Source organism: Dokdonella sp., assembly GCF_019634815.1.
Classification (GTDB): Bacteria; Pseudomonadota; Gammaproteobacteria; order Xanthomonadales; family Rhodanobacteraceae; genus Dokdonella_A.
This window is the reverse complement of record NZ_JAHCAP010000017.1, coordinates 1-57,671: the sequence shown is the minus strand read 5'-3', so window position 1 is coordinate 57,671 and position 57,671 is coordinate 1. Positions and strand designations below refer to the sequence as shown.

Below are 57,671 nucleotides of genomic sequence, written 5' to 3'. Positions count from 1 at the left end.
CTGCAGGGCGAGCGGGAAAACCGCACGGACCTGATGCAGCTGCAGGCGCCGCAGGGGTGCCAGCTGGCGAGGATCGAAGAGCGCGGCGGCATCGAATTCGAGCACGTCCGGATCGTGCCAATTCAGGCGTGCAAAGTCCCAGACCTCGTCGATGCCGCGGCTTGCATCGACCGTCAGCTCGACCGGCGCCTGTGGCAGTTGCGCATGCAGCCCGCCCATGTCCGCACGTCCGCGCGCCAACTTCAACTGCGCGCTGATTCGGGCGACGCCGTTCGTCACCATCCAATCGCCCGTGCCTTCAATGTCCATGCCCTCGACGGCAAGCGTGCCATCGTGCGTTCCCAGCGTGAGCCCCTTGAGCGAACCGCGCGCATGGACCCGCTGCGCCGCATCGATCGCAAGCACCGCATCGAACAATCCCGCACGCAGGCTGCCGCCTTCCCAGTGCCTGGCCAAGGCAGGGGCGAGCCACACCGCGGGCAAGCTGCGCAGATCGAGTGTGGTCGTGCCGGTACCCAGCGGCCATTGCAGGACGCCTTCGAACGCATCTTGCTGAAGCTTCACATCGAGTTCCTCGCGCGCCAGACGCACGCGCAGGTTCGCACTGCGCCCATCGGCCATCCGCATCGGGCCGTCGCAGACTTGCGCATCGGCCTCGCGCTCGAGCACGCACTGCCAATCGAGAACCTGATCCACGCCGAGCTCTGCAATCCGCAGCCGCTGCGCGAACATCCGCAGACTGCCGCCATTCGCGCCGACCTGGGCCTCGATACGCACGCCCTCAAGATCCAGGCTCGGCGCCTCCACGCGCGTGGCCTGCAGCCGCAAGCTGCGCGCATCCGCCGGCGGCGCGCTGCTGCACAGCACGCTCAGGACGATCAGCAAGGGAATTGACGATCGGGGCATCGCGGCTCATTCTGCCGCAACGCTGCGTTGCAAGGAGTCGCAATGTCGCATTTCAGTCTGCTCGTTGCCGATGACAACGCCTTGAGCCTGCAATTCCTCGCTGCCGCTTTCGCGCAGCTGGGCGCCGATGTGACCTGCGCTGCCGATGGCGGGCAGGCCGTGGCGCTCGCCGGGAAACGCGCCTTCGATCTGCTCGTGCTCGATCTCAACATGCCGGTTCAGGATGGCTGCGCCGTGCTCGAGGCGATCCGTGCGGGAGCCGGCCCTTCACGCCAGGCTCCGGCACTGGCCACCAGTGCCGAAGTCGACGCCGAACACGCTGCGGCGCTCGCTGCGCACGGCTTCGCCCAGGTGCTGGCCAAGCCGCTCACGATCGAAATCCTGCGCGAGGCGCTCGAACGTCACCTTCCGCAGGCGCGCCTTTGCACGACCATCCCATGCGAGCTCGACGATGCCCGGGCCTTGCACGCGGTTGCCGGTGATGCTTCGATCCTGGCTGCCCTGCGCGCGCTGTTCGTTACGGAGTTGTCCGAGTTGCCGGTGGAGCTCGCGAGTCTGGCGACACAACGGGATCGCGAGGGGTTGCGCGCACGCCTGCATCGACTGGCCGCATCAGCAGGCTTCTGCGGCACGCCAAGCCTGACCGCGGCGATTGCGCGATTGCGCATCGAGCTGGAGCACGATGTCTGGCCCGGCGCGGCGGTCGAGGCATTCCTCGACCACTGCCACCGCGTCCATGACGTGCTCCGCGCCGCGGCAGCGCGATGAGAATCACCTTGCATCACGCAGGGCGGGCCGCGTGAGCTTCCACGACTCGAGCTCGCCGCCGATCAGGTGGCGCACCACGCCGCGCACCAGGCCGCGCAACTGCCGCAGCTCGTCGGTTGCGGGACAGTCATCCGCGGCGAGTGCAAGCAAGGCGGCGCCGCAGACGCGCACGCCACTGCGCTGGCCCTGCCACACCCGCGCGCCGGCCTCCGGGTCGTAGGCATAGTCGTGTGCCGCCTGCAATGGTGAGCCATCAGCGGCCTGGTCGAGCACCAGTCCATAGCCGATCGCGGCGAGGAAGTCACGCTCGAAACGGCGCAAGGTCCATGCCACCGATTCCTCGCCATTCAGTCGTGCCAGACACTGCGCATAGAGCGAGAATGCACGTGGATGGGGATCACCACGACCGCTCAGGCGCAACACGAATTCGTTGACGTACATCCCCGCAAGCAGGGTCTGTCCCTGGGGCTGCAGTGGCGCACTCGCGCCTTCGACCGCAACCAGCGTACCCAACTCACCTCGCCCGGCCCAAGCCAGCAACAGCGGCTGAAATGGCTGCAACAGGCCACGCGGCCAGCGGCTGCGTTCCCGGCGCACGCCGCGCGCCACCAGACCCACGCGACCGTGATCCCGACTGAAAACTTCCAGCAACAGCGAGGTTTCGCGCCAGGCGCGCGCGTGCAGGACGAACGCGGGTTGCCCATCGACGCGCACCGGCGCCTCCCTTGCTCAATCGGTATAGCCGAACTGCTTGAGCGCAGCGGCATCGTCGCTCCAGGACTCGCGCACGCGCACCCACAACTCGAGATGCACGCGGCGCTCGAACAGGCGTTCCATCGCGCGTCGCGCCGCGCTGCCGATCTTCTTGAGCTGCCCGCCCCCGGCTCCGATCACGATACCCTTCTGGCCCTCGCGCTCGACCCAGATCACTGCGCCAATGCGCGTGATCCTGGCGGCGTCTTCAAATCCTTCGATCTCGACCGCTGTCGCATACGGCAGTTCGTCGCCAAGCAGGAGCATGAGCTGTTCGCGCACGAGCTCGGCCGCAAGAAAGCGTTCGCTGCGATCGGTGAATTCGTCCTCGGCGTAGGCGGCCTCGCCTTCCGGCAGCAGTTGCGCAATCTCGTCGAGCAGCATGGCTACGCCGTCGCCGCGCCGCGCACACAGGAAATGCACACCCGCATAGGCGTGCTCACGGGTCACCTGCGCGGCGAAGGCAAGCAGGCGGGTCTTGTCGGTGAGCTTGTCGACCTTGTTCACCGCCAACAGCACCGGCTTGCCCAGCGCGGACAGCAGCTTCCAGATGCCCTCATCCTCATCGCCCCACTTCGGGCCGTCGATCACGTGCACCAGCAGATCGGCATCCTCGGGCGCTTGGCGGGCAACCCGGTTCAGCTGGTGGTTGAGCGCACGCCGCGTCTGGCGATGCAGGCCGGGCGTGTCGAGCAGGGCGATCTGCGCATCGGGGCGGGTGACGATGCCGAGAATCCGGTGACGGGTGGTTTGCGGTTTGGGCGTGACGATCGACAGTCGCAAACCAAGCAGTGCATTGAGCAGGGTTGATTTGCCGACATTGGGCTGACCGACCAGGGCCACGGTGCCGAAACGGTGCGACGGGGACTCAGTGGCCATTGTTCTTGCCTGCCTCGAGAAATTCGAGAACGCGTTCGGCCGCAATCTGCTCGGCCGCCCGGCGGCTCGATCCACTGCCTTCGCGCTGCGCATCGATTGCTTCGACGCGGCAACTGACGGTGAACACGCGCGCATGTTCCTCTCCCGCGGTCGCGAGCAGGTCATAGACCGGCAGCGGTAGTCCGCGCGCCTGCAGCAGTTCCTGCAGTCGCGTCTTGGCATCCTTTGGCGTGCGTGCGCCCGCTTCCACCAGCGGCGCAAACAAATCACGCACCCGCTGCCTGCAAGCTTGCCAACCGCCATCCAGATAGACCGCGGCCACCAAAGCCTCGAAAGCATCGGCAAGGATCGAGTCGCGGCGATGGCCGCCACTCTTGAGCTCACCCGGCCCCAAGTGCAGCTGATCGCCAAGTTGCTGCCCACGGGCCATGTCGGCCAGCGCATTGCCGTTGACCAGCGCTGCGCGCAAACGCGTCATCTCGCCCTCGCTGGCCCGTGGATGCAATTCGAAAATGAGCTCGGCCACGAGCAGGTTGAGCAGCGCGTCGCCGAGAAATTCCAGCCGCTCATTGTTGACGTGCGCTGCACTGCGATGCGTCAGCGCACGTTCCAGCAAGGCCACATCGGCGAACCGATGACCAAGGGTTCCGGACTCAGTCACCCGTGTTGTTGGTGAGGTTGATCGAGTGGTCGAAGCTGACCAGAAGCTCGACGTTGTACATGAACGGGATGCGCCGTTCATAGGCCACGCGCAGGATGGACTTGCCCGCATCGCGCACCAGGAAGATCGCGCTGGGCGGCACGTTGTTCTCGTCGACATACTGGGTATCGAACTTGAAGCTGAGGTCACGGCGCACCTGATCGAGCGACTTGGTCGAGGCCCCCGGTTCCTTGCTCAGCTGGTCCATCGATTTGACCACGCCGAAATACTCGGTGTAGGCGGGAATCAGGCGCATCGCCACATAGGCGAAAAAGCCGGCGACGACGAGAATGATGACGAAACCGATCAGCGTGATGCCTTTGACCTTGCGATGCATGTGCGTACTCCCTCGATGGCCGGTTGCGGGTCGATGCCGCGCATCTTATTTGATCACGGTACCGATGCGGTTCAAACTGCCGAAATTCATCCAGATCAGAAAGGCCCGGCCGACCAGGTTCTCCTCGGGCACGAAACCCCAGAAGCGGCTGTCAGCGCTGTTGTCTCGGTTGTCGCCCATTGCAAAATAATGGCCTGGCGGCACCGTCCAGGTGCCTTCATGGCCGACCCAGGCGCGCGGCACCTCGAGGATCTGGTGTTCGACGCCGTCAAGGTTTTCGAGCTTGAGCTCGGCGCCATCGGCCGGGCGTCCGGGCTCGCCCGGCCCCGAATAGGTGCCCAGATCGGTCTCGCCGACCTGCCGACCGTTCACGAACAAGGTCTTGTTGCGGTACTCGATCGTGTCACCGGGCAAGCCGATCACGCGCTTGATGTAATCCTCTTTCGGGTTCTTCGGGTAGCGGAACACGAACACATCGCCACGCTTGGGTTCACCGATGGCGAAAATGCGCTTGTTGAGGACCGGCAGTCGCAGACCATAGGCGAATTTGTTGACGAGGATGAAATCACCGACCAACAGGGTCGGCATCATCGAACCCGAGGGGATCTTGAACGGTTCGGCGACGAAGGAGCGAAACAGCAGGATCAGCAGCAGCACCGGGAAGAACGAACGGGCGTACTCGACCGCCACCGATTCACGCAAGGTGTCGCGAGTGCGCGCCTCACGCTCCTCGTCGCTCAGTGCGGTCATCGCCGCGACCAACTGCGCGCGCCGACGCCGGCGCGGTGCCAGCAGCAGCAAGTCGAGCAGCCACAACACTCCCGCGACTGCGGTCAAGACAACCAGCAGCAATGCAAAATCAAAATTCATGATCGACTCCGGAAGATCCTGCCGTGACGCGCTGAATCGGGTAACCCGTCAGAACGGGACCAAGCCAGGCGCTGACGCTGCCGTTGCACGCGTTCGTCAGCATGCTCATTTGTCCATCTGCAAGACCGCGAGGAAGGCTTCCTGCGGGATCTCGACACTGCCGACTTGCTTCATGCGCTTCTTGCCTTCCTTCTGCTTCTCCAGCAACTTGCGCTTGCGCGTGATGTCGCCGCCATAACACTTGGCGAGCACGTTCTTGCGCAACGCCTTGACCGTCGAGCGGGCAATGATCTGCGCGCCGATCGCGGCCTGGATCGCCACATCGAACATCTGCCGTGGAATCAGGTCCTTCATCTTCTCGACAAGCTCGCGCCCACGGCGGTCGGCGCTGGAGCGGTGCAGGATCAGGCTCAAGGCGTCGACGCGATCACCATTGATGAGGATGTCCACGCGCACGAACGGCCCGCTCTGGAAGCGTTCGAAGTGATAGTCCATCGAGGCATAACCGCGTGACACCGACTTGAGCTTGTCGAAGAAATCGAGCACGACCTCGGCCAGCGGCAGCTCATAACTGATCTGCACTTGGGTGGCGAGATAGTTGATCGAGCGCTGCACGCCGCGCTTTTCCTCGCACAACTTGATCACGTTGCCGATGTAATCGGGTGGCGTGAGGATGTTGGCGACGATGATCGGCTCGCGGACTTCCTCGACCGTCTGCACCGGCGGCAACTTGGCGGGATTGTCCAGTCGCACCACCCGACCGTCGGTGAGCAGGATTTCGTAGACGACCGTCGGCGCGGTGGTGACGAGGTCGAGGTCGTACTCACGCTCGAGCCGCTCCTGGATGATTTCCATGTGCAGCAGGCCGAGGAAGCCGCAGCGGAAACCAAAACCCATCGCTTCCGAGGTTTCCGGCTCGAAATACAGCGCCGCGTCGTTGAGCTTGAGCTTCTCCAGCGCCTCGCGCAGATCGGGGTAGTCTTCGGCCACGACCGGAAACAGGCCCGCGAACACGCGCGGCTGCATCTGCTGGAAGCCCGGCAGCGGTTTGGCCGCCGGATCTCGCGCAAGGGTCAGGGTGTCGCCCACCGGTGCGCCATGCACGTCCTTGATCGAAGCCGTGACCCAGCCGACCTCACCCATGCCGAGCTTGTCACGCAGCGCGCGCTTGGGCGTGAACACGCCAACCTGGTCGACCTCGTGGGTGCGGCCGGTCGACATCACCAGCAGCTTGTCGCGCGGCTTGAGTTCGCCTTGCATCACGCGCACCAGCGAGACCACGCCAAGGTAATTGTCGAACCACGAATCGATGATCAATGCCTGCAGCTTGTCGGAATCGCGCGGTTTGGGCGGCGGAATCCGCGCCACGATCGCCTCGAGCACCGCCTCGACGTTCTGGCCGGTCTTGGCACTGATCGCAATCGCATCGGCGGCGTCGATGCCGATCACCGCTTCGATTTCGGCCTTGGCGCGCTCGATGTCGGCGGTGGGCAGGTCGATCTTGTTGAGTACTGGCACGACTTCGAGCCCCTGCTCGACCGCGGTGTAGCAGTTGGCGACCGACTGCGCCTCGACGCCTTGGGCGGCATCGACCACCAGCAGGGCGCCTTCGCAGGCAGCGAGCGACCGGCTGACTTCATAGCTGAAGTCGACATGGCCGGGCGTGTCGATGAAATTGAGCTGGTAGACCGTCCCGTCCTTTGCCTTGTACGGCAGCGACACCGATTGCGCCTTGATGGTGATGCCGCGCTCGCGCTCGATCGGATTGTTGTCGAGCACCTGGGCTTCCATCTCGCGCGCAGTCAGGCCGCCGCATAACTGGATGATGCGGTCTGCCAAGGTGGACTTGCCGTGATCGACGTGGGCAATGATCGAAAAATTGCGGATATTGGTCATGCGTACCGGGCTGCTCCGGCGGCACCCGGCCCCGGCAAACGCGGGATTATCGCATGAAGCGGGCGACTTGCATTGCCCCCGTGCCGGTCGGGCGCGGGCAGCTCGCCCACGATTGAGCCGAAAAGACGACGGGGCCCGCAGGCCCCGTCGTGGATGCAAACGCAGATTCCCGCGCTCATTCGCGCTCGGGGCCCGCCTTGGGCACGGTAACGGCGACGAATTGGGTCTGATCATCGCGCCGCACCAGCAGCATGATCGAGTCACCTGGCTTGGCACCCTTTACGCTGGCGTTGAAGTCCGCTGCCGACCTCACCGGCTTGCGTCCGACCATGAGGATCACATCGCCAGGCATCAGCGCGCTGCGCCGCGAGAGGTTGCCGGCGATGCGCTGCACGACCACGCCCTGATTGTCGGTGATGCCCAACTGCTTGCGCTGTTCGGCGGTGAGCTCGTCAACGACGATGCCCAAGGCGTTTCCAGCAACCGCGCTGGGCGTTGCGCCAGACGCGCTCGCCAGGGCGTCCTTGTCCGCCGGCAATTCACCCACCGTGACCGGTATCGTCAGGGTCTTGCCCTCGCGCCAGATGCTCAGGTCGACCTTGCTGCCCGGCTTGGTCGAGCCCACCAGCGGTGGCAGGTCAGCCGACATCACCACATCGCGACCGGCAAAGGCGAGGATCACGTCACCCAGCTGGATACCGGCCTTGTCGGCGGCGCCGCCGGGCGTGACCTTGTTGACCAGCGCGCCACCGGTGCGCGGCAAACCAAGCGCCTTGGCCTGTTCGCGGTCGACGTTCTGGATCTGCACGCCAATCATGCCGCGACTGACGCGGCCGGAGGTCTTGATCTGTTCGACCGCATTCATCGCGATGTCGATCGGAATCGCGAACGACACGCCCATGAAGCCGCCGGTGTTGGAGAAGATCTGTGAATTGATCCCGACCACCTGACCATCGAGGTTGAACAGCGGGCCGCCCGAGTTGCCGCGATTGATCGGTACATCGGTCTGGATGAAGGGTACGTACTGCTGGTCGGCCCCACCGAAATTGCGCCCGATCGCGCTGACGATGCCAGCCGTGACCGAGTGATCGAAACCAAACGGCGAGCCGATCGCGACGACCCAGTTGCCCGCCTTGACCTTGCGCGAGTCGCCGATGCTCACCACCGGCAGGTTGCTCGCGTTGAGCTTGAGCAGGGCGATGTCGTACTGGGCGTCGGTACCGATCACCTTGGCATCGAGCTCACGACGGTCCGACAGTCGCACCGTCACCTGGTCGCTGCCGTCGACCACGTGGTTGTTGGTGAGCACGTAGCCGTCACTGGAAATGATGAAGCCCGAACCCATCGACACGCGCATGCCGCGCTGGCGTGGCATCGGCATTTGCGGGCCGAAGAAGCGGCGGAAGATCTCGGGCATTTCCTGCGCATCCTGACCATGCTGCGCCTGGTTGTCCGGGTTGCCGCTCGCCTGCACGTTGACGACAGCGGGGCCGTATCTTTCCACCAGGGAACTGAAATCGGGAAGATCGGTCGCCGCGGCTTGACCGACCATGCAGAACAAGGCCAGCAGCGGAACAAGCAGCGTACGCGACAACATCGCGCCACGGTGAATCATCGTCATGGTTTCCTCGCTGTGATTGAGGGATGAGAATGCTGGTCGCCACAAAAGCGGAACCCGCGCAAACCACTGGACTGGTTGCTGGCCGCTTCGGATGAGCCGTGCGGGCTAGGACGGTAGTCAACGCGCAAAGTTCAACGCTGCTGCGGTCAGCTGTTCAGCCACGATGCCGGAATCGATCGCCTCGGAACAGCCTGCTTGCGCCCGCGCGATTCCGCCGCAAGGCCACGCCGAATCCGCCGAGCGCAGCGCCTGGCCCGTCAGTGACTGCGCCGCGATGCGGTTTCGCTCTTGCGCTCGCTGGGCGTGAGCAACAGCACGTAGCCGCCGCCGGCAGGCACGTTTGCGCCACCGCGCGCATAGACCGAGAAACGCGGATCAAGCGCCGGCACCAAGGTCGTCTCGACGCCATAGCTGGCCGGCGCCGAATCAATCGGCGCATTGGGCGCGAGCAAGGGCGGCCGTACCTCTCCGATGCCGAAGCTCGACGTCGTCGCCGAGGCCGGCAAGGCCGCAATCGATGTCGCCGAATTCACCGCGAGCGGCGTGGTGCGCGCGAGCGACGGCGTCGGCGTTGCCAATGGCGTCGACACCGGGCCATCAGCCGGCCGCGTGGCCAACAGGGCCACCAAGGCCACCGAGGCCGCGATCGCGCCACCGGCGCCCCATCGCAGCACCCGCTGGCCAAGACGCGGTTGGCTCGCAAGCGGTTCATTGGCGATTGCCGCCATGACCGCCTGGGCGAGCTTGTCGTCGAGCAGCAAGGGGCGTTCGCGGCGCAGCACCTGTCCGGCCAGGTGGTAGCGGCTCCAGCATGGGGCGCCATCACCGTCGGAGGCCAGGCCCGCGAGCACGAAACGCAGCTGCTCCTTGTCCAGGGCACCATCCATCAGGGCGGAAAGGGATTCGCGGCGGCTCTCGTTCATGGGGCTTTCCTTCCTTCCGACAACAGCGGGCGCAACTTCTCGTCGATTGCTTCACGGGCGCGGAAGATGCGCGACCTGACCGTACCGATCGGGCATTTCATCGCTTCCGCGATCTCCTCGTAACTCAGGCCGTCGACCTCTCGCAAGGTGATCGCGGTCCGCAGTTCCTCGGGCAGCTCTTGGACAGTGGAAAACACGGTTTGTTCAACCTCCTGACGCATCAGTTCGCGCTCCGGCGTTGCCGACTCGTGAAGGCGGCCAGCCCCTTCGAACTGGACCGCATCCTCGACCGCAATGTCCTCGGTCGGGGGCCGGCGCCCCTGCGCCACCAGATGGTTCTTGGCGGTATTGATCGCGATACGGTAGATCCAGGTGTAGAACTGGGCATCACCACGGAACGAACCGATCGCGCGATAGGCGCGCAGGAAGGCATCCTGGGCAACGTCCTGACATTCGCTCCAATCATTGATGTAGCGGGAAATGACACCGACCAGCTTGTGCTGGTACTTCCTGACCAAGAGGTCGAAAGCACGGTTGTCCCCCTTTTGCACGCGCTCGACGAGCGCCTTGTCCAGGTCGCCTTCACCCATGTGGGCCCTGCTCCGTTGTCGTGGTCCACCACAGGTTCCCTGCTTGGACTGCCGGCATCGCAAAAAGTTCGCCCATGCCCGACCGTGGCTTGCTCACGCCCGCACTCCCAGGGTGCCCAGCTGGCGCGCGCGCTCCTTGAGCAGGTTGTCGAAACTGGCAACCGACAGCGGTCGGCAGAACAGAAAGCCCTGCAGTTCGTCGCAGCCTTCCTCCCGCAGGAACTCGAAATGCTGTTCGGTTTCCACGCCTTCGGCGACCACCTTGCAATTGAGGTCATGCGCCATCGACAAGGTCGCGCGCACGATCGCTTCGTCGTCCGGATCGAGCCCGATGTTGCGCACGAAGGCCTGATCGATCTTGATGCGATCGGCGGGAAAGCGCCGGATGTAGTCGAGCGAAGACTGGCCAGTGCCGAAATCATCGAGCGAGATGCCACACCCGAGATCGCGCAATCCGTTGAGCGTCTCGATCAGGTTCGGGATCGTCTTTGCGCTGATGCTCTCGGTCACTTCCAGATCGAGCTGATGCGGGTCGAGCCCGGTTTCGCGCAGCACCGTCGCCACCGTGCGCACCAGATGCGGCTGGCGCAGTTGCAGCGGCGAAAGGTTCACGCCCAGACGCAAGGCCAGGCCATGCTCCTGACACCAGCGCCGCGCCTCCTTGCACGCGGCCCGCAGCACCCACTCGCCGATCGAGATGATCAGCCCCGTTTCCTCGGCCAGTGGCACGAAGAAGCCCGGGCTGATCATGCCCAGTTCGGGATGCTCCCAGCGCAGCAGCGCTTCCATGCCGATGATGTCCTCGCTGCGCGCATCGACCTGCGGCTGGTAGAACACGCGCAGCTCGCCATTGCGCTCGGCCTGACGCAGCTTGGCCTCGAGCGCGAGGCGCTGGCGATGCGACTCCTCCGACACCGCCACATAGGCCTGGAAATTGTTGCGCCCCATGCCCTTGGCCGAATACATCGCAACGTCCGCCTGCTTGAGCAAGCGCTCGGCGTCGGCGGCATCATCGGGGTAGAAGCTCAGCCCCAGCGACGTGGTGATGCTCAGCTCCAGCCCATCGGGCAGCTGCAACGGCACTTCCATCGCCCGCACGATCTTCTCGGCGATGCGCAGCACGTCCTCTCGCTGCACGATATGGCGCAGTATCAGCGTGAATTCGTCGCCGGCATAGCGGGCCACGGTGTCGGTGCTGCGCACGCTGCTGCGCAGCCGTCGCGCCACCGCAATCAGCACCTGATCACCGACCGCGTGGCCGAGCGAATCATTGATCGTCTTGAAACGATCGACATCGACGAACACCACCGCAAGCATTTCACCGCCGCGATGGGCCTCGGCAATGGCCGAGTTGAGGCGGTCGTTGAACAGCAGCCGGTTGGGCAGGCCGGTGAGCGGATCGCGCAAACCCTCGGCGCGGCCCTGTGCGCGCGCACGGCGCAACTCAAACTCGGCGCCCAGCGCGCGCGCGAACAGGTGCAGGCCCGCCTGCACCGAAGGATCCACGGCCAGCGCGTCGCGGCGCGCAAGGATCAGCGCGCCGATGCTTTCCTCGCGCTCGCCGCCGACGGGAAGGCCGGCGATGAACTCGTAACGTCGCTCGCGCAGCACCGGATCGACGATCGGCGAGGACCACGCCTGCGCGGGCAGGATCACTTCCTCGCCGCCGAGCACCTGACGCAGCATGGCCTCGTGCGTGGCACCGGCATCGGCATCAACATCGAAGCGACGGAATGCCGCAACCTGGCTGGGCTCGGGCGCGGCATCGACCGGCACTTCGAGCGCCAACACCAGATCGAAGCCCAGCCATTGCGCCATGCCCTGCACGATCGCCTCAGCGGTGTCGCGGCTTTCGCCGCGCCCGACTTCGAGCAGGGCCGCGATTGCAGCCTGCAGGCGACTGAGCTCGCCGATTTCGCGGAAGGTGTAGAACTGCACCACCCGCCCTTCATGCACGGCATTGCGGATGCTGACATCGACCGCATACCAGCCGCCGTCGGCACGCGGCTTGCGCGCACGCATCTGCACACTGCTCTCGCTTTCGAGCTGGGCGGCGATTTCCTGACGGCGTTCTGCCGGCACGAGGAAATCAAAACCATTGATGTCACTGCCCACCAGACGCGCGCGCGGATAGCCAGAGCGATGCACGAACGTGTCATTGACATCCAGGATGCGGCCGCTCGCCGGTTCGACCAGAGCCAATTCGTCGAGACTGCCGTCAAACGCAAAACGATAGCGGTCAGCGACAGCAGCGACCGCAGCCGCAGCGGCAGCGGAAACGGCGGTCGGCGGGCGTGGCGGCGCTTCTTCGCGCTCGGCCAATGCGGTTTTCAGACGCGCCTGGGCGTCTCCGGGACGCACCGGACACACCAACCAGTCGGTCACGCAGGTCGGCAGGCCCGCGCTGCCCCAATTGCCACCGGGCGTGGCTACGATGCCGACAATCGGAATGCGGTGCTGCACTGCCGCCAGCAGATCATTGCAGAACGCAACCGCCGCATCTGCCTCTTCGACGAACTCGACGAACGCAAAATCGATGCGGATGCCCTGATCAAGGAACTCGCGCGCCTGGCTGACGTCCTTGGCCGAATAGATCTCGTCGAAGGCCTGTTGGTCGAGCACGTCGAACAGCACGCGACGATCGTTGCGATCGCTGGCCACGATCAATGCCGCACCCTGGCCCTCACCGAACACCGTGCTCATGAAACCCAGCGTCCATCGCGCAGACGCAGGCGCTGCGCCGCATGCGGAGCCAACGACAGCGCCTGATAGACCCCATCGAGCTCCTCGGGCAAGGCGACCTGTTGCCCGACGAACACCACCTTGCGCTCGCTGCGCATCGCGGTACGCGAGATGCGGCGCAGGAACAGCGTCTCGGCGGGTCGCAAGTACTCTTCATACGCCATGAACAGGTAGATGCCGAAATGCATGCTCTGCAGCACATACCGCAATGCATCGGCGAGCCGCTTGGTGCCCGGAACATACAGGCCCGCTTCGCGCAGCGGCGTGATCCCGCCTTCGGGATCCCACGCGTAGATCGAGGTGCCACCACGGATTGCCAGCGTGCGCATCTGAGCCAGCAACTCGTCCGGATTGTCGGTATCGAGCGCGATGACGTGTTCGGGCGATTGCACGATGCGCTCGAACAATTTCTGGACGATCGGCAATTCGGTTTTCGGATCGCTCACACGTTTCTCCGAGCCGCATTGACCCGACGCATACCTTGCCCGGATTATAGCCACCCATTGCCGCAATTTCGGAGCCGACCATGTTCGAAGGGCTGCGTTTCCAGCACTGGCAGGCCACGCTGGGCACCGACGGCATCGTCGAGCTGGCGCTCGACCGCGCCGGCAGTTCCGTCAACGCGCTGTCGCGCGCCGTGGTCGACGAACTCGCCGAGATCGTTGAACGCCTGTCTTTCGAGCCGCCACGAGGGGTCATCCTCCGCTCGGCCAAGGCTGGCTTCGTCGTCGGTGCCGACATCAAGGAATTCGAGAGTTTCGAGAAGGCCGGCACCATCCGCGACGTGCTCGAAAACGGCCAGCGCGTGTTCCAGCGCCTGGCCGGCCTGCCCTGCCCGACGGTTGCCGCAATCCACGGCGTGTGCATGGGCGGCGGCACCGAGCTCGCGCTGGCCTGCCGCCAGCGCGTGGCCACGCGCGATCCAGCCACGCGCATCGCCCTGCCCGAGGTCAAGCTCGGCATCTTTCCGGGCTGGGGTGGCTCGTCACGCCTGCCCTACCTGATCGGCGCGCCCGCCGCGCTCGAATTCATGCTCACGGGCCGTGCCGCCTCGGCCGAGAATGCGCGCGCGATCGGCCTGGTCGATGCACTGGCCGCACCCGACCTGCTGATGGCCACCGCGCGCGAGCTCATCGCCCATCCACGGCCGCGGCCGCTGAAGCAGCGACTGCTCGCCTGGGCCACCAACCTGTGGCCAGCACGCCAGATCCTCGCCGCGATGATCAGCAAGCAGACCGCTGCCAAGGTGCGCAAGGACCAGTACCCGGCACCGTTTGCCCTGATCGACACCTGGCGCCGCGGCGGCGGCATCGGCCAGCGCCTGCGCAACGAGGCGCGCGCGGTCGCCAGGCTCGCTACCACGCCCACGGCGCGCAACCTCATTCGCGTGTTCTTCCTGCAGGAGCGACTCAAGTCGGCGGGCAGCGGCGTCGATCATGGCATCCAGCACGTGCATGTGGTCGGCGCCGGCGTGATGGGTGGCGACATCGCCGCCTGGTGCGCGCTGCGCGGCTTCGATGTGACGCTGCAGGATCGCGAGATGAAATACGTGCAGCCCGCGCTCGATCGCGCGCGCACGCTGTTCGAGAAAAAGCTCAAGACGCCCGAGCGCATCCAGCCGGCATTGGCCCGTCTCAAGGCCGACGTCGAGGGCAATGGGATCACCACGGCCGACCTGCTGATCGAGGCGATCTACGAAAACGCACAAGCGAAGGAAGACCTGTACAAGGCCGCCGAGCCGAAGATGAAGGCCACGGCACTGCTCGCCACCAACACCTCGAGCATTCCGCTTGACGAATTGCGCAAGGCGGTGGCCCAGCCTGCGCGTTTCCTCGGCCTGCACTATTTCAATCCGGTTGCGCTGATGCCGCTAGTCGAGATCGTGCGCCAGGATCACCTCGATGGCGCCAACGAGAAACGCGCGCTCGCCTTCTGCAAGGCAATCGGCAAACTGCCGATTGCGGTCGCCGGCAGCCCCGGTTTTCTCGTCAACCGCACGCTCATGCCCTACATGCTCGAGGCCGCGCGTGCGTGTGCTGAAGGCATCCCCGCGCCAGTGATCGACAAGGCCGCAAAGAAGTTCGGCATGCCGATGGGCCCGATCGAGCTGATCGACACCGTCGGCCTCGATGTCGCCGCCTCGGTCGGCGCCGAACTCGGCCCCTTCCTCAAGCTGGACATTCCACCCGCAATCGCCGAACTGGTCGGCCACGGCAAGCGCGGCAAGAAGGATGGCGAGGGATTTTACAAATGGCAGGACGGCAAGGCGCAAAAGCCCCAGGTCGATCCGCATTATGTCGCGCCCGATGATCTCGAAGACCGCATCATCCTGCCGCTCATCAACGAAGCCGTGGCTTGCCTGCACGACGGCGTAATCGACGATCCCGACCTGCTCGATGCCGGCCTGATCTTCGGCACCGGCTTTGCGCCGTTCCGCGGTGGCCCGATCCAGTACATCCGCGACAGCGGCGCCGATGCGCTGGTCGCGCGGCTGGAAAAACTCGCCGCGCGCCACGGCGAACGCTTCCAGCCACGGCCGGGCTGGGATTCACCTGCCCTGCGCTCGAGCGCCAAGGCCGGCTGACGACAAAGCTGCAATGAATCGTCATCCTGCACGAGACTGGAAAGCACGAAAAGATTGAACCACGAAGAACACGAAGGAAGATCAAAGGCTCTTCATCTTCTGCAAATGCGCTGGACCCCAGCGATGCGGGAATGACGGCTTGTTCAGGTCACGAATGCCGATCAAGGCCCATTCATCTTCCTCTTCATTACCTTCGTGTCCTTCGTGTCCTTCGTGTCCTTCGTGTTTCAGCTTTGGCTTCGGCTTTGCACATGCGCTGGATCCCAGCGATGCGGGAATGACGGCTCGTTCAGGTCACGAATGCCGATCAAGGTCCTTTCATCTTCCTCTTCATTACCTTCGTGTTCTTCGTGTTTCAGGCTTTGGCTTCGGCTTTGCACATGCGCCGCGCAGCACGGCAAAAGCTGAAGGAGACTCAAGCCCGGTTCCTACAATCGCTCGACGCGTGCGCGCTGCACCTGCGGCCGCAACTGCGCCGGCCAGTCGCTGGCGATGCTGACCTGGGCATGGCCCGCGTTGGCAGCGAACGCGCCCAGATCGACTTCAGCGATCGCCCAGCCCGCTTGCGCCTGCGCGATCACGCCATCATCGGGAAAGCCGCGATCGATCGGCGCGTAGATCCCGGCCGCGCCGGTATTGCTGTCCAGCGCCGGACTCCACGGCGCCTGCCCTGCGGTGACCGCGCAGGCGACGTAGAGCGGGTTTTCGAGTGCACGCGCGCGACAGCCCAGACGCACGCGCTGCGCGCCCGCTTCGGTATCGGTGCAACTGGGCACCAGCAGTAGCTGCGCGCCCGCTTCGGCCTGTGCGCGGGCGTAAAGCGGAAACTCCGCGTCGTAGCAGATGTTGACGGCAAGGCGACCCAAGTCGCACTCGAACACCTTGAGTTCATCGCCGACTTCAAGCACGCCCGCGGCCCGCTCGTACCCGGTCAGCGTGAGCTTGTCCTGATACACGATGCGACCATCGGGCGCCGCCAGATACGCGCGGTTGCGATAGCGCCCGCAGTCCATGCGCAACAGGAAGGTGCCCGCAAGCAGCAGCAGCGCATGCCGCCGCGCCAGTTCGCGCGCGAGCGCGAGGTAATCCTCGTGCAGTGCCTGCAAGGCATCGAGCGAGCGCAGCAAATCACCGCGGATTTCAGCGGGGAAGATCGCCGCGATTTCCAACGCGAGATACTCCGGCAGCACCACCACCTGCGCGCCCTGCGCCGCGGCGGTCGCCACTTGTTCCGCGATGCCTTCGGCAAAGGCGGCAAAGTCCTCGGGCTCGCCGATGCCATGGCACGCCGCAGCCAGCTTGATCTTCATGCAGCCTCCAGCGAACGCGACCAGAATTGCAGCGCATGCGCGATCGAGCCTTCCATGCCTACTTCGGGCCAGTCGAGCACGCAGCGCAAACCATCGACCGGCGCATAACCGCGCTTGCGCCAGAACGCATCGTTGCCACGATATTCCACCGGCCGCCGCGGATCATCCTGCGACCGCACGACGCTGCAGAACGCAGTCGTCGCATAGCCGCCCAGCCGCCGCGCATGCGCCTCGCGCTCATCGAAGAAACGATGCCCCAGTCCGCGCCCGCGATACTCCGGCAACAACACCGACTCGCCGAAATAGAACACCTCGGCCACGTTCCAGCCCATGCGCTCGAAGGGCGCGCGAATCGCCTCGGTTTCCTCGACCAACGCCACCGCGGTCGACGCCCCGACCACGCGCGCACCATCGAACGCCAGCACGAACAGGCTGCTCGCCGCCTGTGCATAGGTCGCCAGGTAACTGTGCTCGTACGCCGCATCGCCGTCGTACAGATAAGGCCAATCGCGAAACACCGCGATGCGCAGCGCCGCGACCTCATCCAGATACGGCTGTACGGCAGCGGCGGTGAAGGCATGGACTTCGAGCATGGGCACAATCAGAAACAACATCAACGGCGACCATAGCGCAGTCCCGGGCGCTGTCGCACGATTCGAGACCACCTCGGTGTATCTTCGCCGACGCAGCGATGGCGAAACGGCGCGGTCACGTCCGCGGCGCCCTCGCCCGACCGCACGGATTACACAGGGGCCGTGATGGACTCCGATACTTTTTCGAGCATGCCTTCACACCGGCGGCGCACAAGCGCGCGAACCAGGCCGAGCGCGCTCGAACGTCACGAGCCGAGCGAGCTCGGCTCTACAAGACGTGCCCCGTAGAGCGGAGCTTGCTCCGCTGCCCTTGTTCTTTCGCGACCCGAGCCGAGCGAGCTCGGCTCTACGAGAGCGCAACGCACCAAGCACACACGTATCGACAAACGCCACCTTCGTAGAGCGGAGCTTGCTCCGCTCCCGGGCGTCTGGTCGGGCCTGCCGGCCCTCCTGCACAAGCGCGCGAACCAGGCCGAGCGCGCTCGAGCGTCACGAGCCGAGCGAGCTCGGCTCTACAAGACGTGCCCCGTAGAGCGGAGCTTGCTCCGCTGCCCTTGTTCTTTCGCGGCCCGAGCCGAGCAAGCTCGGCTCTACAAGAGCGCCGCGCGCCAAGCACACACGCATCGACAAAACCGAGCACACACGCATCGACAAACGCCACCTTCGTAGAGCGGAGCTTGCTCCGCTCCCGGGCGTCTGGTCGGGCCTGCCGGTCCTCCTACCCGATCAATCGTTTCGTCGCCGTGTGCCAATGCCGTGCGGCAACGATGTTCGCGCCATGTAGGAGCGACGGCAGTCGCGACCGATCTTCCGCCAAGCGATGATGGCGCCCATGTCACCACCACCAAACGCCACGATGGCGTGCGATGCTCCGGTCGGGCCTTCCGGCCCTCCTACACAAGAGCGCGTCACGAGCCGAGCGAGCTCGGCTCTACAAGAGCACGGCGGCTTTTGCGGACGCTGGCACGCGGCGCATCAACGGGCCGGCGCGGCGCCTTGTGCCTGGCCGACATCGATGAACGGCGTGGCGCCGCCGGTGACGTTGGGCAGGTGGCCGTCCCACTTTTCGATCGCGCGCAGGGTGGCTTCCACGCGGCGCAGCTCGATCAGTTCCCTGGATACCTGCTCGCGCTGCACGCGCAGGGCTTCGGCCTGCGCCTTGGCGTTGATTTCCATCGCGTCGGCATCGGCCTTGGCGCGCGTGACCTTCTGCTGGGCCTCGACCTCGATGCGCTGCAGGTTGCGCTGCTCGGTGAGTACCTGCTGCTCGGCGACGGTCTTGGCCTCGATCGCGGCGTCGTAGCTGGGCGAAAAGTGGAACTGGGTGATCGAGAACTCGTCGATCACCAGGCCATGCCGGGCGAAGCGTTCGTTGAGTGCGGCATGCATCTCGCTGGCGACCACGGCGCGCTTGGTGATGAGCTGCTCGGCAGTGTAGCGCGCGGTGGTGGCCTTCATCGCTTCCTGCACGGCCGGGTCGACGATGGTGTGTTCGACTTCGCTCACGTTGCCGACCGTGCTGAACACTTCGACCACGCGCGCCGGGTCGATGTGGTAGTTGAGCACGACCTTGGTGTTGACGCGCTGCAGGTCGCTTGAAGCCGATTCGCTGCCGCTGGTTTCGCTGCGCTGGATCGTCACCGGCACCAGCACGATCTGCTGGGCGATGGGCCAGCGCCATTGCAGGCCCGGCGACAACGGCGTCGGCGAAGCACGGCCGAAAGTGAGCAGCACGCCTTGCGTGCCCACCGGCACCTGGGTGAAGGGTCGTACCGAATAGATGATCAGCACTGCTGCCGCGACGAGCGCGAGCTTGATGCCGGTACCGAAAAAGCGTTCGGGGCGTTCACCACTGCTGCCCCACTTGCTGCCAATAGCCATGCTGCCGATCCTCGTCCAGATTCAACCGATTCGATCCGACCGCGAGCGTAGCAGAGCCGCGCTCACGCGCCGCCCCGCCAGCGCGCTGCCGCATCCCCGGCCAGGCGCCCACTGGCAAGGCAGGCGTTGAGCAGGTAGCCGCCGGTCGGGGCTTCCCAGTCGAGCATTTCACCGGCGCAGAATACGCCGGGCAGCTGGCGCAGCATCAATCCCTCATCGAGCATGTCCAGGCGCACACCGCCGGCGCTGCTGATCGCTTCTTCGATCGGACGCGGACGCAGCAGGCTCAGGGGCAAGGCCTTGAGCGTGCGCGCGACCGTGGCCGCATCGTGGAGCGACTCGGTGGCGAGCACTTCGCGCATCAGGCCCGCCTTGACGCCCGCAACGCCAAGGCTGCGCCGCCAGCGTTCACTGAGCGAGCGTTTGCCCGGCGCACGCGCCAGCGCACCTTCGATGTCGGCCAGCCTGCGCTCGGGCAGCAGGTCGAGCGTGATATGCGCCTGCCCGCGTGTTTCGATCGCATCACGCAACACGGCACTGAAGGCATAGATCAGGCTGCCTTCGATCCCGTACTGCGTGATCACGCATTCGCCCTGCCGTTGCTGCGCCCTGCCCGCGTGGTCGCTCCAGTGCAGGATCACGGGCTTGAGCGGATCGCCCGCGTGGCGCTGCGCAAAATGCGCGCTCCAGCGAATGTCGAAGCCGCAGTTGCTCGGGCGCAGCGGTGCGATGTCGATGCCGCGCGCAGCGAGCACGGGCAGCCAGCGCCCGTCCGAACCGAGCACCGGCCAACTCGCGCCGCCGAGTGCAAGCACGGTGGCGTCGGCGCGCACGTCGATGTCACCCGCGGGCGTGGCGAAGGCGAGCGTGCCGTCCTCGTTCCAGCCGCGCCATTGCTGGTTGACGTGGAAGCGCACGCCTTGCGCGCGCAGCCGGCGCACCCAGGCGCGCAACAGCGGCGCGGCCTTGAGATCGCGCGGGAACACCCGCCCAGAACTGCCGACGAAGGTGTCCACGCCAAGGCCTGCGGCCCAGGCGCGCAGCATGTCGGCGTCGAACTTGCGCAGCCACGGCTCAATCTGCGCGCGGCGTTCGCCATAGCGCGTGACGAAGCACTCGAAGGGTTCGGAATGGGTGAGATTGAGCCCGCCCTTGCCGGCGATCAGGAGCTTGCGCCCGACTGAGCCAAGTCGGTCGTGGAGATCGACCTCGGCACCGGCTTCGCGCGCGGCTTCGGCGGCCATGAGTCCGGCCGGGCCGCCGCCGATGATGTGAACCCTTGCGTTCATTTTCGGTCGCGGTTCGGGCAAGCGACTCGATGACCGGTGGTGGCTGAACCCGATCGTGCAGTCCAGGGCGCAGCGGCGCTCATCCAGCGCCAACCTGGCGCAGCCAGTCCTGCAGGTTGTAGTAGTTGCTCACGCGCGCGATGCGACCCGCGCGGATCTCGAAGAACGCACCACCCGGCAGCACGTAGGTCTGGCCACGCGCGGGCGGCAGCCCCTCGTCGCTGGACTTGTAGCGGCCATGCACGACGTACTCGGCAGCCGCGCGCGAGTCATCGGCAGACGCAAACACGACGATGTCCTGCAACTGCTCGGCATAGCAGCGATCCATGCGCGCAAGAAAGGCTGCGAAAGCCTCATGTCCGGTTTCGCGCGGGCCTTGATTGAGATCGTGCGCGACGTCGTCGGCAAGGCAGTCGAGCATCGCCGGCCAGTCGCCGCGGTTGAAGGCGGCGTAGTAGCGCTCGATCAGGCCGGTGGTGGGTGAAGCTGCTGGCATCGTCGTCCTCTGCAGGCTTGCCTGCGCGGCGCCGTCCACCCGGTCGGGTGCGTGCAGGCCGCGCCTGCCGCCATCGTAGCTTGCGCGCGTGTGCTCGTGTCAGCCTCACCAGGGCATGAAGCGCCACGCCCAGTACAGGCCGATTGCGCTCCAGATCGACTTCTTCAGGCCGCGCGCCAGCAGCCACGCGATGGCGATTGCCGCCACGTACGGAAGATATCTTTCAAGGGTTTCACGCAGCGCAGGTGAAACATTCGTCGATTCGATTTGCATGGCTCCTCCTCGTCCACCGTTCGGTGTGGGGCCATGTTCGAATCTGGCGGTGCCTGGCGGCAGTCGCGGCCGTCAAGCATCCTTGCTGACGTCTGTCACCCGCGCTTCAATCCTCGAGCGGATGGACTTCGGCTTCGGGCTTGTAATCGCCGATCACGTCCACGCCCTCGGGCGGCACGAATTTGAACGTGCCGGCCGCAAGTTTCGGATTGCGCGTCCAGCCCGAAAACACGATGTCGGTGCGATTGCCGAGTTGATCCTGAAAACGCATGCGCTGCAGCGTGTCGCCGTCGAAACCGAGCTTGGCATAGGCGAACTCGGCGTCCTGCGCGCGCGGTTCGAGCTTGAGCCAGTGCAGTCCATCGCGCTCGCCGGCGTCGCTGGCCTTGAACTGACTGTCGAGTTGCGTGAGGTCGGTGAGCACGGTCAGTGGGCTGTGCGCCTCGGCCATGCTCTGGTTGCGCACCGAAACCTGTTCGAGGTCGGGCTCGTACACCCACACATGCGCGCCGTCGGCAACGATGGTCTGCTGGAACGGCGCGGTGGTTTCCCAGCGGAACTGGCGTGGCGCCTGCAAGGCGAGTGTGCCGCGCGATTCGTCGCCGCGGTGGCCGCTGGCGTCGGTCACGCTCTGCTCGAACTGGCCGCTGATGGATTGCAGTGATTTCGAGAAAGTTTCCAGGCGCGCACGCGCGGAGTCGGCGGCGTGTACGCCGGCAGCGATGAAGAGAGCCAGCAGCGAAACGAGAACGCGCATGACGAGGATGGCCTGTCGGTGTGGAGCGGCGATTATCCGCATCGCGGATGAATGGCGACAGCGCGGCAGCGCATTGCAAGCGCTGGCTCGGAGCTTGCGGCAATTCCGCCTTGAAAGGTCCAGTCGGCCCGATCGGCCCGGTCGGCCCGGTCGGCCCGGTCGGCCCGGTCGGCCCGGTCGGCCCGGTCGGCCCGGTCGCGACTGCCGTCGCTCCTACAAAATCAACAGCCCAAAGGTGCCGAAATGCGCGACCAAGACGTTGTAGGAGCGCCGGAAGGCGCGACCAACACGCCACACGCGCGCCCGAATGCGCGACCAAGACGTTGTAGGAGCGCCGGAAGGCGCGACCAACACGCCCCACACGCGCCGGAAGGCACGGCCAAAGCATTCCAGTCGGCCCGGTCGCGACTGCCGTCGCTCCTACAAAATCAACAGCCCAAAGGTGCCGAAATGCGCGACCAAGACGTTGCAGGAGCGCCGGAAGGCGCGACCAACACGCCACACGCGCGCCGGAAGGCACGGCCAAAGCATTCCAGTCGGCCCGGTCGCGACTGCCGTCGCTCCTACAAAATCAACAGCCCAAAGGTGCCGAGATGCGCGACCAAGACGTTGCAGGAGCGCCGGAAGGCGCGACCAACGCGCCACACGCGCGGCCGCATGCGCGGCAAACGCATTCCGATCGGCCGGGTCGCGACTGCCGTCGCTCCTACAAGAGCAACAATGCAGGGGTGCCAGAAGGCGCGACCAAACCGTTGTAGGAGCGACGGCAGTCGCGACCAGTGTGGTGTTGCGGGAGCGCCGAAAGGCGCGACCGATCCTGCGATCAGTCCTTCGGTGGCGGCGGCGCGAGCACGGTGCGGTTGCCGTTGTGCTCGGGCCCGCTGACCACGCCGTCGCGCTCCATCTGCTCGATCAGGCGCGCGGCGCGGTTGTAGCCGATGCGCAGATGGCGCTGCACGCCCGAAATCGAGGCACGCCGCGACTGGGTGACGATCGCCACGGCCTTGTCATAGAGCTGGCTGTCTTCGTCGCCCTCGGCTTCGCTGGCGTCCTGTGGCAGGCCGGAGGCATCGATGATCTTGCCGTTGTCGAGCGGCTGGACCTCTTCGAGAACGCCGTCTATGTAATCAGGCTCACCCTGTTCCTTGAGCCAGGACACCACCTTGTGCACTTCGTGATCGTCGACGAAGGCGCCATGCACGCGCTCGGGCATCGCCGTGCCGGGCGGCAGATACAGCATGTCACCATGACCGAGCAGGGTCTCGGCGCCGCTCTGGTCGAGGATCGTGCGCGAGTCGATCTTGGATGAAACCTGAAAGGCGATGCGGGTGGGGATATTGGCCTTGATCAGGCCGGTGATGACATCGACCGAAGGCCGCTGGGTGGCGAGGATCAGGTGCACGCCGGCGGCGCGCGCCTTCTGCGCGAGACGCGCGATGAGTTCCTCGACCTTCTTGCCGACGATCATCATCATGTCGGCGAATTCGTCGATGATGACGACGATGCAGGGCAGCGGCTGCAGCGGCTGGGCCACGCGCTCGGGTTGCGAGGCATCCGGGCGGAACAGCGGATCGAGCAAGGGCTGGCCGGCCTCGTCGGCGTCCTTGACCTTCTTGTTGAAGCCGGCGAGGTTGCGCACGCCAACCATCGACATCAGCTTGTAGCGCCGCTCCATCTCGGCCACGCACCAGCGCAGCGCATTGGCGGCTTCCTTCATGTCGGTGACGACCGGCGCGAGCAGGTGCGGAATGCCCTGATAGACCGACAGCTCAAGCATCTTCGGGTCGATCATGATCATGCGCACGTCCTTGGCGCTGGATTTGTAGAGCAGCGACAGCACCATCGCATTGACCGCGACCGACTTGCCCGAGCCGGTGGTGCCGGCAACCAGCAAGTGCGGCATCTTGGCCAGATCGACCACCACCGGCTTGCCGCCAATGTCCTTGCCCAGCGCGAGCGCGAGCGGCGACTTGAGGGTGTCGTATTTGTCCGAGCGCAGGATTTCGGAGAGATAGACGATCTCGCGGTTGGCGTTGGGGATTTCCAGCCCGATCACCGACTTGCCCGGAATCACGTCGACCACGCGCACCGCAGTCACCGACAGGCCGCGCGCGATGTCCTTGTCGAGCGAGGAAATCTGGCTGCCCTTGATGCCCGGTGCCGGCTGCAGCTCGAAGCGCGTGATCACCGGGCCCGGGAACGCGCTGACCACCTGCGCCTCGATGCGGAAATCCTTGAGTTTGAGTTCGACCTGACGCGAGAGCGCTTCGAGCGTTTCCTCGGAATAGCCCTTGACCTGCTGGCGCGGCTCATCGAGCAGGGACAGCGGCGGCAACTCGCCATCGGTGGAAGCGCCCGCAAACAAGGGGATCTGCGTCTCGCGGTGCGCACGTTCGCTCTTTTCGATCGGCGCGATCACGGGCTCGATGCGAATCGGATCTCGCCGTGACTGCTTGACCGTTTCGGCCTTGCGCACCACCTCACGCTCGGCCCGCGCCTCGCGCGCGCTCGACCAGTCTTCGGTCTTGCGCCAGCGCGTTGCCGCGAGATTGCCACCGGTGAGCAGCAGCCGACCGATCGCGTCCATCAGCCCGAACCACGACAAGCCGGTGGCCAGCGTGATCGCGATCAGCGCCAGCGCGAACAGGAACAGGCCGGCGCCGAGCGGCCCGAAGCTGCCCATCAGGCTGCTGCCGACCAGTTGGCCGAGGATCCCGCCCGGTCCGGCCGGCAGCGGATTGGGATGACCCGATTGCAGCCAGGCCAGACCCGGCGCAGCGACGAAGAAGGCGACGAAGCCGACCAGACGCAGCAGCGGTTCGAGCGGCGAGCGCTCCTGCTCGGTGACGCCACGCAAGACCACGTAGCCGACCACCAGCAAGAGGATCGGCAAGGTGTAGGACACCACGCCGAGCAGATAGAACGAGAGGTCGGCGAGCCAGGCACCGAAGGCGCCGCCGAAGTTGTGGATCGGCCGGGTCGGATCGCCCGCATGCGACCAGCCCGGGTCGCCGGCCGCGTAGCTGGCAAGACAGGCAAACAGGTAGATCGCCAACGGCAGCAGGACGAGGAAGCCGGCCTCGCGCAGCCGCCGGTACCAGCGCTCGTCCAACGGTGGGGCTTTTGTCTCTTTGGGGGTGCGAGCCATTCCTACAATCTACCCGAAGTGCCCGCACCAAGTCATTGATTGAACGGCAAGTGATGACCGCTGCGCAAGGCTCTGCACCGCGCAGCGGTCACTGCGTTCAAGCCTTGAGCGCCGGGTGGATGATCTTGCCACCCTCGACGTTGATGCCTTTGCGCAGCGGCTCGAACTTCTTCCAGTTCTTGTCCGCGGCAAGCCGGTTGACGTAGGGCAGGATCGCCGCGCAGATCGCCTGCGAGGAGGTCTGCGGAACCGCGCCGGGCATGTTGGTGACGCAAAAGTGCGTGACGCCGTCGACGACATAGGTGGGGTTGGCGTAGGTGGTCGCCTTCGAGGTTTCGAAGCAGCCGCCCTGATCGATCGAGATGTCGACCAGCACCGAACCCGGCTCCATCGTCTTGATCATCGCGCGCGTCACCACGCGTGGCGCCTTGGCGCTGGGAATGAGCACCGCACCGATCACGAGGTCGGCATCGCGGATCTCGCGCGAGACCGTTTCTTCATACGGATAAAGCGCGGTCACGTTCGGCGACACCGCCATCATCTCGCGCAGGCGGTCGGGGCGCTTCTCGAACACGATCACGTTGGCACCGCCGGCCGCGGCCAGCTCGGCTGCATTCTTGCCCGCGGCGCCCGCGCCGAACACCAGAACCTTGCCGCGCACCGTCGACGGCAGGCCGCCGAGCAGTTTGCCCTTGCCACCCGCAGGCTGGTGCAGCAGATGAGTGCCAATCTGGGTGGCAATGCGACCTGCAATGATCGACATCGGCGCCAGCAGCGGCAGCGTGCCATCGGCATCTTCAACCGATTCGAAGGCCACGCCGGTGAGGCCGATTTCGAGCAGGCGCTGGGTCAGTTTGGGCTCGGCGGCAAGATGCAGGTAGCAAAACAGCAGGTGGTCCTTGCGCAGGTGCTTGAGGTCACCCGCGATCGGTTCCTTGACCTTGACGATGAGCTCGCCGGCTTCGTAAAGCTTCTTCGCGGTGGCTACGATCTTCACGCCGACGCGCTCATAATCCTCATCCTTGAAGCCGCTCTTGAGTCCCGCGCCGGCCTGCACGTAAACCTCGTGGCCGTGTCGCACCAGATCACCACAGGCAGCCGGCACGAGCGCGACGCGCCCTTCCAGGGTCTTGGTTTCCGCAGGTACACCGATACGCATTGCAGTTTCCTTGGGTTTGGGAAAAAGACGAACAGCGCCTTGAATCGGGTCGGTGTTCCCTCCATTCTCCTTGTCTGCCAGCGCCGGGCGCAGCAGTGGAAAAGAGCGGATCCGGGCTGGTACCGCAGCCCGCGTTCCACCATCGGAATACACCACGAACATTCGCCGCGAAGCGGCGCCGGATTATACATGAGCACAACCAGACACTCGCGATTGATCATCCTCGGCTCCGGCCCGGCCGGCTACACCGCCGCCGTGTATGCGGCACGCGCCAACCTCAAGCCGACCCTCATCACCGGCCTCGCCCAGGGTGGCCAGTTGATGACCACCACCGACGTCGACAACTGGCCCGGAGACGTCGAGGGCCTGCAAGGCCCGCAGCTGATGCAGCGCATGGCCGAGCATGCCGAGCGCTTCAAGACCGAGATGGTGTTCGACCACATCCACAGCACCGATCTTTCGCAGCGCCCATTCCGCCTCAAGGGCGATTCCGGCGAATACACCTGTGATGCGCTCATCATCGCCACCGGCGCCACCGCCAAATACCTCGGCATCGCTTCGGAAGAACACTACAAGGGCAAGGGCGTGTCGGCCTGCGCCACCTGTGACGGCTTCTTCTACCGCGATCAGGACGTGGCCGTGATCGGCGGCGGCAATACCGCAGTCGAAGAGGCGCTGTACCTCTCCAACATCGCGCGCAAGGTCACCCTCGTGCATCGCCGCGACAAGCTGCGCGCCGAGAAGATCATGCAGGACAAGCTGTTCGAGAAGCAGCGCGCGGGCAAGATCGACATCATCTGGAACCACACCGTCGACGAAGTGCTCGGCGATGACGCCAGTGGCGTCACCGGCATGCGTCTGCGCAGCCTCGTCGATGACAGCACGCGCGAGATCGCCCTTACCGGTTTCTTCGTCGCCATCGGACACACGCCCAACACGGCGATCTTCGAAGGCCAGCTGGACATGAAAAACGGCTACATCACGATACGCACGGGCCTGGATGGCAACGCCACCGCAACCAGCGTGCCCGGCGTGTTCGCCGCGGGTGATGTCGCCGATCAGGTCTATCGTCAGGCGGTGACCTCGGCCGGTTTCGGCTGCATGGCCGCGCTCGATGCCGAACGCTTTCTCGACAAGGGTTGAGTCGCGCGGCCAGCCAGGCGTCATGCAAGCTCGATTCCACGCGCAGCTGTGCGACATCCCTGCTGCGCAGTGGGACGCATTGCGCACGGACGACAATCCGTTTCTTGCACACGCCTTCCTCGCCGGTCTCGAGGAGCACGGTTGCATCGACCCTGACAGCGGTTGGCAGGCGCATCATCTGGGGATATACGACGGTGCGCTGCTGATCGCCGCCGCGCCGCTCTATCTCAAGGCGCACTCGCATGGCGAATTCGTCTACGACTGGGCCTGGGCCGATGCCTATGCCAGGCACGGGCTCGACTACTACCCCAAGCTCCTGTGCGGCGTGCCCTGGTCACCGGTGAGCGGTGTTCGTCTGCTGGTTGGCGCCGGTGATGACGCGGTGCATCTGCGTGCCTTGCTGATCGAGGCGATCGTTGCCCAATCGCGGCGCCTGCACCTGTCCTCGGCACACCTGAATTTCGCCAGCGCGGATGATGCCTCTGCATTCGCGAACACCGATTGGCTTCCGCGCGGCGACCTGCAATTCCACTGGCGCAACGCCCACGGCTGGCGCGATTTCGACGATTTCCTCGCCGCACTCTCGCACAAGAAGCGCAAGAACATCCGCAGCGAGCGCGCGGCACTCGCGCATGCGGGCATGCACTGCGAAGTGCGTCATGGCGATGAACTGAACCTGCGGGAGTGGCAGGCGCTGCACGCGTTCTATCTCGCTACCTTCGACGAAAAAGGCAACCACGCCGCACTCACACTGGAATTCTTCCGGCATCTCGGTCGCGCGCTGCCACGCCAGGTCGTTGCCGTGCTGTGCCGGCGCGAGGGCGAACTGATTGCAGGCGCACTGATGCTGCGCAGCTCGGATACCTTGTTTGGCCGCTACTGGGGTGCGCGCGAACACGTGGAAGGCCTGCATTTCGAAGCCTGCTATTACCAAGGCATCGAATACTGCCTGCGCCACGGCTTGCAGACCTTCGAACCCGGAGCGGGCGGTCAGCACAAGCTCGCGCGCGGCTTCCTGCCGGAACGCACGCGCTCGTTCCACTGGATCGCCGATACGCGCTTTCGCGCCGCGATTGCCGATTCCCTCAAGCGCGAAGCGCTTGCACTCGAAGACTCACGCGCACAACTGCTTGCACACTCGCCGTACGCGCGCGAGGCTTGAATCGCCGCGCCTCACATGTTGCGCCGGTACTCGCCGCCGACGTCGTAGAGCGCATGGCTGATCTGGCCGAGACTGTGGGTCTTGACCGCTTCCATCAGCGACTCGAACACGTTGCGGCGCGCACGCGCGGTCTCCTGCAAATAGCGCAAGCCATGCCCGTCGTGGGCATCGGTATCGGCCTCGTCGACATCGGCGCCATGCCCGCGTGAAGTCTCGCCCGCTGGCGCCAGCGGATTGCGATTACCCTGCCACGCGCGCACGTTGGTGATCTGCTGCGTCTTCTCTTCTTCGGTCGAACGGATCAGCTCGATCTCGGTGGCAACATCGGAATGACCGTCCTTACCGAGAAAGGTGTTGACGCCGACCAGGGGCAGACTGCCATCGTGCTTCTTGTGTTCGTAGTAGAGGCTTTCTTCCTGGATCTTGCCGCGCTGGTACATGGTGTCCATCGCGCCAAGCACGCCGCCGCGCTCGCTGATCGCCTCGAATTCCCTGTAGACGGCTTCCTCGACGATGTCGGTGAGCTTGTCGACGATGAAACTGCCCTGCCAGGGGTTTTCGCAGAAGTTGAGCCCGAGCTCCTTGTTGATGATCATCTGGATCGCGACCGCGCGGCGTACGCTTTCCTCGGTCGGCGTGGTGATCGCCTCGTCGTAGGCATTGGTGTGCAGGCTGTTGCAGTTGTCGAACAGCGCATACAGCGCCTGCAACGTGGTGCGGATGTCGTTGAACTGGATTTCCTGCGCGTGCAGCGAGCGCCCCGAAGTCTGGATGTGGTACTTCATCATCTGGCTGCGTTCGTTGGCGCCATAGCGTTCGCGCATTGCGCGCGCCCAGATGCGCCGCGCGACGCGCCCGATCACGGTGTACTCCGGATCCATGCCGTTGCTGAAGAAGAACGACAGATTGGGCGCAAAATCGTCGATGTGCATGCCGCGCGCGAGGTAATACTCGACGATGGTGAGACCGTTGGAGAGCGTGAAGGCGAGCTGGCTGATCGGGTTCGCACCGGCCTCGGCAATGTGATAACCCGAGATCGACACCGAGTAGAAATTGCGCACCTTGTGGTCGATGAAATACTGCTGGATGTCGCCCATCATGCGCAGCGCGAACTCGGTGGAGAAGATGCAGGTGTTTTGCGCCTGGTCTTCCTTGAGAATGTCGGCCTGCACCGTGCCGCGCACGGTCGACAGCGTCTGCGCCTTGATCTGCGCATAGGTCGCTGCATCGACGATTTGATCGCCGGTGACGCCGAGCAGGGCGAGGCCAAGGCCATCGTTGCCGTTCGGCAGCTCGCCGTGATAGCGCGGCTGCTCGCGGCCGGCGAACAGGCTCGCGATCTTCTGCTGTGCCGCGGCCCAGCGCGCCGGATCGGCCTTGAGATATTTCTCCACCTGCTGGTCGATCGCGGTGTTCATGAACATCGCGAGGATCATCGGTGCGGGACCGTTGATCGTCATCGACACCGAGGTGGTCGGGGCGCACAGATCGAAGCCCGAATAGAGCTTCTTCATGTCATCGAGCGTGGGCACGTTGACGCCCGAATTGCCGATCTTGCCGTAGATGTCGGGGCGCGGCGCGGGATCCTCGCCATACAGCGTCACGCTGTCGAACGCGGTCGAAAGTCGCGCCGCAGGCAGGCCCTGGCTGAGGTAGTGGAAGCGGCGATTGGTGCGCTCGGGCGTGCCTTCGCCGGCGAACATGCGGATCGGATCCTCGCCGCTGCGCCGATACGGATAGACGCCCCCGGTGTAGGGATAGGCGCCGGGCAGGTTTTCCTTGCCGAGGAAGGTCAGCAATTCGCCCCAGGACTTGTAGCTCGGCGCGGCGATCTTGGGGATCTGCTGATGCGAAAGCGACTCGCGGTAGTTCTCGACCTTGATCGCCTTGCCACGCACCTCGTACTCGTTGACCTGGTCGGTGATCGACTTCAGCCGCGAAGGCCATTCGCGCAGAAGCTTGAGGTTTTCGCTGGTCAGCGCCTGCACCGCGTCGTTGTAGCGCTGGCGCAGAATCAGCAGGCTGCGGTCCACAGGACCCGGTAGAGCGGAGCTTGCTCCGCTGCTTCCCGCAGCATCGGAGCAGAGCACGCTCCGCTCCGCGAGAGCGCCCGCATCGTAGAGGTCGAGCGCCTTGGGCAATTGCGCATCACCCAGCTCGTGCAGCGCCTGCCAGAACGCTTGCGCGCGGTCGGCGGCCTCGGCCTGTTTCTCGATGCCGGCGTTGATCGCGCGGCCCTGCTCGGCGATCTCGGCGAGATAGCGCACGCGACTGCCGGGGATCAGCACGGTCGCGCGCGGTTCCTTCAGCGCGGTGTCGAGCTGCGGATCGAGGTCGCAACGTGAAGACATGGCATCGGAGTCGATTTTCGACCCACTCCCCGCCCCGCCCGTCGCCGCGTCCGAAAGATGAACCCGGCCCAATTTTTCGCGCAACAGGCGGCAGAGATTGACAAACATCCAGGTCACGCCGGGATCGTTGAACTGACTGGCGATGGTCGGATAGACCGGCACGTCCTCGTCGGCGGTCTTGAAGGCAACGTGATTGCGCTTCCACTGCTTGCGCACATCGCGCAGCGCATCCTCGGCGCCGCGGCGATCGTACTTGTTGAGCACGATCAACTCGGCGAAGTCGAGCATGTCGATCTTTTCCAGCTGCGAGGCCGCGCCGTAATCGCTGGTCATCACGTAGACCGGAAAATCGACGAGGTCGACGATCTCCGAATCCGACTGGCCAATGCCCGCCGTTTCGACCAGCACCAGATCGAAGGCCTGCGCCTTGAGGAAGGCGATGCAGTCCTTGAGCATCACGTTGGTCGCCGCATGTTGGCGGCGCGTGGCCATCGAACGCATGAACACGCGATGGCTGCGCAAGGCGTTCATGCGGATGCGATCGCCGAGCAGGGCGCCGCCCGAACGGCGACGGGTCGGATCGACCGCGAGTACCGCGATGCGCATCTGCGGAAACGCATGCAGGAAGCGCAACAGGAGCTCATCGACCACGCTCGACTTGCCGGCGCCGCCGGTGCCGGTGACACCCACGACCGGCGTCGTCGAACGCGAATCCGGGCGTCGCGCAGCCCAACCCTTGCGCAGCAAGGAAAGTTCGGCTTCGGAGAAGGCGCCGTTCTCGATTGCACTGAGCATGCGCCCGACCGCGATCTCGTCATCGACGTCGACCTGCACCATCGACGTTGCCGCCTTGCCGCCTGCGCCATCGCGATTGCGCCCGGCACGCGCGACCACGTCCTCGATCATGTGCACCAGACCCATGTGCATGCCGTCATTGGGGTGGTAGATGCGCTCTACGCCGTAGTCTTGCAGTTCGCGGATTTCCTCGGGCGTGATCGTGCCGCCACCGCCGCCGAACACGCGCACATGCCCGGCGCCACGCTGCTTGAGCATGTCGACCATGTACTTGAAGTATTCAACGTGGCCGCCCTGATACGAGGACAGCGCGATCGCATCGGCGTCTTCCTGCAATGCCGCACGCACCACGTCTTCCACCGCGCGGTTGTGGCCAAGGTGCACGACTTCGGCGCCCTGCGCCTGGATCAGGCGGCGCATGATGTTGATCGCGGCATCATGCCCATCGAACAGGCTGGCGGCAGTGACGAAGCGCAGCGGACGCTGCTCGGTCGCGGGAGCGGCTACGGAAGTGGCGGGGATGCTCATGAAATGGCGTCTCGCTGAGGGCATTTGCTGCGCGCGGAACCCTGATTTTACAACGATGCGCCGATCCCCGCCGCGCCTCGGATCGGCCATGCCCCCGCCTTGCGTCAGTGCTGCACCGCGCACTGTCCCGCCGCTGCCGGCGCGACTACACTACGCGCCCTTGCCGGCAGATCCGGCTGCATTGCGTCCGTTCCACCACTGGTTTTTCCACCACACGCCCGCCTCACCATCGCGCTTCGCAGGCACCGCGGGCCCGCAGGAGTTGCCATGATTTTCGAAACCCTCGCCAACACCGGCCACGAGCAGGTCGTCTTTTGCCACAGCAAGGACGCCGGTCTCAAGGCGATCATCGCCATTCACAACAGCGTGCTCGGCCCTGCCCTCGGTGGCCTGCGCATGTGGCCGTACAAGAGCGAGGAGGAAGCGCTCAACGACGTGCTGCGCCTGTCGCGCGGCATGACCTACAAGAATGCCGTCGCCGGCCTCAACCTCGGCGGCGGCAAGGCGGTGATCATCGGTGACCCGAGCAAGGACAAGTCCGAGGCGCTGTTCCGCGCGTTCGGACGTTTCGTCAATACGCTCAGCGGCCGCTACATCACTGCCGAGGACGTCGGCATCGACGTCAACGACATGGAATACGTGTTCCGCGAAACCGAATTTGTCACCGGCGTGCATCAGGTGCACGGCGGCTCGGGCGATCCCTCGCCGTTCACCGCCTTCGGCACGCTGCAGGGCCTGATGGCGGCACTCAATCACCAATACGGCAACGAGGAAATCGGCAAGCGCAGCTTCGCCGTGCAGGGCCTGGGCCACGTCGGCATGGAATTCGTCAAGCTGCTGCGTGAACAGGGCGCCAAGGTGTTCGTCACCGACATCCACAAGGACCGCGTGCAGAGCGCGGTCGACGAACACGGCTGCACCGCGGTCGGGCTCGACGAGATCTACGATGTCGACGCCGATGTCTACAGCCCCTGCGCACTGGGCGGCACGCTCAACACCAAGACCATCGATCGCATCAAGGCCAAGATCATCTGCGGCGCCGCCAACAACCAGCTCGCCGACGATTCGATCGGCGACGAGCTGAACAAGCGCGGCGTGCTCTATGCGCCTGATTACGCCGTCAACGCCGGCGGCGTGATGAACGTCTCGCTCGAGATCGACGGCTACAACCGCGAACGCGCGATGCGCATGATGCGCACGATCTACTACAACGTCGGTCGCATCTTCCAGATCGCCAAGCGCGATGGCATTCCCAGCTACAAGGCCGCCGATCGCATGGCCGAAGAGCGCATCAGCGCCATCGGCAAGATCAAGCTGCCGAGCATGGGCAACAACGGCCCGCGCTTCCTCGGCCGCATGCGCGGCCAGTAAACCCCGCAAGCACGGCGACGGATTCGTCCGTGGCCGGATGCAGCAAGCCGTCCACGCGAGGCCCGCGAAAGTGGGCCTCGTTCGTCATTCGAAGGCGTCGGCAAAGATGCGATCGAGCGCATCGAAACTGCCGATGATCGAAAATCCGCCGAGTGCGGACGCGGCATGCACGCTCGCATGCCAGCTGCCGGCTGCCGGCGAATCGATCACGCAAGTCTCGTTCGCACCCGCCGATTCCGACGTGCACACGACGCTGCCATTCAGGGATACCGTGAGGTCGGGATCCTCGCCCGGGGTACCCGCGAGCGAGAATTCCAGACGCGTCTGGCCGGGCGGTACCGCCAGCGTGAATTCCTGATCGGCATCCTGCAGCGCCGCGACCCCCGCATGCGTGACCCCATTGGCCAGCGCAACCACGCCATTGTCGACCGCGATCGACTCGCTGTGCAGGTTGGGCAGGCCACCGTCATCGGTCACGGTCAGCGCGACCTGGTAGGTGCCGACCGCGGCATAGGCCTTGAGCGGATTGGTTTGGGTCGAGGTGCTGCCGTCACCGAAATCCCACTGCCGTGAAACGATCGTGCCGTCGGTATCGCTCGAAGCATCGGTGAACTGCACGCTCATGCCATTGGCCAGAACGCTGAAAGCCGCGGTGGGCGCCTGGTTGGTCGAACCGACATGGGTCTTGCCGAGCTCGCCGATGAAGGCGAGGCCGAACTGCGCGAACTTGAGGCTGTGGATCGCCGAGTTGCCCATGTTGGCGAGTGTGTCGCCGGTGGTGTGGATGTACGGGAAGTCCCCGAGGTCCCAGGGATCATTGGGATTGCGCGGCTTGCCCGCCTCGAACATCATCGCCGCCGGATACCCCTCGGCCGTCCATGATGCGTGGTCGGAGCAGCCATAACCACAGGCCAGATCGCTGAGTACCAGACCACGCGGCGCGAGATAGGCCGCGAACAACTCGCCGAAATAGGTCTTGAGGTCGGCATTCGAATTGTCGCTGATCAGCTGCATGTCGTAGGGCGCGCCGTCCTTGTAGTTGGTCATGTCCAGTTGCAGCACGCCCACCACGTTGACGCCGTCGGCCTGGTATTGCGCCGCGATCGCCGTCGAGCCGCGCAGGCCAACCTCTTCGGCCGCGTAGCCCATGAACTTGATCGTGCGCTTGGGCTTCCAGCCGCTCGCGAGCGCAATGCGCGCGACTTCGGTGATGGTGGCGATGCCCGAGGCATCATCATCGGCGCCCGGCGCGATCCGCTCGTTGCCCCCGCCACTGCTGCTGGTCGAATCAAGGTGGCCGCCGATCACCACGACCTCGTTGGCAAGCTCGTTGCCGGCGAGGGTCATGATCACCGACGGCTGACCGCCGCAATTGCCACAGGCGGTGAACAGTTCCACGCTCACGTCACTGCGACCCGCGGCCAGGGCCTGCCACTGGTCGCCGATCCACTGCGCAGCCTGGGTCCCGTAGCTGCTCGTGTAGTAGCGATTGCGGAAGGCCGACAGGGTCTGGATCGTGCCGCGGATGTTGGCCTCGCCGACCTGATCGAGCCAGGGATCGACGCTGGCGTGGTTGTCGATCGTGTAGATCCCGCCCAGCGGCAGGGTCTGCGCCTGGGCGCTGCGATCGTCGGCCAGAAAGGCTTCGGCCTCCCGCAAAGTATCAAAGGCAAAGAAGCCGCCACAGCGCTGCTCGTTCTCGTGCACGTGTTGCACCAGGGCCTCGATCGCATCGGCATCCATGCGCGCGAGTACCAGCGGCGCACCCGAGGCATTGCGGCGAAACTGTGCATCCTGTGCGCGGGGGAGGATTCCGCGATGGGTTTCCGGAGAGGTCACGACATAGACCTCATGCGAGGCCGGCACGACCGCGCGATCGGCAGCAAGCGAAAACGTACTCACAAGCGCAAGCAGCGCCGCTGCGCTGGCATGAATGGGTTTCATACGGGGTCCCCGGGAATTTGGCATTGCAAACCCGCGAGCGGTTTGCTGCGCGATCCTACACGATCGCCCCGCTTCCCCGCGTGCCGCATCCGCCAGATTCGGGCAGCCGCATGTTCGCCTGCGCGGGCGGGGCCGGATATGGCACAGTTCGCAACCTGTGCGGCGGCCGGCCGCGGACATTGACCATCTGCACGAGGTTTCACGCCATGCGCCCGTTCCCGCTTGGAGAAGAGCTCGACCTGCTGCGCGAAACCGTGCGCGCCTTCGCCGACAAGGAAATCGCGCCGCGCGCCGATCTGATCGATCGTGACAACGCCTTTCCCGCCGACCTGTGGCGCAAGTTCGGCGAAATGGGCCTGCTCGGCATCACCGTGGCCGGCGAATACGGAGGCTCGGACATGGGCTATCTCGCCCATCTGGTGGCAATGGAGGAGATTTCGCGCGCATCCGGGTCGGTCGGCCTGTCCTACGGCGCGCACTCCAACCTGTGCATCAACAACATCTTCCACAATGCCAGCCCCGCGCAGAAGCAGAAGTACCTGCCCAAGCTGTGCAGCGGCGAATTCGTCGGGGCCTTGGCGATGAGCGAGCCGGGCGCGGGTTCGGACGTGGTCGGTTCGATGGCCTGCCGTGCCGAACTCAAGGGCAATCGCTGGATCGCCAACGGCAGCAAGATGTGGATCACCAACGGCCCCGATGCCGACGTGCTGCTGGTCTACATGCGCACCGCGCATCGTCCCGCAGGCAGCCGCTGCATGACCGCATTCCTGGTCGAGAAGGGCATGAAGGGATTCTCCACCGCGCAGAAGCTCGACAAGCTCGGCATGCGCGGCTCCAACACCTGCGAACTGGTGTTCGACAACTGTGAAATCCCCGACGAGAACCGCATCGGCGAGGTCAACGAGGGCGTGCGCGTCTTGATGAGCGGACTTGACACCGAACGCCTCGTGCTCTCGGGCGGCCCGATCGGCCTGATGCAGGCCGCGCTCGACATCACCCTGCCCTATGTGCGCGAGCGCAAGCAGTTCAACGCGCCGATCGGCACCTTCGAGATCATGCAGGCCAAGGTCGCCGACATGTACACGATGCTGCAATCCTCGCGCGCCTACGCCTATACGGTGGCGCAGAATTACGATGCCGGCATCAAGTCACGCATCGATCCGGCATCCTGCCTGCTGCACGCTTCGCGCAACGCCGTAAAGGTGGCGCTGGAAGCGATCCAGTCACTGGGCGGCAACGGCTACATCAACGAGTTTCCGACCGGCCGCATCCTGCGCGATGCAAAACTTTACGAAATCGGCGCCGGCACCAATGAAATCCGCCAGATGCTGATCGGCCGCGAGCTGTTTCACGGCAAATCCTGAGCGCTTGACCCGGCCACGGCGCCGTGCCCGCTTGCAGAGTGCTCCCATCGGAGTAGGCTGACCGCATCCACCAGCAGCAAGGGGGCTGCGCGTGGGAACGGTGATCGAAAATCTGCGCATTTCCCCATCCGACGTTCGCGTCGCGGCGCCGCCGTGGAAGGTGCTCGTCGTCGATGACGAGCCCGAGGTTCACGAGGTCACCCGGCTGGTTCTTGGCGGCTTCCGCTTCGCCGAGCGCAGCCTTGAATTCCTCAGCGCATTCAGCGCGGCCCAGGCGCGCGAAATGCTCGCCAGGCACGCGGATGTCGCGGTTGTGCTGCTCGACGTGGTGATGGAATCCGAACAGGCCGGGCTCGGCCTCGTGCGCAGCATCCGCGAAGAACTGCGCAACCCCTTTGTACGCATCGTGCTGCGCACCGGACAGGCCGGACAGGCCCCTGAGCACGAGGTCATCGCTGCCTATGACATCAATGACTACAAGGAGAAGACCGAGCTCACCGCGTCGCGTCTGGCGACCACCATGTACTCGGCGCTACGCGCCTACCGCGACATGCGCGCGATCGAGGCGCATCGCGTCGGACTTGAACACGTCATCGACGGTTCGGCGCGGGTGTTCGCTCAGCGCAGCGTGCGCGAATTCGCCGACACCGTGCTCGAACGGATCGGGCAATTCAGCAACATCGAACATGGCGCACTGTATTGCGCCATCGACGACGCACAGGCGAAGGCATCTGCACCATTGCGCATCACCGCCACCAGCGGAGCCTTCCGTGGGCTGGTCGACAGCGACGCGCGGCGCAGCTTGCCACAGCCGATTGCCGCCAGTCTCGAGCGCGCCTTGCGCGAACGGACCCATTGCTTCGAGCAGGATCATTTCGTGCTGCATTTCAGCAACAGCGCACGCAGCGAAACGCTGCTGTTCGCCAGTCAGGCGCCGCCGATGTCGGCGCTCGATCTCAAGCTGCTCGAAATGTTCGCCTCCAATCTCGCCATCGCCTACGAAAACCTCCATCTCAATGATGTGCTGCTGTCATCGCAACTGGAGATGGTGATCCTGCTGGCCGGCGCCGCCGAGACCCGCTCGCAGGAGACCGCCCAGCATGTGCGCCGCGTTGGCCTGCTCACCGAATTGCTCGGCCGGCATATGGGCCTGCCGGCGGCGACCTGCGAATTGCTGCTCCATGCAGCGCCGCTGCACGACATCGGCAAGATCGGCATTCCCGACACGATCCTCAACAAGCCGGGCCTGCACACGATCGAGGAGATCGCGATCATGCGCACGCACGCGCAGATCGGTGCGCGCATGCTCTCGGGTTCCAACCGGCCGCTACTGCGTCTGGCGGCCGAGATCGCCGCCACCCATCACGAAAACTGGGACGGCAGCGGCTATCCCCACGGTCTCGGCGGCGCCGACATTCCGATCTCCGGCCGTCTGACGATGGTGGCCGATGTTTTCGATGCGCTGGGCAGTCGCCGCTGTTACAAGCAACCGTGGCCCGAAGCCCAGATCCGTGCACACATGCTCGAGCAGAGCGGGCGCAAGTTCGATCCGGCGATCGTCGATGCCCTGCTCGAGAATTGGGACGCCGCACTCGCCCTGCGCCGGGAATTGCCGGACTGAGCCGCATCCGGATCTCCGTCAGCCCGAGCCGCCGGGTGGCTGATTGCGCGCCACGACGGCGGGAAAGCGAATCAGGAATTGCGCGCCCTGCCCCGGCGCACTGCTGCATTGGATGCTGCCGAGCAGAACCTGGGTGACCAGGTTGTAGACGATGTGCAATCCGAGCCCGGAACCACCCTGGCCACGGCGGGTGGTGAAGAACGGCTCGAAAATCCGTTCGCGGATCGCCTCGTCCATGCCGATGCCGTTGTCCCCGTACTGGATGCACAGCTCGCCACCCTCGCGCCATGCCCGCAGGTCGATCGTGCCCGCGCGCCCGTCTTCGAAGGCATGCGTGAGCGAATTCATCACCAGATTGGACACGATCTGGTATAGCGCGCCCGCCGCTGTTTCGACAATCAGTCCCGGAGCACAGTCGAGCTGGATCCGGTGCGGCGTCTTCTTCAGGCTTGGGCCCAGCGTGGTGAGGATTTCGTCGAGATTCGCGCCCAGATCGATCACGCGCCGGTCCTCGTTGGACTGGTCGACCGCGACCTGCTTGAAGCTGCGCACCAGTCGATCGGCACGCCGCAGGTTGCGCAGGATGATGTCGGCGCTTTCCCGCGCACCCTGCTGGAATTCCTGCAGATCGGCATCACTGACCGAACCGGACTCGACCCGACGCGACAGCCCGCGCGCCAGCTCCTGCAGATGCGAAGCCGCCGTCACGCCGATTCCCAGCGGTGTGTTGATTTCGTGGGCAATGCCGGCGACCAGCCCGCCAAGCGAAGCCAACTTTTCCGACTCCAGCAGTTGCCGTTGCGTCAAGGTGAGGCGTTCGAGCGTGCTGCGCAGCTCGGTATTCGCGCTTTGCAGCGCGGCGGTACGCTGCTCGACCCGTGATTCGAGTTGTTCGTTGAGCGTACGCAGGGCGGCCAGTGCCTGATTGAGCGCGTTGATGTCGGAGGTGGTACCGCTCATGCGCAAGGCGTGCCCGTCGGCGGCACGCTCGACCACTCTTCCGCGCGTGAGCACCCAGACCCATTCGTGCGCCTTGTTGGGCGTGCGGTAGCTCGCCTCGAATGCCTCGCTCTGGCCGCGCAGATGGGTTGCGAATGCATCCTCGAACCGCTGGACGTCTTCGGGATGCACGAACGGACGATAGCCAACGAGACTTTGATTGGTCGTTTCGTGCGACACCGCCAAGTGTTGCAACTGATTGTCGCGGCGCATGATTCCGCTGCGCAAATCGACATCCCACATTTCGCTTCCGCTACCCCACAAGGCAAGCTTGAGGCGCTCTTCGCTGAGACGGATCGACTCCTGGACCGCGTGTCTTCGCCGCATTCCGGCACGCACCTGATGTCCCGCAAGGGCGAACGTCGCCATTGCCATCAGCGTGTACAAAAGATAGGCAAGCGGCGATTCCCAGAATGCCGGGTGGACGACCACGTCGATCGCCGGCGACGGTTCGCTCCAGTCCGCGTCGCTCTGCCGCGCCCGCACGCGAAAGGTGTAGCGGCCGGGCGCAAGGTCGGTATAGGTCGCCAAGCGCCGGTTGGACGGCGTTTCGATCCATTGGCGGTCATGCCCTTCGAGCTGGTAGGCGTATCGGATCGATTCGGCGGCGAAAAAATCGAGCGCGCCGAACTCGAAGGTGACGCTGCTGCCATCGTGGGCCAGCGACGCGGCATGGCCCCGCCACAAGCTGGTTGCCAAGGGCGCATTCGCCACTTGCCATTGCAGCTTGGCTGGCTCGTTCTGCACCAGAAGCCCCGTGACCAGTGGCGTTGGCACCGGCGGCGGCATCACCCTGGTCGGATCAAACAACGTAGCACCGGCCAAACCACCGAAGATGATGCGTCCGTCGGGCAGGCGTGCCGAGGAATTGATCCAGTAACCCAGATCCTGCGCGCCATCCTGGCGACCGAAATTGATCACATGTCGATTCGGGTCGATGCGGCTGATGCCGACGGTCGTACTTGTCCAAAGGTTGCCGCTTGCGTCCTCGACGATCGCGCCGGCGGCATCGGCGGCGAGGCCTGAATGCGTATCGAAGGTTTCGAATCGCACACGCCCGGACCCCTCGATGATCAACTGATTGAGGCCGGCTCCCTGCGTGCCGACCCACAGGTTGCCATGACTGTCGTCGAAGATCGTGGTGGTGAAATCGGCTCCCAGCGAGCGCGGATCATCGCGATTGGATTGGTAACGCACAAAGCGCTCGCTGGCCCGGTTGTAGTGCCCAAGGCCCGCCGGACCTCCCGTCCACAATTCGCCCGCGCGGGTTTCATGGACGATGGTGACGTAATCGCTGGCGATGCTGCCGCTGTCTGCGACATCGTGGACATGGTGGCGGAACGCGCTGCACCCGGCGCAGCGCTCGTCCAGACCACGGTCGGCAGTGCCGACCCACAAGGTACCGTCGCGGCCTTCGACCAGACTCAGGACATTGTCCGAAGCCAGGCTGTCGGGATTGGCGGGGTCGTGGCGAATGTGTTCGAACGAATCGCGACCGGGCTGCATCCAGTTGATGCCTCCTCCATTGGTCGCCACCCACAGTCCACCATTGCGGGCCCGTGTCACGTACTGGACGAAATTGTGCGACAGGCTGTCCGCGCGCTTCGGATCGTGCGTGTAACGCTGCAGCACGCCACGCGCCGGATCGAGATGGACGAGCCCGCCGCCTTCGAGCACGCCCATCCACAGCGTCCCGTCACGATCGGCGTAAACCGTCTTGACCGGGCGTGCGGGCAAGGTCCGTGTGTCGCCCGGCACGGCATCGATCTGGGTGAAGCTGCGCGTGCGCGGATCATGCACGCTGAAACCATTGACCCAGGAGCCGACGATCAACAGCCCATTGCGGTCCAGATACAGGCTCCACAAGCGATTTGCGCCCACCGTCTGAGGTCGCCCCGCATCGTGGGCATAGTGGTCAAAGCGCCCGCTCGATGGATCCATGCGGGCCAGGCCGCGCGCATTGCCGGCAATCCACAAACCGCCTTCGCGGTCGAACAACAAGGCGCGCACGGCGTTGTCGTGCAAACCTTCATCGGCATCTGCGTTGCCACCATTGCGCTCGTAATGCGCCAGCATGCTGCCTGTTGCCGAAAACCGGTAAAGCCCGGCCTCTGCCGTGCCTATCCACACGCTGCCATCGTCACCTTGGGCCAGTGCATAGACATCCAGCGAGGCACCCGCTGCATCGCGCCATTCAACGAAAGTCCTGGCAGCCGGATCGAAGCGCCAGACACCATCGAGGGTTCCCAGCAGCAGGCTCTTGTCCTGCAGTTCCCGCATCGTGCGCACCATGCGGAAGGGCGCGCGCTCGCCTAGGCCGGAGTCGTGCAAGCTGCCGCTGGCGCGATCCAGCCATTGCAGCCGTCCCCCCGTGCTCGCCACCCACAAGCGCCGCTGGCTATCCAGCGCCAGCGCAGTCACATTGTTCGATGCGAGTGCGTCGGTGTGCGTCGGATCGGCGTAGCGCGCAGTGAAGCGGTCCAGATCGGGATCGTAATGATTGAAGCCGGCCTGGGTGCCGATCCACAGGCTGCCATCCTCGTCGGCCGCCAGTGCCGTGACATGGTTGGCTGACAGCGACCACGGGTCGTTGCGGTCGTGGCGATAGACCTTGAAGGTATAGCCGTCGAAACGGGCGAGACCGTCCTGGGTACCGACCCAGAGGAATCCCGTGATGTCCTGGGCAATTGCCCGTATCGTCGGCTGTGGCAGGCCATTGACCGTCGTGTAGGTGCGGAAGCGGATGCGCTCGATGCCCGGAATCTGGTCCGCGACCGCGCTGGCCGCAATCAGGCACAAGCCGGCCGCAAGCACGACCCGCCACGTCTTCGAACCACGCCAATGCCAGCCCCTGCCCCCCATGCGTCGAGGCTAGTCCCTTGCCCGGCAGGCAACAAGCCACCCCGGTTTGTCGCGTTGCAACAGTGCGCGCATAATCGGCGTTCCACCTGCGCAGTCGCGCCTGCCCACCTGTTCCTACCGGAGGATTCCATGACCGATATCGTCATCGTCGGTGCCAAACGTACCGCCATCGGCTCCATGCTCGGCCAGTTCACCGGCGTGCCCACCCCCACGCTTGGCGCGACCGCGATCAAGGCCGCGCTCGAACACGGCGGCGTTGCCGCAGGTGATGTCAACGAGGTGATCATGGGTTGCGTGCTGCCGGCCAATCTCGGGCAGGCTCCTGCGCGCCAGGCGGCGCTCGCGGCCGGCCTGCCCAAGAGCGCCGGCTGCACCACGATCAACAAGGTCTGCGGCTCGGGAATGAAGGCGATCATGCTCGGCCACGACCTGATCAAGGCCGGTTCGGCCAGCGTGGTTGTCGCCGGCGGCATGGAGTCGATGACCAACGCCCCGCACATGGTCGCGGCGCGCACCGGCATTCGCTACGGCGAGGGCAAGCTGGTCGATCACATGGCCTGGGATGGTCTGACCAATCCCTACGATGGCCAGTCGATGGGTGTATTCGCGGACGCCACCGCCCGCAAGCTTGATTTCACGCGGGAGCAGCAGGATGCATTCGCGGCCGAATCGGTCAAGCGCGCGCAAGCTGCGATCGCATCCGGCGCGTTCGCCAGCGAAATCGTTGCGGTGAAAGTGTCCACCCGCAAGGGCGAGGTCGAATACACGACCGACGAGCAGCCCGGCAAATCCGATCCCGCCAAGATCCCCACGCTCAAGCCGGCCTTCTCCAAGGACGGCACCGTGACCGCGGCCAGTTCGTCGAGCATTTCCGACGGTGCCGCGGCCGCCGTGTTGATGAGCGCCGAAGAAGCGGGCAAGCGCGGCATCAAGCCACTGGCGCGCATCGTTGCCCACGCCACCAACGCGCACGACCCGGAATGGTTCACCACCGCGCCGATCGGCGCGATCAAGGCGGTGCTCGACAAGGCCGGCTGGAAAGTCGGCGACGTCGATCTGTTCGAAATCAACGAGGCCTTTGCGGTGGTGGCGATGGCGCCCGTGAAGGAACTGGGTGTCCCGCACGACAAGCTCAACGTCAATGGCGGCGCTTGCGCACTTGGCCATCCCATTGGCGCATCCGGCGCACGTCTCGTGGTCACCTTGCTGCATGCGCTGATCCAGCGCGGTGGCAAGCGCGGTGTCGCCTCGCTGTGCATCGGCGGCGGCGAGGCCACCGCGATCGCAATCGAATTGACCTGAACCGTTTTCGCTCCTGCTTGCTGATTCAAGGCCGTGCCATCCCGGCGCGGTCATCCAACGAGGAACCCACGCACATGAAGCACCTCAAGCCGCTCGCCATTGCTGCTGCGCTCGCCATCGCGCTGTCCGCTTGCAGCGACGACACGCAACAGAAGGCCCAGGAAGCCGCCGCCGCCGTTGAAAAGGCCAAGGCCGATGCGCAAGCTGCCGCAGAGAAGGCCAAGGCCGATGCCGCCGCCGCTGTCACTGCCGCGCAGACTGCCGTCAACGACGCTGCCGATGCCACCAAGCAAGCAGTCTCCGATGCCCATGCGGCCGCCACCGAAGCGACCCAGAACGCCGCCGACAAGGCCAAGGAAGCCGCCGGCAATGCCGTCGACGCTGCCAAGGATGCCGCCCACGAAGCCGGCACGGCCGTCAAGGAAGGCGCAGCTGCCGCAGTCGATGCTGCCAAGGCCGCCGGCCACGAGATCAAGGAAGGCGCCAAGGAAGTTGGCAAGGATGTCGCCGAAACCGCCAAGAACGCCAAGGATGCCGCGACCGAAGCGGCGCACAGCGAAAAGCACTGAAGCGCGCGTCATCCTTGCACCCGCATCGGCCGCATTCGCGGCCGATGTCTTTTTCGACCCTTGCGATGACGTCAACGGCGCCATCGCCTACCATCGGGGTCTTTCCGCCTGCGTGATCGCGTCCCATGCCCGTCATCCAATCCACGCTCGACCTGCGTTCTCCCGAGTTCCAGGCCAATGCGACCCAACTCAGAACGGCCACCGAAGCCTGGCGCGTGGAACTAACCAAGGCCGCGCAGGGCGGAGGCGAGAAGGCGCGCGGCAAGCACACCGAGCGTGGCAAGCTGCTGCCGCGCGAGCGCATCCGCGCCTTGCTCGACCCGGGGTCGCCCTTTCTCGAACTTTCACCGCTGGCCGCTCACGGCATGTACGACGGTGCCGCGCCCTGCGCGGGCCTGATCGCCGGCATCGGTCGCGTGCAAGGTGGTGAAGTGCTGGTGATTGCCAACGACGCCACGGTCAAGGGCGGCACCTATTTCCCGATGACGGTGAAGAAACATCTGCGCGCGCAGGAAATCGCGCTCGAGAACCGCCTGCCCTGCATCTATCTGGTCGACTCGGGAGGCGCCTTCCTGCCCCTGCAGGACGAGGTGTTCCCCGACAAGGAGCACTTCGGCCGCATCTTCTACAACCAAGCGCGCATGAGCGCATTGGGCATCCCCCAAATCGCGGTGGTGATGGGATCCTGCACCGCGGGTGGCGCCTATGTGCCGGCAATGAGTGACGAGACGATCATCGTCAAGGAACAAGGCACGATCTTTCTCGGCGGTCCACCGCTGGTCAAGGCCGCCACCGGTGAAATCGTCGATGCCGAAACACTGGGCGGTGCCGACGTGCATACCGCGATCTCCGGTGTGGCCGACCACTTCGCCGAAAACGATACGCATGCACTGGAAATGGCGCGCGAAATCGTCGCCAACCTGAACCGTCGCAAGCAGATCACTCTCGCCCTGGGCGAGCCGCGCGAACCGTTGCATGCAGCGAGCGAACTCTATGGCTGCGTGCCTGCCGACACACGCAAGCCCTTCGACATCCGCGAAGTGATTGCGCGCATCGTCGACGGCTCCGAACTGCAGGAATTCAAGGCACGCTACGGCAAGACCCTGATCACCGGCTTCGCCCACATCGAGGGCTACCCGGTCGGCATCGTCGCCAACAACGGCATCCTGTTTGCCGAGAGCGCGCTCAAGGGCGCCCATTTCATCGAACTGTGCAATCAGCGCAACGTGCCACTGGTGTTCTTGCAGAACATCACCGGCTTCATGGTCGGCAAGAAGTACGAACAAGCCGGCATCGCCAAGGACGGCGCCAAGATGGTCACCGCAGTCGCCTGCTCGCACGTACCCAAATTCACCGTCGTCGTCGGCGGCAGTTTCGGCGCAGGCAACTACGCGATGTGCGGTCGCGCCTATGGCGCACGCTTCCTGTGGATGTGGCCCAATGCACGCATCAGCGTGATGGGCGGCGAGCAGGCCGCAAGCGTGCTTGCCACGGTCAAGCGCGATGGCATCGAGGCCGCGGGCAAGCATTGGGGCAAGGACGAGGAAGAAGCCTTCAAGGCGCCGATCCGCGAACAGTATGAGCATCAGGGACACCCCTACTACGCCACGGCGCGCCTGTGGGACGACGGCATCATCGATCCGGTCGACACCCGCCGCGTGCTCGGCCTGGCGATTTCTGCTTCGCTCAATGCGCCGATCGAGCCCGGCCGCTTCGGCGTGTTCCGCATGTAGGTGCGGCGCCGGCTCAGGCGTCGCGCGTTTGCCGCGGTCGGAACTGCAAGACTTGCGGGGCAAGTGGATCGACGCGCGTCGCCATCTCGCAGCCGCCACAGCTCGAACAACTGCTGGCACAACTGCCGCCTTGCGTGCTGCGCGGTTGCCAGTGCACGGCGCGCGTTCGCAGCCACATCGGCGCCCATGCTCCCGCAAGCAGATCGGCAAGGCGTGCCTGCAGGCGACGCATGGTCTGCGGCGCAAGCTTGCCGGCGATCTTGCAAACACTCCAGGCCAGCAGCGCGCCGATGATCGTCGCCTGCACCACGCCGGCGACGCTCATGTCAGTGCCACCGTGAGCTGATAAACGAGCAGCGAGGCGAGGTAGGCGAGCGCGAACAGATAGCCGGCCGCGATCCACACATTGCGCCAGGAATTGGTTTCACGACGGATCACCGCGAGCGTGGACATGCACTGCGGCGCGAACACATACCACGCCAGCAGCGACAACGCGGTGGCCAGCGACCACTGCGCGGCGATCGCGGTGCCGAGCGCGGCCGCGGCAGCCTCTTCGCTGGTCGCCGACAATGCATACACGGTCGCCAGCGACGACACCGCGACTTCGCGTGCCGCCAATCCGGGAATCAGGGCGACGCAGATCTGCCAGTTGAAGCCGATCGGCGCGAACACGGGGTCCATCCAGCGGCCGATCTGGCCGGCGAGGCTGTAGTCGATCGGCGGCAGGCTGGCATCGGGCGGTGGGGCCGGAAAGCTCGACAGGAACCACAGCAACACCGTCAACGACAGCAGGATGCCGCCGACGCGATGCAGGAAGATCAGCGCGCGCTCCCACAGGCCGAGCAGGATGCTGCGCGGATCGGGCACGCGGTAAGACGGCAGTTCCATCAGCAAGGTGTGCTCACTGCGATCGCGCCGCAGGCGCTTGATCACCCACGCCACCACCAGCGCGCTGGCAATGCCGGCGAAATACAGCACGAACAACACGACGCCTTGCAGATTGAACACGCCCAGCACGTCGTGGCGTGGAATGAAGGCGGCAATCAGCAAGGTATACACCGGCAGTCGCGCCGAACAGGTCATCAGCGGCGCGACCAGAATCGTGGTCAGGCGATCGCGCGGATCAGCGATGCTGCGCGTCGCCATGATCCCGGGAATCGCGCAGGCGAAACTCGACAGCAGCGGAATGAAGGCGCGTCCGGTCAGGCCGACGCGAAACATCAAGGTATCGAGCAGGAACGCAGCACGCGGCAGGTAGCCTGATTCCTCGAGCAGGAGGATGAACAGGAACAGCACGAGGATCTGCGGCAGGAACTCCAGCACCGTGCCCAATCCCGCGAAAATACCGTGGGTAACGAGGCTTTGCAGCAGCGGCATCGACGTGAGCAGGCCGCCGACCCAATCGCCACAGATCGCCACCGTGGCCGCGACCGCATCCTGCAGCGGCGCCGCCCAGCTGAACACGGCCTGGAAGATCAGGAACATCACGGCGGCGAGGATTGCCAATCCGCCGACCCGATGCAGCACCACCGCATCGATGCCGTCGTCGATGATCGACGTGGCACGCGGCATTTTCACCGCTGCCGCGAGCAGGCTGCGTACCTGCGCATGCAGATCGACCGTTGGATCGGGGGCCGCGGACGGCTGCGCCACCTGGACATCGAGCTGCGCGAGCAAGTCCGCCGCGCCGCCCTGCTTGACCGCCACGGTAGTGACGATCGGAAGGTCGAGTGCCGCCTGCAGGGCATCGACATCGATGTCGATGCCGCGCTTGCGCGCGACATCCATCATGTTGAGCGCGACCACCATCGGCCGACCCAGCCGCTTGAGCTCAAGCACGAAGCGCAGGTGCAGACGCAAATTGGTTGCATCGAGCACGCACACGATCAAGTCGGGCGCGGCCTCGTCGGCGTGACGACCTGCGCAGATATCGCGCGTGATCATCTCGTCGGGGCTGGTCGCATCAAGGCTGTAGGCGCCGGGCAGATCCAGCACGCGCGCGGCGCGTCCCGCGGGCGTGAGCAGCCGGCCTTCCTTGCGCTCGACCGTCACGCCGGCATAGTTGGCGACCTTGGCGCGGCCGCCAGTCAATCGATTGAACAGCGCGGTCTTGCCGCAATTGGGATTGCCGACCAGAGCGATGTGCAGCGCAGGCGCCGCGGCGTTCATGCCGGAGTGCCCTCGACGAGCACCACGCGTGCGGCTTCGGGGCGGCGCAGCGCAAAGCGCGTGAAACCGATCTGCACGAGCATCGGATCACGCCCGATCGGCCCGATCGCCACCACCCGCACCGGCTCGCCGGCGACGAAGCCCAGTTCGTTCAGGCGCCGCGCGACCGCATCGTCGGGATGTGCGGCTTCCACGCGCGCGACGACCGCGTCATGACCTTTGCCGAGTTCGGAGAGTCGCATCGGAGTTGAGCGCAAACAAGAATTGTTCGCATTGTAGCGGATTCCGCATTCGCCGGGATTGCCCTGACTGTGTCCGTTCGTGCGCCGGGCAGGCTGTCACGAACCGCTATCATGTACGGTGATTCTCACCTGAAGCGCCCCGCCATGACCGATTCGATCCAAGTCCGCACCCAGTCCGGCATTGCCACCGTGACGCTGGATCGCGCGCAGGTTCACAACGCCTTCGACGACGGCTTGATCGCCGCCCTGACCGCCGCGCTCAAGGACTGCGAAAACGATCCCGCGGTACGTGCGGTGGTGCTCACGGGCGCGGGCAGTTCGTTCTCGGCCGGCGCCGACCTCAACTGGATGCGTGGCATGGCCGCGGCCAGCGAATCCGACAATCGCGCTGATTCACTGCGGCTGGCCGAACTCATGCGCACGCTCAACTTCCTGCGCAAGCCGACGCTCGCACGCGTCAACGGTTCGGCCTACGGCGGGGGCGTCGGCCTGGTCGCCTGCTGTGATATCGCAATCGGCATCGACACCGCCAAATTCTCGCTCTCGGAAGTCAAGCTCGGTCTCGTCCCCGCAGTGATCTCGCCTTATGTGGTCGCCGCGATCGGCCTGCGTCAGGCACGTCGCCTGTTCATCAGTGGTGAGGTGTTCGACGCAGCGACCGCGACACGCATCGGCTTGCTGCACGAAGCCGTACCTTCGGCACAGCTCGAAGACAGCATCGACCGCTGCCTGCATTTCCTGCTCAAGGGCGGCCCGCTTGCGCAGCGCGAAGCCAAACAACTCGCCATGCGCATGGCCGGCATGGAGTCCGAGGCAGCCAAACGCATCGACGCCGAAAATGCGGCCTTGATCGCGCGTCTGCGCGTCTCGGCCGAGGGTCAACAGGGCATCGGCGCCTTCCTCGACAAGCGTCCGGCGGATTGGCTGGAACCCTCCACCGGCACGCGCGGCTGAATGCGCTCGCCGCCGCAAGCGGGCGCCAGTCAATCGTCGGCGAACGCCAGCAGCTCGGGCACCGCAGCCGCATAGGCATGCCAACGCCCGATTGAACGCGTATAGACCGGCTGGCGCGCCTGCCACAGGCTCGCCGTGCCGATCGCCGCAATCGCGTCCTGCGGTGCGCTGCATTCAAAGGCGTCGAGCCCGATTGCAGCGGCAAGTGCGTCGACCGTGCGCTGCGGCTCGCGCGCGAGCGCCTCATAGCGCACCTCCAGGATTCGCGCTGCAGAGTGGCGCCTGGCCTTGGCCAGCAGGCGTGAACAGCCCTTGAACACGCAAGCGATGTCGCCGAAATCGTAGGCAAAGCGATAGTCGTGCGATTCGAAATGCTGGCTCCAGATCGACAGCGCCGTGTCGCGGCTGTTGCGATGGCAATGAATGACGATCGCCTGTGGAAACAAGCTGCCGATCAGGTCCAGATGCATGAAGTTGAGTGGCTGCTTGTCGATGAACCAGCGCGTCTGCGCATCTTCATCGCGCAAACGGTCGAGATAACGCGCAGCCATCGCATCCAGCAGCGAGCGATCGACCTTGGCCGCACGCGCGAGCTCGTCGGCGATCGCCGGCAACCAGTCGAGTTCGCCGCGATTGCGCGTCTGCGGCGAGCGCCCCAGCAGTTCGGCGACCAGCGTCGTACCCGAACGCGGCGCGCCGACGATGAAGATCGGGGTCGGCTCGTCCGCCGCGGGGGATCGCGCGGGCACAGGCGCGGCGCCAAGTCTGGCTTCGACGACTCTGCGCCAGGCCTTGCATGACCAACCTCGTGCACCAATCAGGGTATTGGCCTCGCGGAAGTACGCGGCCGCTGCAGTGAAATCGCCGAGGTCGTCAGCCACCTTGCCGTGCGCGAACAACAAGGATGCGCGGGCGGCCTGGCCAAGCTCCGGCAGCGCCAGCCAGTCACGCAGACGGGCGAGATCCGGATGCCCGCGGTCGACATGGCGCGCGACCGTCACCAGACCGTAGGCCGCGCCGAACTCGAGCATCCGCGGGTCACGCTCGATCGCCGCGAGATAACACGCACGCGCGCGCTCGAAGGCGCCAAGCTGGCCCTGCAGCGCCGCAAGATAGAGCCACAGCATCGGCTCGTTGGCACCTGCCGAGATCGCTGCCTCGGCGATCTCGACCGCAGCGGCCTTGTCGCCCCAGTCCGCCAGTTGTTTGGCCGCCCGCATCGCCAGATCGGCGCCCTGTGGCATGCGGGTCAGAGTTGCGCGCAGGACTTCACCTGCCGCCTTGCGTGCGCCGCGCGTGGACAGCAGATTCGCCAGTTCGAATGCCGCCGCGAAGTGCGCAGGCTCGCGAACGAGCAGCTCCCGAAGTACCTGCTCCGCACTCGCCACCTCACCACGCAGGCGCATGACACCCGCCTGCGCCAGCTGAATCTGCGCATCGAACGGCAAACTCGTCACGGCTGTCGCAAGCAGGTTTGCGGCAGTGTCGAGATCCGCTGCCAACACCAACTCACGCACATGATCGAGCCAGACCGATGATGGCTGCCCCTGGAGTTCGGCAAGCTGCCGCGCAAGTTCCGGCTTCACTACGGCACGATTGGCTTCAACGGCGGGCAGGGTCATCACCGCGCATGCTAGCGCAGTAGCGCAGCGAGGACAGGAATCTCACGCCGCGCCCGCGATCGCCTATCATCACCGGCATCGAGCAGCCGGAATCCCGCATGTTCAAACGCATTCTCATTGCCAATCGCGGCGAGATCGCCTGCCGCGTGATTCGCACCTGCCGCAGGCTCGGCATCGAGACCGTTGCCGTGTACTCCGAAGCCGATGCCCATGCGCAGCACGTGCGCCAGGCCGACTGCGCGGTGCCGATCGGCGGTCCGCGTCCCGCTGATTCCTATCTGCGCGGCGATGCGATCATCGCAGCAGCCAAGGCCGCGGGCGCGCAGGCAATCCATCCCGGTTACGGATTCCTGTCCGAGAATGCCGATTTCGCCGATGCGGTGGCCGCGGCCGGGCTCATCTTCATCGGGCCGTCGGGCGATTCGATGCGCCGGATGGGCTCCAAGGCCGGGGCCAAGGAGCTCATGGCCGCGCGTGGCGTGCCGGTCGTGCCCGGCTACACCGGCGAGAATCAGGACCCGGCATTGCTCGCGCGCGAAGCCCAGCGCATCGGCTATCCGCTGATGATCAAGGCCGCCTACGGCGGCGGCGGCAAGGGCATGCGCATCGTGCGCAAGGCGGAAGAGTTCGCGGCCAGCCTCGAAAGCTGTCAACGCGAAGCGAAAAACGCCTTCGGCCGCGATCGGGTGCTGCTCGAACGCTACATCGAGCATCCGCGCCACATCGAGTTCCAGGTGTTCGGCGACAGCCACGGTCATGTCATCCACCTCAACGAACGCGAGTGTTCGGCCCAACGTCGCTACCAGAAAGTGCTCGAAGAAACGCCCTCGCCCTTCGTGACGCCCGAGCTGCGCGCAAAGATGGGAGATGCCGCGATCGCTGCCGCCCGCGCGCTCGATTATGTCAACGCGGGCACGGTCGAATTCATCGTCGGCGCCAATGGCGATTTCCATTTCATGGAGATCAACACGCGCCTGCAGGTCGAGCATCCAGTCACCGAAATGACGCTTGGGCTTGATCTGGTTGAACTGCAACTGCGCGTGGCCGCGGGCGAAGCCCTGCCTGCCTCGTTGGTGCGCAACAAGGCGATCCCGCAGCACGGTCACGCGATCGAGTTGCGTCTGTATGCCGAAGATCCCGAGGCCGGCTTCCTGCCCGGATCGGGTCAGCTCGAGACTTTGCGCCTGCCTGCGCCCTCGCCGCATGTGCGCATCGATTCGGGCGTGATCGACGGCGACACCGTCACGATTTTCTACGACCCGATGATCGCCAAACTCATCGTCTGGGACGAAACCCGCGAGGCGGCACTGCTGCGCATGCGCGAGGCGCTCGCGGCCTGCGCCGTGATTGGCCCCAAATCCAACATCGATTTCCTTGAACGTCTGGTGCGCCATCCGGCGATCGTCGAGGGCCGCATCGACACCGGCTATCTCGACCGCAGCCTCGACGAATTCGTCGGCGCCGGCGCCAGTGACCCTGCCGCGCGTTTTGCCGCGGCCAGTGCCTGGCTGTTGCAGCAGGAAGCGCAGGCGCCGCGCGAGGCCGCCGCCACGGCCGACCCGCACTCACCCTGGGCGCGCGCCGATGCCTGGCGCGTGGGTCACAGCGGCAAGCGCATCGTGGCACTGCTCGAGCGCGGTGAGCGCGTCGAGATCGCCGCCTTCGGAGCAAACGGCAACTATCGACTCGAAACCGCCGGGCTGGCGGCGCGCGTCGAGAACGCCCGCCTGGCTGACGGCTGCCTCAGCGCGCAGATCGATGGACTCGTGCGGCGCTGGCAGGTCGCCTTCGATCATCACGGCCTGATCGTCCACGATGGCACCCGCCGCCACGCGTTTGCGCACGCGCCCGCGTTTGCCTGGACGCCGGCCGCCAGCGGCAGCGGCGATCGCGTTCTCGCGCCGATGCCGGGGCGCATCGTGCTGGTCAAGGCCGCGGCGGGCGATGAAGTGACCGAGGGCGATGAATTGCTGGTGATGGAGGCGATGAAGATGGAACTCAGTCTCAAGGCGCCGCGCGCGGGCAAGATTGCCGAGATGCAGGCCACAGCCGGTGATTTCGTCGATGCCGATGCGGTGCTGGTACGGCTGGAGGCCTGAAGCGAGTCGCGTCCCCATACAGGTAGAATCGGCATTCCTCGTTTCCGCTCAGGGAATCACCCATGCCCAAGCTCGCCTGGATTGCCTTGCTTGCCTGCGTGCTGCTCGGCGGCTGCGTGGAGACACGCTTCGAATCGCCTTTGGGCGACAACATAGAGACCTGCGATACCGCCTGGAAGGGCCTGTGGTTTTCCGCCGACGACGACGGGCGCCGGGCCGATGGCGAGCGCCATGAAACCGGCATGCATGTCGACGAAGCCTGCGCCCTCACGCTGTTCGAGCAACCCGAAGCGGGCGGCCCGCTCAAGCACACCAGGATTCCGGTTAATTTCGTGCACGCGGGCGGCAACGACTACGTCGTGGTCACCGATGTCGCCCTGCGTGCGCTCGGCGACATCGCGCCGCCCTATGACATCGACCCGGTTCCGCAGAAATCGTATTTCTTCGCCAAGTACCGCATTCGCGGCGATCGCCTGGAACTGCGCAACGTCGACAGCAACAAGGCCGCGCGACTGGTGATCGATGGCAAGCTCGACGGCACGGTGGCCAAGGGTCGCAACAGCCTGCATGTCTACATCCGTGGCGGTCGTCAGCAGATGCTCGATGCGGTGCGGCGTCACGATCTGTTCGAGGACAAGCCGGCCTACTTCTTCAAACGCAGCAGCCAGAGCCTGCAGGATTTCGAGCGCTCGCTGCGCAAGACGGCCGCAACGGAGTCGCGGCGATGAGCCTGCCCACGAGCGTGCGCATCGTCGAGGTCGGCGCGCGCGACGGCCTGCAGAACGAGAAGACGATCATCCCCGCGGCAACCAAGATCGAATTGATCGATCGCCTTTCCGCAAGCGGGCTGCGCACGATCGAGGCAACCAGCTTCGTCAGCCCGAAATGGGTGCCGCAACTGGCCGATGCCGCCGAGGTGTTTGCAGGAATCACGCGCCGCGACGGCGTGACCTATCCGGTGTTGGTACCCAACTTGCAGGGCTATGAACGGGCGCGCGCGGTCGGCGTGTGCGACATCGCGATCTTCACCGCCGCTTCGGAAGCCTTCAATCGCAAGAACATCAATGCTTCGATCGATGAGTCGATCGAACGCTTCCTGCCGGTACTCGAGCAGGCGCGCGCCGATGGCGTGCGCGTGCGCGGCTACGTCTCGACCGTACTCGGTTGCCCGTACCAGGGCGAGGTGCCGGTGAGCGAGGTGGTGCGCGTGGCGCGCCGCCTGCACGAACTCGGCTGCCATGAAATCTCGCTCGGCGACACCATCGGCGTGGGCACGCCGGGCAAGGCACGCGTGATGCTGCGCGCGGTAGCGGGCGAGGTACCGATGAGCGCCCTGGCAGTGCATTTCCACGACACCTACGGCCAGGCACTGGCCAACATCCTCGCCTGTCTCGAGGAAGGCGTCGGTGTGGTCGACAGCTCGGTCGGCGGCACCGGCGGCTGCCCGTATGCCAAGGGTGCCACCGGCAATGTCGCCAGCGAAGACGTCGTCTACATGCTCGAAGGCATGGGCATTGCCACTGGCATCGACCTGCCCCGGCTGATCGAAACCGGCCTGTGGCTGAGCGGTGCGCTGGGGCGAGCGACCTCCAGCCGCGTGGCCCGCGCGCGCAGCGCCTGAGGTCACCGCGGCGCGTGGCGCTGGCTATACTCGGGCTTTTGCGGAACCTGCTGCCATGCCGGCCAGACTCGGACCCGATCGCACCCGCGGCCTGATCATCGCCAGTGGCGAGGCGACACCGTCCGACAGCGGCCTCGGCAGCTTTGCCCGCGTGTTCGGACTGCTCGGCCCGCAGCCACGCGTGGTGCTGATCGCCCGGCGAGACGAAGGTGAGAACGACGATCTCGATCTGAGCATGCAAATGCGTTCGGCCGGTGCCGCCGACGTCTGGCGCGCGGCCCTGCGCGCACGCGCCGACTGCGAGCAACGCAGTCTGCTCGACGCACTCGAAGGTGCCCAGCTCGCCCTGCTGCAAACCGACCAGCCGCTGCGCCTGTCGACCCTGATCGGTGGCACACCGCTGGCACGCTCGTTGCGCCGGCGCAATGCCGAAGGCATGGCCGTGGCCGGCTGCGGCGCAGCCGCTGCCCTGCTGTGCGAACACATGCTCGCACGTGGTGAAACCGGCGCCACGCCTCGCCACGGCGGCGTTCAACTGGCGCCGGGCCTCGGGCTCACCAATCGCGTGATCATCGATCAGGGCGGTCATGCGAGTGATCGGCTCGGTCGCCTGCTTGCCGCGCTCGCGCTCAATCCCTTCGCGCTCGGTCTGGGCATCGATGCCGACACCTCGGCGATCATCGGCCCCGACAACGTGCTCGAAGTGGTCGGTCAAGGCGGCGTGACCCTGCTCGATCCGAGCGAGATGACCGATTCGAATGTCGCCGATGTCGCACCGGGCGCACCGATCCGCATCACCAACCTGCGCCTGCACGCACTGCCCGGCGGCACGCGCTATGACCTGGATTTCCGCCAGACGCTGTAGCCGATTCGCGCACGCCGCCCTGCCGTGACGCGGCCGGGATACTTCCGCGCAGCCTGCTAGAATCGGCGTTTTTCCAGCCGCAGGTGCACCCATGCAACTCGATCAGGTCAAAGCCGTCATCACCGGCGGGGTTTCCGGGCTCGGCTACGCGGTCGCACAGCATCTGGTCGCGCATGGCGCCAAGCTTGCCCTGCTCGACCTCAACGATGACAAGGGCGCGGCCGCGGTTGCCGCACTGGGCAACGGAAACGTGCGTTACTTCCGCACCGATGTCAGCGACGAGGACGGCGTCGCCGCCAACATCAGCGCCGCGCGCGGCTTCCTCGGCGGACTCAACGTCGCGATCAACTGCGCAGGCATCCTCGGTGCCGGCCGCGTGCTCGGCAAGAACGGGCCGATGCCGCTCTCGAATTTCTCGAACACGGTCATGGTCAATCTGGTCGGCAGTTTCAATGTTGCCAAGGCCGCGGCGGCAGTCATGCAGGAAAACCCTGCCGGCCCGGACGGCGAGCGCGGCGTGATCGTCAACACCGCATCGGTCGCCGCCTTTGAAGGACAGATCGGCCAGGCTGCCTACTCCGCCTCCAAGGGCGGCGTGGTCGGCATGACCCTGCCGATGGCGCGCGAGCTCGCGCGCTTCGGCATCCGCGTGATGACGATCGCACCCGGCATCTTCTGGACGCCGATGGTCGACGGCATGCCCGACGAAGTGCAGAAATCCCTGTCGGCCTCGATTCCGTTTCCTTCGCGCCTGGGGCAGGCTTCCGAATTTGCCGACCTGGTCGCCTACATCATCGGCCACCGCTATCTCAACGGCACCACGATCCGTCTCGATGGCGCGGTGCGACTGGCGCCGAAGTAAGCACATTCACCCGCGCGCGCCGCAATCACGCAGCGCGCACCACATCACCCAGCACGAATCACCCCACCCATGAAAGCCTCCGAAATCAAGAAGGGCAACGTCGTCGAGCATGACGGCAAGGTCTGGCAAATCCGCGGCATCGAGCGCAGCTCGCCGCAAGGGCGCGGCGGTAACGTCACCTTCCGTTTCACCATGTACAGCGTGCCAGGCGCACAGAAACTCGACCTGTCGCTGCGCGCCGACGACGACCTCAAGGAAACCGAACTCACGCGCCGTGCAGTCGGCTTTTCCTACAAGGACGGCGAAGCCTTCGTGTTCATGGACAGCGAGGACTACACCCAGTACACGCTCGATGCCGCCGCGATCGGCGATGCCGCGGGCTATCTCGTCGACGGCATCGAGGACTGCTACGTGCAGCTCATCGACGGCGTGCCCGTCGCACTGCAACTGCCGCAGAACGTCGTGCTCGAAGTCGTCGACACCGCACCCGAACTCAAGGGCGCGACGGCGACCAAGCGTCCCAAGCCAGCGCGCCTGTCGACCGGCATCGAAATCCTCGTTCCCGAGTACATCAGTACCGGTGAAAAGGTCTACGTGAGCACGACCACGGGTGAGTTCGGCGGTAGAGCCTGACGCGTTTTGCCGCGCGCATCGGGATTTTGCTCTGGCGCAATCTTGATCGCAGTCGCGACAACCCACTCACGTCCGAATGCGCTCGTTGCGCATTCCTGCGGTTGGGAATTTCGGCTGGTGCCGAGGTTTTGCGCCGTCCTGGTCGTGTTCGCTTTCGCGAGAACCGACGGGCGTCCGTGCCGGTTCGTCCCGCATCCGCGCGCTCGGGCGCTTCGGCTCGCGCCGAAGTCTTGCGTTGTCCTGACCGTGTTCGCTTGCGCGAGAACCGACTGGCGTCCGTGCCTGCTCGTCCCGTATCCCTGCGCTCGGGAATTTCGGCTTGCGCCGAAAGTTGGCCTCGGTAGCCTCCGCTGCGCCGACGCGAGAACCGACTCACGTCCGTATG

General features: G+C 65.1%; 46 protein-coding genes (1 of these 46 running past the window's edge). 17 read left to right on the top strand and 29 right to left on the bottom strand.

What is annotated here, in order from left to right; all coding sequences use genetic code 11:
- Positions 1-906: the beginning of a hypothetical protein gene (locus KF759_RS09750; RefSeq protein WP_291224944.1), read on the bottom strand. 1,872 nt of this gene lie to the left of the window's left edge; only the first 906 of its 2,778 coding nucleotides appear in the window; it begins with the start codon at positions 904-906; its stop codon lies off the left edge, out of view.
- 42 nt (positions 907-948) lie between these two features.
- On the opposite strand from KF759_RS09750, the gene KF759_RS09745 reads away from it, so the two are divergent.
- Positions 949-1,674, top strand: coding sequence for a response regulator (locus tag KF759_RS09745; protein ID WP_291224942.1), 726 nt, complete (start codon positions 949-951; stop codon positions 1,672-1,674).
- Positions 1,675-1,677: 3 nt separating this feature from the next.
- Here the strand turns inward: KF759_RS09745 and recO are convergent, their stop codons facing one another.
- The 11 genes from recO to KF759_RS09690 form a co-directional block, all read right to left on the bottom strand.
- Positions 1,678-2,388: a DNA repair protein RecO gene (gene recO / locus KF759_RS09740; RefSeq protein WP_291224940.1), complete on the bottom strand. Its 711-nt coding sequence runs from the start codon at positions 2,386-2,388 to the stop codon at positions 1,678-1,680.
- Between the two features lie 15 nt (positions 2,389-2,403).
- The gene (era, locus tag KF759_RS09735; protein WP_291224938.1) at positions 2,404-3,306 is read right to left on the bottom strand and encodes a GTPase Era; all 903 of its coding nucleotides are present in this window, start codon (positions 3,304-3,306) and stop codon (positions 2,404-2,406) included.
- Positions 3,296-3,967, bottom strand: coding sequence for a ribonuclease III (rnc, locus tag KF759_RS09730; RefSeq protein ID WP_291224935.1), 672 nt, complete (start codon positions 3,965-3,967; stop codon positions 3,296-3,298). Before rnc ends, era begins: the two co-directional genes overlap by 11 nt.
- Positions 3,960-4,343 (bottom strand): DUF4845 domain-containing protein, encoded by a 384-nt coding sequence (locus KF759_RS09725; RefSeq protein ID WP_291224934.1) that lies wholly within the window; start codon positions 4,341-4,343, stop codon positions 3,960-3,962. The genes rnc and KF759_RS09725 overlap by 8 nt, the downstream gene beginning before the upstream one ends.
- A gap of 45 nt (positions 4,344-4,388) precedes the next feature.
- Positions 4,389-5,213 carry a signal peptidase I gene (gene lepB / locus KF759_RS09720; protein WP_291224932.1) on the bottom strand — a complete coding sequence of 275 codons (825 nt, stop codon included), beginning with the start codon at positions 5,211-5,213 and terminating at the stop codon, positions 4,389-4,391.
- 105 nt (positions 5,214-5,318) lie between these two features.
- Positions 5,319-7,109, bottom strand: a complete 1,791-nt coding sequence (gene lepA / locus KF759_RS09715) for a translation elongation factor 4 (protein ID WP_291224929.1) — start codon at positions 7,107-7,109, stop codon at positions 5,319-5,321.
- A 175-nt stretch (positions 7,110-7,284) separates the two neighbouring features.
- On the bottom strand, positions 7,285-8,730 hold the full coding sequence (locus tag KF759_RS09710; protein WP_291224927.1) for a DegQ family serine endoprotease: 1,446 nt from the start codon (positions 8,728-8,730) through the stop codon (positions 7,285-7,287).
- A gap of 257 nt (positions 8,731-8,987) precedes the next feature.
- On the bottom strand, positions 8,988-9,653 hold the full coding sequence (locus KF759_RS09705) for a sigma-E factor negative regulatory protein (protein ID WP_291224926.1): 666 nt from the start codon (positions 9,651-9,653) through the stop codon (positions 8,988-8,990).
- Complete coding sequence (gene rpoE, locus KF759_RS09700; protein WP_291224924.1) at positions 9,650-10,243, bottom strand: RNA polymerase sigma factor RpoE; 594 nt, start codon at positions 10,241-10,243, stop codon at positions 9,650-9,652. Before rpoE ends, KF759_RS09705 begins: the two co-directional genes overlap by 4 nt.
- Before the next feature lie 93 nt (positions 10,244-10,336).
- Positions 10,337-12,946, bottom strand: coding sequence for an EAL domain-containing protein (locus KF759_RS09695; RefSeq protein ID WP_291224922.1), 2,610 nt, complete (start codon positions 12,944-12,946; stop codon positions 10,337-10,339).
- Complete coding sequence (locus KF759_RS09690; RefSeq protein WP_291224920.1) at positions 12,943-13,431, bottom strand: hypothetical protein; 489 nt, start codon at positions 13,429-13,431, stop codon at positions 12,943-12,945. The genes KF759_RS09695 and KF759_RS09690 overlap by 4 nt, the downstream gene beginning before the upstream one ends.
- Before the next feature lie 80 nt (positions 13,432-13,511).
- Here KF759_RS09690 and KF759_RS09685 point away from each other — a divergent pair, with 80 nt between their 5' ends.
- The gene (locus KF759_RS09685; RefSeq protein ID WP_291224918.1) at positions 13,512-15,569 is read left to right on the top strand and encodes a 3-hydroxyacyl-CoA dehydrogenase NAD-binding domain-containing protein; all 2,058 of its coding nucleotides are present in this window, start codon (positions 13,512-13,514) and stop codon (positions 15,567-15,569) included.
- A 227-nt stretch (positions 15,570-15,796) separates the two neighbouring features.
- Here the strand turns inward: KF759_RS09685 and KF759_RS09680 are convergent, their stop codons facing one another.
- The 10 genes from KF759_RS09680 to ald all read right to left on the bottom strand — a co-directional run bounded on the left by KF759_RS09680 (position 15,797) and on the right by ald (position 26,475).
- Positions 15,797-15,988, bottom strand: coding sequence for a hypothetical protein (locus KF759_RS09680; RefSeq protein WP_291224916.1), 192 nt, complete (start codon positions 15,986-15,988; stop codon positions 15,797-15,799).
- Positions 15,989-15,997: 9 nt separating this feature from the next.
- Positions 15,998-16,873 carry a nitrilase-related carbon-nitrogen hydrolase gene (locus tag KF759_RS09675; RefSeq protein ID WP_291224975.1) on the bottom strand — a complete coding sequence of 292 codons (876 nt, stop codon included), beginning with the start codon at positions 16,871-16,873 and terminating at the stop codon, positions 15,998-16,000.
- Between the two features lie 2 nt (positions 16,874-16,875).
- Complete coding sequence (locus KF759_RS09670; protein ID WP_291224914.1) at positions 16,876-17,493, bottom strand: GNAT family N-acetyltransferase; 618 nt, start codon at positions 17,491-17,493, stop codon at positions 16,876-16,878.
- Between the two features lie 954 nt (positions 17,494-18,447).
- Positions 18,448-19,353 carry an SPFH domain-containing protein gene (locus KF759_RS09665; protein WP_291224912.1) on the bottom strand — a complete coding sequence of 302 codons (906 nt, stop codon included), beginning with the start codon at positions 19,351-19,353 and terminating at the stop codon, positions 18,448-18,450.
- A gap of 62 nt (positions 19,354-19,415) precedes the next feature.
- Positions 19,416-20,642 carry a TIGR03862 family flavoprotein gene (locus KF759_RS09660; protein ID WP_291224910.1) on the bottom strand — a complete coding sequence of 409 codons (1,227 nt, stop codon included), beginning with the start codon at positions 20,640-20,642 and terminating at the stop codon, positions 19,416-19,418.
- Between the two features lie 79 nt (positions 20,643-20,721).
- Positions 20,722-21,138: a ketosteroid isomerase-related protein gene (locus KF759_RS09655; RefSeq protein WP_291224908.1), complete on the bottom strand. Its 417-nt coding sequence runs from the start codon at positions 21,136-21,138 to the stop codon at positions 20,722-20,724.
- Between the two features lie 105 nt (positions 21,139-21,243).
- Positions 21,244-21,411: a hypothetical protein gene (locus KF759_RS09650; protein ID WP_291224906.1), complete on the bottom strand. Its 168-nt coding sequence runs from the start codon at positions 21,409-21,411 to the stop codon at positions 21,244-21,246.
- Between the two features lie 106 nt (positions 21,412-21,517).
- Positions 21,518-22,168: an outer membrane lipoprotein chaperone LolA gene (lolA, locus tag KF759_RS09645; RefSeq protein ID WP_291224904.1), complete on the bottom strand. Its 651-nt coding sequence runs from the start codon at positions 22,166-22,168 to the stop codon at positions 21,518-21,520.
- Between the two features lie 823 nt (positions 22,169-22,991).
- Complete coding sequence (locus KF759_RS09640; RefSeq protein WP_291224902.1) at positions 22,992-25,316, bottom strand: DNA translocase FtsK; 2,325 nt, start codon at positions 25,314-25,316, stop codon at positions 22,992-22,994.
- A 97-nt stretch (positions 25,317-25,413) separates the two neighbouring features.
- A complete protein-coding gene (gene ald / locus KF759_RS09635) occupies positions 25,414-26,475 on the bottom strand; it encodes an alanine dehydrogenase (RefSeq protein WP_291224901.1) in 1,062 nt (353 codons plus the stop codon).
- 189 nt (positions 26,476-26,664) lie between these two features.
- On the opposite strand from ald, the gene trxB reads away from it, so the two are divergent.
- Together trxB and KF759_RS09625 are read left to right on the top strand one after the other, a co-directional pair.
- Entirely contained in the window at positions 26,665-27,618 is a 954-nt protein-coding gene (gene trxB, locus KF759_RS09630; protein WP_291224899.1) for a thioredoxin-disulfide reductase, read from the top strand.
- A gap of 22 nt (positions 27,619-27,640) precedes the next feature.
- Positions 27,641-28,780 carry a GNAT family N-acetyltransferase gene (locus tag KF759_RS09625; RefSeq protein WP_291224897.1) on the top strand — a complete coding sequence of 380 codons (1,140 nt, stop codon included), beginning with the start codon at positions 27,641-27,643 and terminating at the stop codon, positions 28,778-28,780.
- 11 nt (positions 28,781-28,791) lie between these two features.
- On the opposite strand, the gene KF759_RS09620 is transcribed toward KF759_RS09625, so the two are convergent.
- The gene (locus KF759_RS09620) at positions 28,792-32,454 is read right to left on the bottom strand and encodes a methylmalonyl-CoA mutase family protein (protein ID WP_291224895.1); all 3,663 of its coding nucleotides are present in this window, start codon (positions 32,452-32,454) and stop codon (positions 28,792-28,794) included.
- 267 nt (positions 32,455-32,721) lie between these two features.
- Here KF759_RS09620 and KF759_RS09615 point away from each other — a divergent pair, with 267 nt between their 5' ends.
- Complete coding sequence (locus KF759_RS09615; protein ID WP_291224894.1) at positions 32,722-33,825, top strand: Glu/Leu/Phe/Val dehydrogenase dimerization domain-containing protein; 1,104 nt, start codon at positions 32,722-32,724, stop codon at positions 33,823-33,825.
- An 84-nt stretch (positions 33,826-33,909) separates the two neighbouring features.
- On the opposite strand, the gene KF759_RS09610 is transcribed toward KF759_RS09615, so the two are convergent.
- Positions 33,910-35,769, bottom strand: a complete 1,860-nt coding sequence (locus KF759_RS09610) for a M20/M25/M40 family metallo-hydrolase (protein WP_291224892.1) — start codon at positions 35,767-35,769, stop codon at positions 33,910-33,912.
- Between the two features lie 206 nt (positions 35,770-35,975).
- On the opposite strand from KF759_RS09610, the gene KF759_RS09605 reads away from it, so the two are divergent.
- On the top strand, positions 35,976-37,133 hold the full coding sequence (locus KF759_RS09605; RefSeq protein WP_291224890.1) for an isovaleryl-CoA dehydrogenase: 1,158 nt from the start codon (positions 35,976-35,978) through the stop codon (positions 37,131-37,133).
- A 91-nt stretch (positions 37,134-37,224) separates the two neighbouring features.
- Positions 37,225-38,754, top strand: a complete 1,530-nt coding sequence (locus KF759_RS09600) for a DUF3369 domain-containing protein (RefSeq protein ID WP_291224888.1) — start codon at positions 37,225-37,227, stop codon at positions 38,752-38,754.
- Between the two features lie 18 nt (positions 38,755-38,772).
- Here KF759_RS09600 and KF759_RS09595 read toward each other — a convergent pair whose 3' ends face one another.
- Positions 38,773-42,567: a two-component regulator propeller domain-containing protein gene (locus tag KF759_RS09595; protein ID WP_291224886.1), complete on the bottom strand. Its 3,795-nt coding sequence runs from the start codon at positions 42,565-42,567 to the stop codon at positions 38,773-38,775.
- Positions 42,568-42,744: 177 nt separating this feature from the next.
- On the opposite strand from KF759_RS09595, the gene KF759_RS09590 reads away from it, so the two are divergent.
- The 3 genes from KF759_RS09590 (at position 42,745) to KF759_RS09580 (ending at position 46,219) form a co-directional block, all read left to right on the top strand.
- Positions 42,745-43,917 (top strand): thiolase family protein, encoded by a 1,173-nt coding sequence (locus KF759_RS09590; RefSeq protein ID WP_291224885.1) that lies wholly within the window; start codon positions 42,745-42,747, stop codon positions 43,915-43,917.
- 74 nt (positions 43,918-43,991) lie between these two features.
- Complete coding sequence (locus KF759_RS09585) at positions 43,992-44,486, top strand: hypothetical protein (protein ID WP_291224883.1); 495 nt, start codon at positions 43,992-43,994, stop codon at positions 44,484-44,486.
- 125 nt (positions 44,487-44,611) lie between these two features.
- Positions 44,612-46,219: a carboxyl transferase domain-containing protein gene (locus tag KF759_RS09580; protein WP_291224881.1), complete on the top strand. Its 1,608-nt coding sequence runs from the start codon at positions 44,612-44,614 to the stop codon at positions 46,217-46,219.
- 13 nt (positions 46,220-46,232) lie between these two features.
- Here KF759_RS09580 and KF759_RS09575 read toward each other — a convergent pair whose 3' ends face one another.
- Genes KF759_RS09575 through KF759_RS09565 form a run of 3 tightly spaced genes read right to left on the bottom strand, consistent with a single transcriptional unit; the run spans position 46,233 to position 48,630 of the window.
- A complete protein-coding gene (locus tag KF759_RS09575) occupies positions 46,233-46,544 on the bottom strand; it encodes a DUF6587 family protein (protein ID WP_291224879.1) in 312 nt (103 codons plus the stop codon).
- Positions 46,541-48,388: a ferrous iron transporter B gene (locus tag KF759_RS09570; RefSeq protein WP_291224877.1), complete on the bottom strand. Its 1,848-nt coding sequence runs from the start codon at positions 48,386-48,388 to the stop codon at positions 46,541-46,543. The genes KF759_RS09575 and KF759_RS09570 overlap by 4 nt, the downstream gene beginning before the upstream one ends.
- Positions 48,385-48,630, bottom strand: a complete 246-nt coding sequence (locus KF759_RS09565; protein WP_291224875.1) for a FeoA family protein — start codon at positions 48,628-48,630, stop codon at positions 48,385-48,387. Before KF759_RS09565 ends, KF759_RS09570 begins: the two co-directional genes overlap by 4 nt.
- 144 nt (positions 48,631-48,774) lie before the next feature.
- Here KF759_RS09565 and KF759_RS09560 point away from each other — a divergent pair, with 144 nt between their 5' ends.
- The gene (locus KF759_RS09560) at positions 48,775-49,584 is read left to right on the top strand and encodes an enoyl-CoA hydratase-related protein (RefSeq protein WP_291224874.1); all 810 of its coding nucleotides are present in this window, start codon (positions 48,775-48,777) and stop codon (positions 49,582-49,584) included.
- 29 nt (positions 49,585-49,613) lie between these two features.
- Here the strand turns inward: KF759_RS09560 and KF759_RS09555 are convergent, their stop codons facing one another.
- A complete protein-coding gene (locus KF759_RS09555; RefSeq protein WP_291224872.1) occupies positions 49,614-51,206 on the bottom strand; it encodes a sulfotransferase in 1,593 nt (530 codons plus the stop codon).
- A 98-nt stretch (positions 51,207-51,304) separates the two neighbouring features.
- Here KF759_RS09555 and KF759_RS09550 point away from each other — a divergent pair, with 98 nt between their 5' ends.
- From KF759_RS09550 to yeiP, 6 genes are all read left to right on the top strand, one after another.
- On the top strand, positions 51,305-53,305 hold the full coding sequence (locus KF759_RS09550; protein ID WP_291224870.1) for a biotin carboxylase N-terminal domain-containing protein: 2,001 nt from the start codon (positions 51,305-51,307) through the stop codon (positions 53,303-53,305).
- A 62-nt stretch (positions 53,306-53,367) separates the two neighbouring features.
- On the top strand, positions 53,368-54,033 hold the full coding sequence (locus KF759_RS09545; protein ID WP_291224868.1) for a hypothetical protein: 666 nt from the start codon (positions 53,368-53,370) through the stop codon (positions 54,031-54,033).
- Positions 54,030-54,926: a hydroxymethylglutaryl-CoA lyase gene (locus tag KF759_RS09540; protein ID WP_291224867.1), complete on the top strand. Its 897-nt coding sequence runs from the start codon at positions 54,030-54,032 to the stop codon at positions 54,924-54,926. Before KF759_RS09545 ends, KF759_RS09540 begins: the two co-directional genes overlap by 4 nt.
- A gap of 55 nt (positions 54,927-54,981) precedes the next feature.
- Positions 54,982-55,791, top strand: a complete 810-nt coding sequence (locus KF759_RS09535; RefSeq protein WP_291224865.1) for a cyanophycinase — start codon at positions 54,982-54,984, stop codon at positions 55,789-55,791.
- Positions 55,792-55,882: 91 nt separating this feature from the next.
- On the top strand, positions 55,883-56,653 hold the full coding sequence (locus KF759_RS09530; RefSeq protein ID WP_291224863.1) for an SDR family NAD(P)-dependent oxidoreductase: 771 nt from the start codon (positions 55,883-55,885) through the stop codon (positions 56,651-56,653).
- A 69-nt stretch (positions 56,654-56,722) separates the two neighbouring features.
- A complete protein-coding gene (yeiP, locus tag KF759_RS09525) occupies positions 56,723-57,286 on the top strand; it encodes an elongation factor P-like protein YeiP (protein ID WP_291224862.1) in 564 nt (187 codons plus the stop codon).
- Positions 57,287-57,671: the final 385 nt, after the last annotated feature.

What these genes read in the sequence shown, in the direction of transcription:
- KF759_RS09745 (WP_291224942.1), top strand. Translation starts at nt 949, where the DNA reads ATGTCGCATTTCAGTCTGCTCGTTGCCGATGACAACGCCTTGAGCCTG.
- era (WP_291224938.1), bottom strand. Translation starts at nt 3,306, where the DNA reads ATGGCCACTGAGTCCCCGTCGCACCGTTTCGGCACCGTGGCCCTGGTC.
- KF759_RS09725 (WP_291224934.1), bottom strand. Translation starts at nt 4,343, where the DNA reads ATGCATCGCAAGGTCAAAGGCATCACGCTGATCGGTTTCGTCATCATT.
- lepB (WP_291224932.1), bottom strand. Translation starts at nt 5,213, where the DNA reads ATGAATTTTGATTTTGCATTGCTGCTGGTTGTCTTGACCGCAGTCGCG.
- lepA (WP_291224929.1), bottom strand. Translation starts at nt 7,109, where the DNA reads ATGACCAATATCCGCAATTTTTCGATCATTGCCCACGTCGATCACGGC.
- KF759_RS09710 (WP_291224927.1), bottom strand. Translation starts at nt 8,730, where the DNA reads ATGACGATGATTCACCGTGGCGCGATGTTGTCGCGTACGCTGCTTGTT.
- KF759_RS09705 (WP_291224926.1), bottom strand. Translation starts at nt 9,653, where the DNA reads ATGAACGAGAGCCGCCGCGAATCCCTTTCCGCCCTGATGGATGGTGCC.
- rpoE (WP_291224924.1), bottom strand. Translation starts at nt 10,243, where the DNA reads ATGGGTGAAGGCGACCTGGACAAGGCGCTCGTCGAGCGCGTGCAAAAG.
- KF759_RS09695 (WP_291224922.1), bottom strand. Translation starts at nt 12,946, where the DNA reads ATGAGCACGGTGTTCGGTGAGGGCCAGGGTGCGGCATTGATCGTGGCC.
- KF759_RS09685 (WP_291224918.1), top strand. Translation starts at nt 13,512, where the DNA reads ATGTTCGAAGGGCTGCGTTTCCAGCACTGGCAGGCCACGCTGGGCACC.
- KF759_RS09670 (WP_291224914.1), bottom strand. Translation starts at nt 17,493, where the DNA reads ATGTTGTTTCTGATTGTGCCCATGCTCGAAGTCCATGCCTTCACCGCC.
- KF759_RS09665 (WP_291224912.1), bottom strand. Translation starts at nt 19,353, where the DNA reads ATGGCTATTGGCAGCAAGTGGGGCAGCAGTGGTGAACGCCCCGAACGC.
- KF759_RS09660 (WP_291224910.1), bottom strand. Translation starts at nt 20,642, where the DNA reads ATGAACGCAAGGGTTCACATCATCGGCGGCGGCCCGGCCGGACTCATG.
- KF759_RS09655 (WP_291224908.1), bottom strand. Translation starts at nt 21,138, where the DNA reads ATGCCAGCAGCTTCACCCACCACCGGCCTGATCGAGCGCTACTACGCC.
- KF759_RS09650 (WP_291224906.1), bottom strand. Translation starts at nt 21,411, where the DNA reads ATGCAAATCGAATCGACGAATGTTTCACCTGCGCTGCGTGAAACCCTT.
- lolA (WP_291224904.1), bottom strand. Translation starts at nt 22,168, where the DNA reads ATGCGCGTTCTCGTTTCGCTGCTGGCTCTCTTCATCGCTGCCGGCGTA.
- KF759_RS09640 (WP_291224902.1), bottom strand. Translation starts at nt 25,316, where the DNA reads ATGGCTCGCACCCCCAAAGAGACAAAAGCCCCACCGTTGGACGAGCGC.
- ald (WP_291224901.1), bottom strand. Translation starts at nt 26,475, where the DNA reads ATGCGTATCGGTGTACCTGCGGAAACCAAGACCCTGGAAGGGCGCGTC.
- trxB (WP_291224899.1), top strand. Translation starts at nt 26,665, where the DNA reads ATGAGCACAACCAGACACTCGCGATTGATCATCCTCGGCTCCGGCCCG.
- KF759_RS09625 (WP_291224897.1), top strand. Translation starts at nt 27,641, where the DNA reads ATGCAAGCTCGATTCCACGCGCAGCTGTGCGACATCCCTGCTGCGCAG.
- KF759_RS09620 (WP_291224895.1), bottom strand. Translation starts at nt 32,454, where the DNA reads ATGAGCATCCCCGCCACTTCCGTAGCCGCTCCCGCGACCGAGCAGCGT.
- KF759_RS09615 (WP_291224894.1), top strand. Translation starts at nt 32,722, where the DNA reads ATGATTTTCGAAACCCTCGCCAACACCGGCCACGAGCAGGTCGTCTTT.
- KF759_RS09610 (WP_291224892.1), bottom strand. Translation starts at nt 35,769, where the DNA reads ATGAAACCCATTCATGCCAGCGCAGCGGCGCTGCTTGCGCTTGTGAGT.
- KF759_RS09605 (WP_291224890.1), top strand. Translation starts at nt 35,976, where the DNA reads ATGCGCCCGTTCCCGCTTGGAGAAGAGCTCGACCTGCTGCGCGAAACC.
- KF759_RS09590 (WP_291224885.1), top strand. Translation starts at nt 42,745, where the DNA reads ATGACCGATATCGTCATCGTCGGTGCCAAACGTACCGCCATCGGCTCC.
- KF759_RS09585 (WP_291224883.1), top strand. Translation starts at nt 43,992, where the DNA reads ATGAAGCACCTCAAGCCGCTCGCCATTGCTGCTGCGCTCGCCATCGCG.
- KF759_RS09580 (WP_291224881.1), top strand. Translation starts at nt 44,612, where the DNA reads ATGCCCGTCATCCAATCCACGCTCGACCTGCGTTCTCCCGAGTTCCAG.
- KF759_RS09575 (WP_291224879.1), bottom strand. Translation starts at nt 46,544, where the DNA reads ATGAGCGTCGCCGGCGTGGTGCAGGCGACGATCATCGGCGCGCTGCTG.
- KF759_RS09570 (WP_291224877.1), bottom strand. Translation starts at nt 48,388, where the DNA reads ATGAACGCCGCGGCGCCTGCGCTGCACATCGCTCTGGTCGGCAATCCC.
- KF759_RS09565 (WP_291224875.1), bottom strand. Translation starts at nt 48,630, where the DNA reads ATGCGACTCTCCGAACTCGGCAAAGGTCATGACGCGGTCGTCGCGCGC.
- KF759_RS09560 (WP_291224874.1), top strand. Translation starts at nt 48,775, where the DNA reads ATGACCGATTCGATCCAAGTCCGCACCCAGTCCGGCATTGCCACCGTG.
- KF759_RS09555 (WP_291224872.1), bottom strand. Translation starts at nt 51,206, where the DNA reads ATGACCCTGCCCGCCGTTGAAGCCAATCGTGCCGTAGTGAAGCCGGAA.
- KF759_RS09550 (WP_291224870.1), top strand. Translation starts at nt 51,305, where the DNA reads ATGTTCAAACGCATTCTCATTGCCAATCGCGGCGAGATCGCCTGCCGC.
- KF759_RS09545 (WP_291224868.1), top strand. Translation starts at nt 53,368, where the DNA reads ATGCCCAAGCTCGCCTGGATTGCCTTGCTTGCCTGCGTGCTGCTCGGC.
- KF759_RS09540 (WP_291224867.1), top strand. Translation starts at nt 54,030, where the DNA reads ATGAGCCTGCCCACGAGCGTGCGCATCGTCGAGGTCGGCGCGCGCGAC.
- KF759_RS09535 (WP_291224865.1), top strand. Translation starts at nt 54,982, where the DNA reads ATGCCGGCCAGACTCGGACCCGATCGCACCCGCGGCCTGATCATCGCC.
- KF759_RS09530 (WP_291224863.1), top strand. Translation starts at nt 55,883, where the DNA reads ATGCAACTCGATCAGGTCAAAGCCGTCATCACCGGCGGGGTTTCCGGG.
- yeiP (WP_291224862.1), top strand. Translation starts at nt 56,723, where the DNA reads ATGAAAGCCTCCGAAATCAAGAAGGGCAACGTCGTCGAGCATGACGGC.